The sequence below is a fragment of the Sedimentitalea nanhaiensis DSM 24252 genome, from assembly GCF_000473225.1.
Taxonomy (GTDB): Bacteria; Pseudomonadota; Alphaproteobacteria; order Rhodobacterales; family Rhodobacteraceae; genus Sedimentitalea; species Sedimentitalea nanhaiensis.
The window spans coordinates 8,822-65,137 of record NZ_KI421510.1; the positions used below are offsets into that span (position 1 = coordinate 8,822).

54 protein-coding genes and 5 pseudogenes (1 of these 59 running past the window's edge) are annotated in these 56,316 nt (G+C 61.4%); 33 read left to right on the forward strand and 26 right to left on the reverse strand.

Going from position 1 to position 56,316, the window contains the following annotated elements:
* On the reverse strand, positions 1-597 hold a 597-nt coding region (istA, locus tag NANH_RS0123745), incomplete at its 3' end, for an IS21 family transposase (protein ID WP_027264263.1).
* 127 nt (positions 598-724) lie between these two features.
* Here istA and NANH_RS27160 point away from each other — a divergent pair.
* Together NANH_RS27160 and NANH_RS0123755 are read left to right on the forward strand one after the other, a co-directional pair.
* Positions 725-1,030 (forward strand): annotated as a pseudogene (locus NANH_RS27160) (transposase domain-containing protein); the annotation flags it as partial.
* Positions 1,027-1,620, forward strand: coding sequence for a plasmid pRiA4b ORF-3 family protein (locus NANH_RS0123755; RefSeq protein ID WP_027264264.1), 594 nt, complete (start codon positions 1,027-1,029; stop codon positions 1,618-1,620). The pseudogene NANH_RS27160 and the gene NANH_RS0123755, both read left to right, overlap by 4 nt.
* Before the next feature lie 20 nt (positions 1,621-1,640).
* Here NANH_RS0123755 and NANH_RS29880 read toward each other — a convergent pair whose 3' ends face one another.
* From NANH_RS29880 to NANH_RS0123765, 3 genes are read right to left on the reverse strand one after another with little or no spacing between them, the layout of a single operon-like run.
* Positions 1,641-2,213: a DUF6035 family protein gene (locus NANH_RS29880; RefSeq protein ID WP_223228108.1), complete on the reverse strand. Its 573-nt coding sequence runs from the start codon at positions 2,211-2,213 to the stop codon at positions 1,641-1,643.
* Positions 2,210-2,812 carry an SMC-Scp complex subunit ScpB gene (scpB, locus tag NANH_RS0123760; RefSeq protein WP_027264265.1) on the reverse strand — a complete coding sequence of 201 codons (603 nt, stop codon included), beginning with the start codon at positions 2,810-2,812 and terminating at the stop codon, positions 2,210-2,212. The genes NANH_RS29880 and scpB overlap by 4 nt, the downstream gene beginning before the upstream one ends.
* The gene (locus tag NANH_RS0123765) at positions 2,809-3,753 is read right to left on the reverse strand and encodes a DUF1403 family protein (RefSeq protein ID WP_027264266.1); all 945 of its coding nucleotides are present in this window, start codon (positions 3,751-3,753) and stop codon (positions 2,809-2,811) included. Before NANH_RS0123765 ends, scpB begins: the two co-directional genes overlap by 4 nt.
* A 157-nt stretch (positions 3,754-3,910) precedes the next feature.
* Between NANH_RS0123765 and NANH_RS0123770 the strand changes: the two genes are divergently transcribed.
* Together NANH_RS0123770 and NANH_RS27165 are read left to right on the forward strand one after the other, a co-directional pair.
* Complete coding sequence (locus NANH_RS0123770; protein WP_027264267.1) at positions 3,911-5,026, forward strand: tyrosine-type recombinase/integrase; 1,116 nt, start codon at positions 3,911-3,913, stop codon at positions 5,024-5,026.
* Positions 5,027-5,084: 58 nt separating this feature from the next.
* A pseudogene (locus NANH_RS27165) lies at positions 5,085-5,507 on the forward strand (recombinase family protein); the annotation flags it as partial.
* A gap of 27 nt (positions 5,508-5,534) precedes the next feature.
* On the opposite strand, the gene NANH_RS0123780 reads toward NANH_RS27165, so the two are convergent.
* The 4 genes and pseudogenes from NANH_RS0123780 to NANH_RS29505 form a co-directional block, all read right to left on the reverse strand.
* Entirely contained in the window at positions 5,535-6,053 is a 519-nt protein-coding gene (locus NANH_RS0123780; protein WP_027264268.1) for a type II toxin-antitoxin system YhaV family toxin, read from the reverse strand.
* Entirely contained in the window at positions 6,050-6,376 is a 327-nt protein-coding gene (locus NANH_RS0123785; protein ID WP_027264269.1) for a type II toxin-antitoxin system PrlF family antitoxin, read from the reverse strand. The genes NANH_RS0123780 and NANH_RS0123785 overlap by 4 nt, the downstream gene beginning before the upstream one ends.
* A gap of 124 nt (positions 6,377-6,500) precedes the next feature.
* Complete coding sequence (locus tag NANH_RS0123790; RefSeq protein WP_100160910.1) at positions 6,501-7,259, reverse strand: DUF6927 domain-containing protein; 759 nt, start codon at positions 7,257-7,259, stop codon at positions 6,501-6,503.
* A gap of 28 nt (positions 7,260-7,287) precedes the next feature.
* Positions 7,288-7,515 (reverse strand): annotated as a pseudogene (locus NANH_RS29505) (hypothetical protein); the annotation flags it as partial.
* A 432-nt stretch (positions 7,516-7,947) separates the two neighbouring features.
* Here NANH_RS29505 and NANH_RS0123795 point away from each other — a divergent pair.
* Complete coding sequence (locus tag NANH_RS0123795) at positions 7,948-8,298, forward strand: MbcA/ParS/Xre antitoxin family protein (RefSeq protein ID WP_027264271.1); 351 nt, start codon at positions 7,948-7,950, stop codon at positions 8,296-8,298.
* Positions 8,298-8,810 carry an RES family NAD+ phosphorylase gene (locus tag NANH_RS0123800; RefSeq protein ID WP_027264272.1) on the forward strand — a complete coding sequence of 171 codons (513 nt, stop codon included), beginning with the start codon at positions 8,298-8,300 and terminating at the stop codon, positions 8,808-8,810. The genes NANH_RS0123795 and NANH_RS0123800 overlap by 1 nt, the downstream gene beginning before the upstream one ends.
* 174 nt (positions 8,811-8,984) lie before the next feature.
* Here the strand turns inward: NANH_RS0123800 and repC are convergent, their stop codons facing one another.
* The 4 genes and pseudogenes from repC to NANH_RS27170 all read right to left on the reverse strand — a co-directional run bounded on the left by repC (position 8,985) and on the right by NANH_RS27170 (position 13,659).
* Positions 8,985-10,040, reverse strand: coding sequence for a plasmid replication protein RepC (gene repC, locus NANH_RS0123805; protein WP_027264273.1), 1,056 nt, complete (start codon positions 10,038-10,040; stop codon positions 8,985-8,987).
* 236 nt (positions 10,041-10,276) lie between these two features.
* Complete coding sequence (gene repB / locus NANH_RS0123810) at positions 10,277-11,245, reverse strand: plasmid partitioning protein RepB (RefSeq protein WP_223228107.1); 969 nt, start codon at positions 11,243-11,245, stop codon at positions 10,277-10,279.
* Entirely contained in the window at positions 11,245-12,444 is a 1,200-nt protein-coding gene (gene repA / locus NANH_RS0123815) for a plasmid partitioning protein RepA (RefSeq protein ID WP_027264275.1), read from the reverse strand. Before repA ends, repB begins: the two co-directional genes overlap by 1 nt.
* A gap of 341 nt (positions 12,445-12,785) precedes the next feature.
* Positions 12,786-13,659: pseudogene (locus tag NANH_RS27170) on the reverse strand (recombinase family protein).
* A gap of 121 nt (positions 13,660-13,780) precedes the next feature.
* Between NANH_RS27170 and NANH_RS0123825 the strand changes: the two are divergent.
* A complete protein-coding gene (locus tag NANH_RS0123825; protein ID WP_027264276.1) occupies positions 13,781-14,026 on the forward strand; it encodes a type II toxin-antitoxin system ParD family antitoxin in 246 nt (81 codons plus the stop codon).
* A gap of 172 nt (positions 14,027-14,198) precedes the next feature.
* Here the strand turns inward: NANH_RS0123825 and NANH_RS0123835 are convergent, their stop codons facing one another.
* Positions 14,199-15,464, reverse strand: a complete 1,266-nt coding sequence (locus NANH_RS0123835; protein WP_027264277.1) for an IS256 family transposase — start codon at positions 15,462-15,464, stop codon at positions 14,199-14,201.
* Between the two features lie 107 nt (positions 15,465-15,571).
* On the opposite strand from NANH_RS0123835, the gene NANH_RS27180 reads away from it, so the two are divergent.
* Positions 15,572-15,724, forward strand: a complete 153-nt coding sequence (locus NANH_RS27180; RefSeq protein ID WP_154665592.1) for a type II toxin-antitoxin system RelE/ParE family toxin — start codon at positions 15,572-15,574, stop codon at positions 15,722-15,724.
* Between the two features lie 189 nt (positions 15,725-15,913).
* Here the strand turns inward: NANH_RS27180 and NANH_RS29885 are convergent, their stop codons facing one another.
* On the reverse strand, positions 15,914-16,369 hold the full coding sequence (locus NANH_RS29885) for a TetR/AcrR family transcriptional regulator (protein WP_081710581.1): 456 nt from the start codon (positions 16,367-16,369) through the stop codon (positions 15,914-15,916).
* Positions 16,370-16,522: 153 nt separating this feature from the next.
* On the opposite strand from NANH_RS29885, the gene NANH_RS0123850 reads away from it, so the two are divergent.
* The 4 genes from NANH_RS0123850 to NANH_RS27190 are packed head-to-tail and all read left to right on the forward strand — an operon-like array spanning position 16,523 to position 22,628.
* Positions 16,523-17,590 carry an HlyD family secretion protein gene (locus NANH_RS0123850; RefSeq protein WP_027264279.1) on the forward strand — a complete coding sequence of 356 codons (1,068 nt, stop codon included), beginning with the start codon at positions 16,523-16,525 and terminating at the stop codon, positions 17,588-17,590.
* Positions 17,587-20,319, forward strand: coding sequence for a ribosome-associated ATPase/putative transporter RbbA (rbbA, locus tag NANH_RS0123855; protein ID WP_027264280.1), 2,733 nt, complete (start codon positions 17,587-17,589; stop codon positions 20,317-20,319). The genes NANH_RS0123850 and rbbA overlap by 4 nt, the downstream gene beginning before the upstream one ends.
* A 3-nt stretch (positions 20,320-20,322) precedes the next feature.
* Positions 20,323-21,435 (forward strand): ABC transporter permease, encoded by a 1,113-nt coding sequence (locus tag NANH_RS0123860; protein WP_027264281.1) that lies wholly within the window; start codon positions 20,323-20,325, stop codon positions 21,433-21,435.
* On the forward strand, positions 21,432-22,628 hold the full coding sequence (locus NANH_RS27190; RefSeq protein WP_081710582.1) for a patatin-like phospholipase family protein: 1,197 nt from the start codon (positions 21,432-21,434) through the stop codon (positions 22,626-22,628). Before NANH_RS0123860 ends, NANH_RS27190 begins: the two co-directional genes overlap by 4 nt.
* Before the next feature lie 44 nt (positions 22,629-22,672).
* Here NANH_RS27190 and NANH_RS0123870 read toward each other — a convergent pair whose 3' ends face one another.
* Positions 22,673-23,131, reverse strand: a complete 459-nt coding sequence (locus NANH_RS0123870) for a universal stress protein (protein WP_027264282.1) — start codon at positions 23,129-23,131, stop codon at positions 22,673-22,675.
* Between the two features lie 115 nt (positions 23,132-23,246).
* Here NANH_RS0123870 and NANH_RS0123875 point away from each other — a divergent pair, with 115 nt between their 5' ends.
* The 3 genes from NANH_RS0123875 to NANH_RS0123885 are packed head-to-tail and all read left to right on the forward strand — an operon-like array spanning position 23,247 to position 26,371.
* Positions 23,247-23,684 (forward strand): MarR family winged helix-turn-helix transcriptional regulator, encoded by a 438-nt coding sequence (locus tag NANH_RS0123875; RefSeq protein ID WP_027264283.1) that lies wholly within the window; start codon positions 23,247-23,249, stop codon positions 23,682-23,684.
* Positions 23,668-24,843, forward strand: coding sequence for an HlyD family secretion protein (locus tag NANH_RS0123880; RefSeq protein ID WP_245601548.1), 1,176 nt, complete (start codon positions 23,668-23,670; stop codon positions 24,841-24,843). The genes NANH_RS0123875 and NANH_RS0123880 overlap by 17 nt, the downstream gene beginning before the upstream one ends.
* Complete coding sequence (locus tag NANH_RS0123885; protein ID WP_027264285.1) at positions 24,824-26,371, forward strand: DHA2 family efflux MFS transporter permease subunit; 1,548 nt, start codon at positions 24,824-24,826, stop codon at positions 26,369-26,371. Before NANH_RS0123880 ends, NANH_RS0123885 begins: the two co-directional genes overlap by 20 nt.
* A gap of 22 nt (positions 26,372-26,393) precedes the next feature.
* On the opposite strand, the gene NANH_RS0123890 is transcribed toward NANH_RS0123885, so the two are convergent.
* From NANH_RS0123890 to NANH_RS0123935, 10 genes are all read right to left on the reverse strand, one after another.
* Complete coding sequence (locus tag NANH_RS0123890) at positions 26,394-27,470, reverse strand: flavin monoamine oxidase family protein (RefSeq protein WP_027264286.1); 1,077 nt, start codon at positions 27,468-27,470, stop codon at positions 26,394-26,396.
* Entirely contained in the window at positions 27,467-28,111 is a 645-nt protein-coding gene (locus NANH_RS0123895; protein ID WP_027264287.1) for a cupin domain-containing protein, read from the reverse strand. The genes NANH_RS0123890 and NANH_RS0123895 overlap by 4 nt, the downstream gene beginning before the upstream one ends.
* An 83-nt stretch (positions 28,112-28,194) precedes the next feature.
* Entirely contained in the window at positions 28,195-30,378 is a 2,184-nt protein-coding gene (locus tag NANH_RS0123900) for a xanthine dehydrogenase family protein molybdopterin-binding subunit (protein WP_027264288.1), read from the reverse strand.
* Positions 30,379-30,380: 2 nt separating this feature from the next.
* Entirely contained in the window at positions 30,381-30,839 is a 459-nt protein-coding gene (locus tag NANH_RS0123905) for a (2Fe-2S)-binding protein (RefSeq protein WP_027264289.1), read from the reverse strand.
* Between the two features lie 19 nt (positions 30,840-30,858).
* Entirely contained in the window at positions 30,859-31,518 is a 660-nt protein-coding gene (locus tag NANH_RS27195; protein WP_081710583.1) for a glutathione S-transferase family protein, read from the reverse strand.
* Positions 31,519-31,809: 291 nt separating this feature from the next.
* Positions 31,810-32,457, reverse strand: a complete 648-nt coding sequence (locus tag NANH_RS0123915; protein WP_051372683.1) for a glutathione S-transferase family protein — start codon at positions 32,455-32,457, stop codon at positions 31,810-31,812.
* Positions 32,457-33,359 (reverse strand): SDR family oxidoreductase, encoded by a 903-nt coding sequence (locus tag NANH_RS0123920; RefSeq protein ID WP_027264291.1) that lies wholly within the window; start codon positions 33,357-33,359, stop codon positions 32,457-32,459. The genes NANH_RS0123915 and NANH_RS0123920 overlap by 1 nt, the downstream gene beginning before the upstream one ends.
* Before the next feature lie 42 nt (positions 33,360-33,401).
* Positions 33,402-33,899: a luciferase domain-containing protein gene (locus tag NANH_RS27200; RefSeq protein WP_036051542.1), complete on the reverse strand. Its 498-nt coding sequence runs from the start codon at positions 33,897-33,899 to the stop codon at positions 33,402-33,404.
* A gap of 8 nt (positions 33,900-33,907) precedes the next feature.
* Entirely contained in the window at positions 33,908-34,726 is an 819-nt protein-coding gene (locus NANH_RS0123930; protein ID WP_027264292.1) for a DODA-type extradiol aromatic ring-opening family dioxygenase, read from the reverse strand.
* Positions 34,727-34,792: 66 nt separating this feature from the next.
* Complete coding sequence (locus NANH_RS0123935; protein ID WP_036051544.1) at positions 34,793-35,200, reverse strand: DoxX family protein; 408 nt, start codon at positions 35,198-35,200, stop codon at positions 34,793-34,795.
* A gap of 133 nt (positions 35,201-35,333) precedes the next feature.
* On the opposite strand from NANH_RS0123935, the gene NANH_RS0123940 reads away from it, so the two are divergent.
* The 6 genes from NANH_RS0123940 to NANH_RS0123970 all read left to right on the forward strand — a co-directional run bounded on the left by NANH_RS0123940 (position 35,334) and on the right by NANH_RS0123970 (position 42,676).
* Entirely contained in the window at positions 35,334-35,687 is a 354-nt protein-coding gene (locus NANH_RS0123940) for a winged helix-turn-helix transcriptional regulator (RefSeq protein ID WP_027264294.1), read from the forward strand.
* A gap of 237 nt (positions 35,688-35,924) precedes the next feature.
* Complete coding sequence (locus NANH_RS27205; RefSeq protein ID WP_036051549.1) at positions 35,925-36,533, forward strand: TetR/AcrR family transcriptional regulator; 609 nt, start codon at positions 35,925-35,927, stop codon at positions 36,531-36,533.
* A gap of 67 nt (positions 36,534-36,600) precedes the next feature.
* Positions 36,601-37,152 (forward strand): TetR/AcrR family transcriptional regulator, encoded by a 552-nt coding sequence (locus NANH_RS0123950; protein WP_027264295.1) that lies wholly within the window; start codon positions 36,601-36,603, stop codon positions 37,150-37,152.
* A 31-nt stretch (positions 37,153-37,183) separates the two neighbouring features.
* Positions 37,184-38,287 (forward strand): efflux RND transporter periplasmic adaptor subunit, encoded by a 1,104-nt coding sequence (locus NANH_RS0123955; protein ID WP_237267656.1) that lies wholly within the window; start codon positions 37,184-37,186, stop codon positions 38,285-38,287.
* Between the two features lie 27 nt (positions 38,288-38,314).
* Complete coding sequence (locus NANH_RS0123960; RefSeq protein WP_027264297.1) at positions 38,315-41,395, forward strand: efflux RND transporter permease subunit; 3,081 nt, start codon at positions 38,315-38,317, stop codon at positions 41,393-41,395.
* A gap of 121 nt (positions 41,396-41,516) precedes the next feature.
* A protein-coding gene (locus tag NANH_RS0123970; RefSeq protein WP_100165069.1) for an IS3 family transposase occupies positions 41,517-42,676 on the forward strand; the annotation gives its coding sequence in 2 pieces (ribosomal slippage) (positions 41,517-41,766 and positions 41,766-42,676; 1,161 coding nt in all).
* Positions 42,677-42,994: 318 nt separating this feature from the next.
* On the opposite strand, the gene NANH_RS0123980 is transcribed toward NANH_RS0123970, so the two are convergent.
* A complete protein-coding gene (locus NANH_RS0123980) occupies positions 42,995-44,260 on the reverse strand; it encodes an IS256 family transposase (protein ID WP_027264277.1) in 1,266 nt (421 codons plus the stop codon).
* A 108-nt stretch (positions 44,261-44,368) separates the two neighbouring features.
* On the opposite strand from NANH_RS0123980, the pseudogene NANH_RS27210 reads away from it, so the two are divergent.
* From NANH_RS27210 to NANH_RS0124040, 12 genes and pseudogenes are all read left to right on the forward strand, one after another.
* Positions 44,369-45,103: pseudogene (locus NANH_RS27210) on the forward strand (acyl-CoA dehydrogenase family protein); the annotation flags it as partial.
* Between the two features lie 105 nt (positions 45,104-45,208).
* On the forward strand, positions 45,209-46,063 hold the full coding sequence (locus NANH_RS0123990; RefSeq protein WP_027264300.1) for an SDR family oxidoreductase: 855 nt from the start codon (positions 45,209-45,211) through the stop codon (positions 46,061-46,063).
* A gap of 37 nt (positions 46,064-46,100) precedes the next feature.
* The gene (locus tag NANH_RS0123995; protein WP_027264301.1) at positions 46,101-46,907 is read left to right on the forward strand and encodes an ABC transporter ATP-binding protein; all 807 of its coding nucleotides are present in this window, start codon (positions 46,101-46,103) and stop codon (positions 46,905-46,907) included.
* The gene (locus tag NANH_RS0124000) at positions 46,900-48,819 is read left to right on the forward strand and encodes an AMP-dependent synthetase/ligase (protein ID WP_027264302.1); all 1,920 of its coding nucleotides are present in this window, start codon (positions 46,900-46,902) and stop codon (positions 48,817-48,819) included. Before NANH_RS0123995 ends, NANH_RS0124000 begins: the two co-directional genes overlap by 8 nt.
* Positions 48,820-49,707, forward strand: a complete 888-nt coding sequence (locus NANH_RS0124005; RefSeq protein ID WP_027264303.1) for a branched-chain amino acid ABC transporter permease — start codon at positions 48,820-48,822, stop codon at positions 49,705-49,707.
* A 3-nt stretch (positions 49,708-49,710) separates the two neighbouring features.
* The gene (locus tag NANH_RS0124010) at positions 49,711-50,784 is read left to right on the forward strand and encodes a branched-chain amino acid ABC transporter permease (protein ID WP_027264304.1); all 1,074 of its coding nucleotides are present in this window, start codon (positions 49,711-49,713) and stop codon (positions 50,782-50,784) included.
* Positions 50,785-50,789: 5 nt separating this feature from the next.
* Entirely contained in the window at positions 50,790-51,608 is an 819-nt protein-coding gene (locus tag NANH_RS0124015) for an ABC transporter ATP-binding protein (protein WP_370330538.1), read from the forward strand.
* Between the two features lie 33 nt (positions 51,609-51,641).
* Positions 51,642-52,880, forward strand: a complete 1,239-nt coding sequence (locus NANH_RS0124020; protein WP_027264306.1) for an ABC transporter substrate-binding protein — start codon at positions 51,642-51,644, stop codon at positions 52,878-52,880.
* Positions 52,881-52,975: 95 nt separating this feature from the next.
* Positions 52,976-54,226, forward strand: coding sequence for an ABC transporter substrate-binding protein (locus NANH_RS0124025; protein WP_027264307.1), 1,251 nt, complete (start codon positions 52,976-52,978; stop codon positions 54,224-54,226).
* Positions 54,227-54,303: 77 nt separating this feature from the next.
* Positions 54,304-55,080: an enoyl-CoA hydratase/isomerase family protein gene (locus NANH_RS0124030; protein ID WP_027264308.1), complete on the forward strand. Its 777-nt coding sequence runs from the start codon at positions 54,304-54,306 to the stop codon at positions 55,078-55,080.
* 11 nt (positions 55,081-55,091) lie between these two features.
* The gene (locus NANH_RS0124035) at positions 55,092-55,874 is read left to right on the forward strand and encodes an enoyl-CoA hydratase/isomerase family protein (RefSeq protein WP_027264309.1); all 783 of its coding nucleotides are present in this window, start codon (positions 55,092-55,094) and stop codon (positions 55,872-55,874) included.
* A 42-nt stretch (positions 55,875-55,916) separates the two neighbouring features.
* Positions 55,917-56,316, forward strand: the 5' portion of a protein-coding gene (locus NANH_RS0124040) for an electron transfer flavoprotein subunit beta/FixA family protein (protein WP_027264310.1). Its footprint extends 359 nt past the window's final position; 400 of the gene's 759 nt are visible here — the first part of the coding sequence; the start codon lies at positions 55,917-55,919; the stop codon falls past the right edge of the window.

A 56,316-nucleotide genomic window follows, 5' to 3' on the forward strand; every position in this document is an offset into this window, starting at 1 on the left:
CATGTTGTCGTAGATGCCGCGCCCCGGAACGCCCTCAAACACCCGGAAGCCATGCCAGTGGGCATCGAACAGCATCTCATGCGTTTGCAGCAGATAGGCCCGCACCAAGAAGGCGCGGCTGTGCGACAGCTTGATATGGGCGACCTGAAGCTTGATCCGCTCGCCGCCAACATAGGCCCAGTCCTCGCTCCAATCGAATTGAAACGCCTCGCCAGGCTGGAACACCAGCGGAACGAAGACCCCGCGGTCAGTCGTGTGATACGCGCGTTGCCGTTCACCCTTCCAGTCCCGCACAAAGGCCGCGACCCGCTCATATGAGCCATCAAAGCCAAGCTGCACCAGATCGGCATGCATCTGCTTGGCAGTCCGCCGCTCCTTGCGTGTTTTGCGCTGCTCAGACAGCAACCAAGCTGTCAGCTTCTCAGCATACGGATCCAGCTTGCTCGGCCGGTCCGGTCTCTGGAATTCGGGTTCGACAATCCCGGCCCGCAGATATTTCTTGATCGTGTTGCGAGACACGCCTGTTCGCCGCGCAATCTCGCGAATGGGCATCTTGTCTCGCAGCGCCCATTTCCGAATGACCCTCAAAAATCCCATGTCTACCACTCCAATAGCCCCCAGCTGAATCAAGCAGGGGCAAGGTTGCACATGGGTCAATTCTCAATGACAATTTCTGCAGTTGCCGGGTCAGTTCTCAGTGACAATCAACAACATGTTCAAGAAAGACCGATGGGAGGCCTTCACGCGCTTCCTCGAGGATGGGCGGGTCTGCTTGACGAACAACGCGGCCGAGAGAGCACTCCGCGGTGTGGCCCTTGGCCGGAAGTCATGGCTCTTCGCCGGCTCCGAGCGCGGCGGTGACCGCGCCGCCTTCATGTATTCGCTGATCGTCACTGCGAAGATGAACGATGTCGACCCTCAGGCCTGGCTCGGCGACGTCCTCGCCCGGCTGCCTGGCACGACAGCCTCCCGGGTGCCGGATCTCCTGCCTTGGAATTGGTCCCCGACACGGCAAAGGATCGCCGCATGACCCTGATCGCCCGCCTCCGGATCATCTTGAACGACGTCGAGCCAATGCCGATGCGCCACATCGAGGTGCCGCTGAAGATCAGGCTCGACCGGCTGCATGAGGTCATCCAAGCGGCCATGGGCTGGACCGACACCCATCTCTACGAGTTCCGGGTGGGGGATGCCGGTTGGGGCATGCCCGACCCGGACGGGTTCTACGACGGCCCCATGGACGCGAAGAAAATGACTTTGGAAAAGCTGCTCGACCAGACCGCCACCAGGACGATCCAGTATGTCTACGACTTCGGTGATGACTGGGACCACAGCATCCGGATCGAGCGGGTGGGCGAGGCCACTCAGGGCGTGACCTATCCGCGGCTTCTGAAGGCCGCGGGGGCCTGTCCACCGGAGGACGTCGGCGGCGCCTGGGGCTACGAAGAGTTCCTCGAAGCCCTCGCCGATCCCGATCACGAGCAGCACGAGGACATGGTCCACTGGTCGGGCGGGGACTTCGACGCCGAGGATGCCGGGGCCGGCACCATCATCGAACGCTTCGAGCGGCTGGCGAAGAAATGGGCCCCGCGGCCTCGCAAACCCAAAACTACGATCTGAGTGACGCCAGCGACCGCGGCCTACGCCGGATGGTTACTATCGTTCTGTGCGTAGAAATCTTCTCTGCGAGTAATGGTCGGGAGTTGAGTGGTGGACAGCTGAATTTCGAACGCCACCGGTCCGCCATAGCAATTGGACGCATAGACGTCCGGGAATGCGTACTGCCCCTCGTGACCCTTTGTATAGCGCTCAGGAGCGATGCCAGCCGCTGCTACATAAGGGTCCAATTCCAGTATCTCGCAGATCATGGCCTTTAGCTGCTTGTGACGCGCACCTTCCTGCTGTCCTTGAAACTTGTTCGCATCTATGGAGCGAAAGCTGGATGCATTGGCCGAGGCCCACCGGCAGTCCTTTGTCTCGGTTCCAAAGTGAAAGCAGTGCCGGCGCCCGTTGCTCGACTCTCGTCCGTAGACTGAATGACCGCAATCGCCACAAAGAAGGGCAGGCTGTCCTGTTCGACGGGAGCGCGTCGCTTTTGCACGTAGCTCGGACCATTCTGTGTCAGAGAGAGCATTCAGGTAAGTCTCTGTGTGAACCGGATGCGTTGATGGCGGAACAATGATTGCTTCGATCGTGAGTGCGCTCGCCTTCACTTTGGGCCACCCAGTTCTAACTCTGGCAAGTCCCGCAGGCTCTGCAGATCGAACGTCACCAGAAACGTCTCCGTCGTCACGAACGTATGCGGTGCGCCCGGCCGCGGCGACCGCGGCCCGCTGGCGATCAGGTCATTGTAGCGCAGCCGGGCCAGAAGATCGCGGCTGACCTCCTTGCCGAAGATGTCCGCCAGACCGGCCCGGTCGATCGGCTGGTGATAGGCGATTGCACAAAGCACCCCCATCTCCATCTCGGTGAAGGCCAAGGTCTGCTCGCCATGATCGGCGGCGGCCTTGATCGCGTCCGCGAACTGCGTCTTGGTCCGGAACATCCATCCACCCGCTACCTGGGCCAGCTCATACGGGCGGCCGGTCAGTTCGGCTTGGATGTCCTCGATCAGCATCTCGACCGACGCCCCCTGCCCCACCACGCGGGCCAGGTCGTCGCGACCGACCGGCGAGGCACTGGCGAACAATACCGCCTCGATCCGCCCCATCCATTCGCGCCAGCGCAGCTCCTGCGGAAGTTCTTCAAGTTCCCGGTCGAACCCGGCGCTGCCCTCCCCTTGCGCCTTGCGGTTCCGTGTCGCGACCGTCATGGCGCGATCCCATACAGCCGGAACGTCGACCGCCCGGTCAGCTCGCGCGCGACTCCCAACTCGACCAGCCGGTCGCAGAACCGCCGGGCAGCGCGGTCCGTCATCGGGATCGAGGTACCGCGAATCCGCGGTGACAACATCGACGACGGCGCCACGGAGTCCTCGGTCAGGAACAGCTCGACCGCTGCCTCCGATCCTTTCGCCCGCAGCTTCGGCGCCACGGCGCCAAGCGCGCCTGCTCGACGAGTAAGCTCTCGCGCCATTCGGACGATCTCTTCGATGCTCTCCAGAATCCGGACCTGCACTGCCAGCTCGGCCCCCTGCCCGTCTGCGGCCAGATCGCGCAGAACCGCCTTTGTCAAACGCTGCGCAGTCACGGGCAGCACGGTCTTCCAGTTCAGAGCCCGTGCCAGGACGGCATCAGAAAGCAGGCAGGCGACCCGCTCCGCTCGGTCGTCGGCGTCGAGCACGTCGCGTAGGACCGCCACGCCGCCATCCAACGGCCCATGCATCCGGGCGCGCTCCAATCCCCCATCAAGCCGGACGCCCGCGTACTCCGCGCCAGCCAGATCAGCGATCTTGCCAGTTTCGTCCGCCCGCAGGCGCACGGCATCTCTCCAAAACGCCAGCAGATCACCATCTGGCCCCCGCGCTTCGCCTGGCGGCGTCAGATGATAGGCGTCGCGGATATCCGCCTCCCGCGCGAGGCGGCCTTCCAGTTTCGAGGTCGCTGTCGCCGCGCTCAGCGCCAGCCGGTTGGCGAACAGTTTCACGGGCACGCCATGCCTGGGATCGTTGATCAGCTGGTCGAGCACCACCAGCGCCGCGCCCGACCGAAAGGCCACAGTTTCAAGGGTTTCCACACGCCCGGAGGTGACCCAGCCCGGCAGCTGCGGTAGTGTACTCAGGTCGTCCGATATGGCTGTCGGCTGGTATGTCATACCACAAGACTATCCCATGGCGGCGCTTTTGTCCACAATGTGATGTGAAAACCGCCCCACATTGCCGTTCGGCTTTATGTCCAATAAGTTTGCATTATCGGATGTGAAAAGATATGCTGGGAAGCAGTTCAATTTCATTGCCGGATTCAGTGAAAATATGCCCTCAGAGACCGAGAAATCGACGCCAACGCCCTCTGGTGAGCCTGATGACGATCGCGTCGACGCTAGCGATCAAGAGGAAAACGATGACATCGCCCTGCCCTCCCATGTCGCGGGTTCCGGCACGCTCGATCGACTGGTGGACACCGCCCGAGATTACGCCCGCGCCGCGGCTTCAGAGAACACGCTGAGGGCCTATGCGAAAGACTGGGCGCATTTCGCGCGATGGTGCCGAATGAAGGGCGCGGAGCCATTGCCCCCCTCTCCTGAGATGATCGGGCTTTACCTCGCCGATCTGGCCTCCGGGTCAGGCTCCTCCCCTTCGCAGTCGGCGTCCCGACCCCTGTCGGTCAGCACGATCGACCGCCGCCTGTCCGGTCTCACCTGGAACTACGCGCAGCGCGGGTTCATTCTCGATCGCAGGAACCGGCACATCGCGACAGTTCTGGCGGGCATCAAGCGCAAGCACGCGCGGCCGCCAGTCCAGAAGGAAGCGATCCTGGCCGAGGACATCCTCGCGATGGTGGCCACCCTGCCCTATGACCTGCGCGGGCTACGCGATCGGGCAATCCTTCTGCTTGGATACGCCGGAGGCCTCCGCCGATCCGAAATTGTCAGCCTGGACGTGCACAAAGACGATACACCGGATTCCGGCGGCTGGATCGAAATCCTGGAGAAAGGCGCCCTCCTGACCCTCAACGCCAAAACCGGTTGGCGCGAAGTCGAGATCGGCCGCGGCTCCAAGGATCAGACCTGCCCTGTTCGTGCCCTTGAGCAATGGCTGCACTTCGCGAAGATCGACTTCGGCCCGGTCTTCGTCGGAACCTCGCGTGATGGCACACGGGCATCCGAAACGCGGCTCAACAACAAACATGTGGCTCGACTGATCAAGCGCACGGTCCTCGACGCCGGCATCCGATCAGAGCTGCCCGAAAAGGATCGCCTCGCCCTCTTCTCTGGCCACTCTCTGCGCGCCGGTCTCGCCAGTTCGGCCGAGGTCGACGAGCGCTATGTCCAGAAGCAGCTCGGACACGCCTCGGCCGAGATGACCCGCCGCTATCAGCGCCGCCGCGACCGGTTCCGGGTGAACCTGACCAAGGCAGCCGGTCTCTGATCGCGCGGTCATTCGGTCGTTTATTAGTGTTATCTAAAATTGCAAATGGCCCGTTTTCATGCCCCTGATAGGCTATGCGCGCGTATCCACAGAGGATCAGACCCCCCTGCCCCAGTCCGAGGCGCTGCAATCGGCGGGATGCGCCGAGATCTTTGAAGAGCACGCCTCAGGCGGCAATCGTGCGCGTCCGGTGCTTGCACGTGTGCTGGAGCGGATCGGCAAGGGCGACACGCTGGTCGTCGTCCGGATCGACCGCCTCGCGCGGTCTTTGTCGCACCTGCTGGAGGTGATCGAGCGGCTGGAGGCCAAAGGTGCCTACTTCCGGTCCCTGCAGGACCCGATCGACACTGCATCGCCGCAAGGCAAGTTCACACTACAGGTCCTCGGTGCCGCGGCCGAGTTCGAACGCGCGCTAATCCGCGAGCGTACCAAGGCGGGTCTTGCCTCTGCGCGCGCCAAAGGGCGCGTTGGTGGCAAGCCGACATCGATCTGCATGGAGATGTAGGGGTTACCGATCGGGCGCCGCTTCAAGAGACGTCTCGAACCGCTTGTCCGCCGTCGCCGCTTCTTTCAAGAGCGCGTCGAAATCGTCAGGTGGATTTCCATCTTCCAGCATCCCTTTGAACGTCGCATAGGCATCCGTCTTGCTGCCGTAGGCGCGCAGGGTCTTATCGTCGTTCACCCAGGCCACCACGATGACCTTCGCATCGCTGTTGAACCGGTAGAACAACCGATACTGCTGGAAGAATTTCGCCCGGAACCAGTGCTTGCGGTGATCCCCGAGCGTGCTGCCTTGCCGGTAGGCTGCGGCACTCGGATCTGCCGGTATGGCCTCGGTGACCAGCTTGAAGATGGCGGCCAGCCGTTTCGTCGGGTTTTTCTTGCGCCAGGTCTTTGGATCGCGTGCCTTACGCGCCTCGACTTCCTCGATCAGCCCTTCGAGCTGGTCCAGAAAGAGCGGATGCGCATAAATCGACCATCCGTTTACGACAAGGGGCGCTTGGGCGGGCACGCTATCGCCGCTTATTCATCCTCGAGCGATAGGGGCGCATCGAGATCGACGTCAACGTCTCCGACCAGTGCTGCAAGACGATCATGCAAAGCCCCATCGAACGCCCGAATGCGGTCCGGATGCGCCTTGATATCGGCCTCGACAAAATCGAGAAACGCGCCGAGCGCGGGATCATCCTCTTCGGCGCGCACGGGCTCGATATAGACCCTGCCACTCGGCTCGGTGCAGTAGCGAATCTGGTCGCCCTTGCCCAGCTTGAGCTGCTTGCGCACACCCGCCGGCACGGTCGTCTGATACCGGTCCGTGAGTTTCGAGACGTCTTGTGCGAGCGCTGTCATGGCAGTCTCCTGAAAGAAAAGGGGCTTTGCTGACCGCAATAGGTAATGCACTTGCATTGTCTTGTCAAGACAAGCCGCAGGATCTGCTGTCGCCCGCAGGTCGATGAACCGTCCGGCGCAGCACCTATTCTCGCCCCGCGAGATACTCCGCCAGCACCGGGCTGGCAGCACCTTTCGCGGAGCTGAGCAGCTCCGAACCCGCAAGCGTGGCCTTCGAGAGGCGTACGAGCCCACCGGTTTCCTCGATCCGGTAGCAGCGGCGTTTTTGCCGCCCCCGCTTGTAGTGGGTCGCGGTGACGATCTGGCAGGTGCTGCCGTCGGTGAGCGTCACCGGTTTTGCGAGCTTGATCTTGTCGCCTTCGGCGTAGTCAGGGATCGCGGCCCAATCCCGGCAGCGCTGGCGCCAGTCCCGGGCGTAGCTGTCCGGGTCTTTCAGATCGGAGAGAAGTTCGATCAGCGCAAGGGGCGCGCGCGACGCGTTCGGGCCCGCGCTTTCCTCCATATCCTTGTAGCCCCAGCAGCCGTCATCGTATCGGGTGAGGAAGACAGCCCCGAAAGTGATCGAGCCATTCGCATCGGTCACATAGGTCGCATCCTCGACAGGGGTGCCGTCAAGACTTGTGACCTTTGCCGCCGCATACCAGGTGGAGCCAACCTTGCAAGCCTTGACCAGTTCGGTTCTGCGCCTGTCGCTCTCGAAGTTGCAGAGCCGGGTGGTCGTGCCATCAATGCCGTTCGAGCGCAGATGCACGCCATTGCCGACGATGAGGATCAGGGCGGGCCGGTCAACGGGTCCGTTCCAGTTGGGCAGGAAGGTCTTGCAGGCACGCGCGTGGGCGATCTGCGCCGCGACAGCGGAGGTGGAGAACTTGAGAATAGCCATGGGGATGTCTTTCGGTTGAGTGTGGGAAGGTCCAACCGAGTTGAAGGAACGTTCCGCCTTCTCCGAAGATGACATGGGCATTCGGCAGCGTCGCCGCCTGCCTGAGATAGGCGAGATCGCGGAGAACGGCCTTCCGCTCGAGCTGCCGTGCCAGCCCTGTCTGACCGGCTCGGCGCAGCTCTATATGCCGCCACCAAGAGGCAGCGGTCGCGCGTAACACGCGCAAGACACCTGATTGCATGGGAATGCCCTTCATCCGTAACGGCAGACCGGAACCCGGCCCGAACTCGTCAGAGGCACCCCAAAGGCCCTCATCCGTCGGTCACAAAAACCCGAAGTCCACTTTCCCTTTTCACTAGCCAACTGGTCCGGGGTAACTGCCGAGGGTCCGACACCACCGCGGACCCCCGTGACTGGATGCAGTAAGTGGCGGTTCCGATCCAAGATCGGCAACTCCGGTCCGACTGCTGCAGCCTTTCTCATATTATCAATAACTTATCTGACGTTCTCGATCGGCAAAAGCGCTCTAACGGCGACTTCTCAAGCCCAAAAATCAGGATTTGCTTCGTTCAGAGCAATGCAGCGTTACGGATTAGCACGGGAAACGAAGGCGCAGTATCTCCTATCAACTTGAAATTCAGCAATATTGTCGCTATATACCGTCAGTATCACTGTAGGAGCATAGATCATGCATATCACGAACTTTGCTGAAGCTGGGCAATTCGAACCGCGCAAGATCGCCGCTGTGCTACGCACATCAGCAGAAGAGATCGCATTGACCGTCGGCTTGGGCAAAGACGCGTTGCAGAGGCGAGCCCGCATTGGTTCGGACAAGACGCAGCGCCGCCTGCGCGAATTGGTAGAGGTGCTGAACAAAGTCGAACCCCGCTTCGGCTCGGAACTGATGGCCTATGCATGGTACCGGTCAGAGCCCCTGCCCGGCTTTGATGGCCGGACAGCCATGCAGCTGGTGCAGGAAGGCAAAGCTCAGCAAGTTCTGGAATACATCGATGCGGTCGATGCGGGCGTCTTTGCCTGATGCCGCTGAAAGATGGACGCTACTCAGGGCCGCTCTACCGCGCCCTGAACGCCGTCTATGCGCGTGAACCTTTGTCCGGACGGGGCGCCGAACTCTATGGAGGGCGCTTTAATGCCAAGGGCACCCCTGCCCTCTACACCTCGCTGGATCCCGCGACCGCTCTTAGAGAAGCCAACCAGGTAGGCAGCCTGCAACCCACGATCCTGGTGTCGTACAATGCCGACCTGGGGCCAATTTTCGATACCCGCGATCAGGACAGGCTCGAACGGTATGGTGTGACAGCGTCAATACTTGCCGACCCTGCATGGCGCATGAAGATGCTCGACGGTCAACCTGTGCCGACACAGGATTTAGCAAGCGCCCTTATAGCGGATGGGTTTGCGGGGTTCCTGATCAAGAGTTTTGCGAAGGGTGCGTCGTCATCGGACTTCGACATCGTCCTGTGGGCTTGGGATGGCAAGGGCGGTTCACTTGACGTCGTGGATGACGAAGAACGGCTGTCACGAATGTGAGGTGTGAGACTTGGTGCCGGATCTGTCCACCGCGGTGGACATCGACCGGACGGAGGAACATGGAATGACCGCGCAGTATCGCCCTATTGGAATTTGGCTCGGTGGCTTTGATGCATGTGGAGAGACCACGCGTAATTGGACTAGTTGCCAGTCAGACGTCCACCGCGGTGGACACTAGGCGGGTTGCATAGCAGTTTTGGATAGACGATTGATCAAAGCCACTGGATCAAACTGGTCTTGACGTTGGCCCAAGGTAATACTGTGAAAATACGCTCCAAAGTCCCTGATGCGTCTTCCAAGTTGTAGCATGATGAAGATGGCGCATGACGCTTTCTGAGCTCCTACTGCATTCTTGGCTTTTTCGAATGTATCTGGGTGAACCCCCATCATGGGTGCAAGTGTTCGAGCATGGTTTTCAATGTCCAACCAGTTTCTAAGTCTCTCTGTGGAGAACGACGTCGCTTGATCGCAAACTGAGGTTAGCAAGTCTGGTTTCAGAGCTTCATTGCCTATGTTGCTATCTAAATCTTTTTTTTCTTCTTCAGACTTAGATTGGTGCCGGACAGTTTGTCCGTCATTGGCGGGCAATTCCACAGTTTCTGGTGGGTCATCTGGTGTACTCAAATTCCGGCATTCTTTGTCCGTGTCAGCGAGCAGCGCGTGGTATTCGGGCAGGCTCAGCTTCCTGCGTAGAGCTCTCCGTGCGTGGGTGATGAATGTGTTGCAGGGATCATGCTTTTCCAAATTGGCGAGCTTTGTAAGGATCTGTTTGCGGATAAATATCCGATCCCGCCGGTTATTTTCCATCTCATGTGCGATGGCGATAAGCTCGCTTGCACGTTGGATGAGGGGGGTTAGAGACAGTCCATAGCTGATGCATTCCCCGCTGGACGAGCGAACGCGGTATCGCTTCCGGTTCGAGCTATCATTGCGTTTGATGAAACCGAGTTCGACGAAGCGGTTGATGTGTCTGCGGAGTGTCCGTTCGTCGATACCGCCGACGCGCTGGCAAATCGAGTCGTTGGACGCGAAAACCGTTTCGCCGTGGCCGGGCTTCAAGAAACTGAGCATGGCTTGAAGTGTTTGGATATGGCCAGGACGCAGACCGAATACGCTCCGTGCATCTCTCAGTGCCCTGAAGATGGTCCAAATGTCGGTTTCAGCCGCAGAAATTGAGCCGCTTGATGCAACAGCACCAGCGGTTTTGATCGATAGTTTTGTAAATGCCATGGTTTGTTCACGACGACCGTTCGGCCCACAGCTTCCCAGTCTTTTCCCGAGATTTTGCTCAGGAAAAGGCAAAAAAAACCGTCCACCGAATCGGTGACTCTTGACCGGTTTGTTGGAGGTTGCTACATCATGAGTGCTAATCGAATGATGAGGGCTCTCCAGGGGAAACTTTGGGGGGCTCTTTTCTTCTGGTCTTCGCTTTTCTCCTCTGCTCGCGTTACTCTGTGTGGCTTGGGTTAGGACCCAGAGCCGCTCTCATTCCGCCACTGTTCGAAGATCTGCAAAAGCGCTGCCTCTGCGCGCTCTTCGAGCCATTGGCCGAATTCTGGGTTGTCCTTCTTGGCGATCTTGATGGCGATCGTTTTCTGATCGACCGTCAGCGTTCCCACAGAGCTACCGTCCGCATCTTTGACGACGGACTTTAGGCTGCCGTTGGCTTGCTTCTTGTCGCTACGTGCCTTGTTCGAGCAAGCCGAGTAGACTGCCTGAAACTTTTCCGCGCTTGGAGTGTCGTCGGGCAGGGCGGCAATCACTTTTTTGGCCGTGTTCACCAGATCTATCTTTTTCGAGAAAGCAGCCAGATCACCCCATTGCCGTCGTCCGATGCCATGTGCCGGCCCTATCAACTGTACAAGCCCTTCTGGCAGTTGCTCTATGACGACGCGATGGTTGGACACGCCCTGCCGTGTCAAACCGAGAGCATCCTGGATGACGTTTGGCTTGTAGCCTGATTCCTGCATCTCTTTGATAAAAAGAGATTTCTCAATGAAAGACGGGTCTAGTCGGAGATTGTTCTCTTGGCCCTGTGCGATCAGAGATGCGTCGTCATCCAAAGTTCGGACGATCGCCTTGACCGTTCCACCGATCATGCGGATCGCTGCAAGCCTGCGTCGGCCGTAGATGATACGGTATCTGTCCGGTTGGGCCGATGGACGGACCATAATTGGCACTTGTTGCCCATGCTTGCGAATGCTTTCGGCCAACTCATCAATACTGGAATCCTCCAGCACTAACCGATCGCGCAGACCATCCATCTCAATCTGATCGGGCTCGATGTCCCGAATGGAATTCGCGGTGATCTCGCGCAAAGAGTCGCGCAATCCGCCAACAGATCCTGGCAATTTTGCCGCTTTTGGCGCGGTAGGGGAGGGGGCCGCGCTCTCCTTCTCGTCCTTTGGTGGCTGATTGAAGATGTTTCGGGCCATCAGCGGCGCCCCCATGCCATTTGGATTGTCTGTTCCAACTCATCTCCAACGCCGTTCACGCTGGTCAGAGCGCGATCAATCGTTTTTCTGATGAATTGGCTCGGATCAACTTCGTAGACGGTTTGCTGGGTCATACCAGCGTCTGAGATCGCCGTAGATTTCAGCATTGGTTCAGTCATGACCTGTCCGGCCAAGATCGATCTTAGGTAGCCCGCCATCTGCGTCTGAGGCCCGTCCGACGGTTCGTATCTCGTGATCAAGAACTTTACGAAGTCCCAGGTCACGCGCCGGCCAATGGCTTCTTCCACGGCCTTGACCGTTTCCGAAGCAAGTTTCAGAAACTGGCTCATGGAAGCGATGTCGAGCATGCCAGGTACCACGGTTACCAAAAGTCCCGTTGAGGCTGCCAACGCCGTAAGGGTCAAGAAACCAAGTTGAGGTGGGCAGTCGATCAGAACGATGTCGTAATTCGCCTCTACTTCCTCAAGCGCTAAGGCGAGACGCTCCGCAAATATGGGCTGCACCCGGCGGGCGAGGGCATTTGCCGTCTCAGTTTCGTATTCCGAGAGCATCAAGCCCGCTGGGACCATATCGAGCTTATGGAAGTAGGTTTTTTGGATGACGGCTGAGAGCGGAACTTGCTCCTCATATCTCAGGGCATCATAGATTGTGCCGCCTTCGGCGAACTCGAGCTCAGGCCGAAAGCCGAAAAAGGTGGTCAAACTTGCCTGCGGATCGAGATCCAAGACCAACACTCGGTAGCCTCGCAAGGCATACCGTTGTGCAAGATGTATCGTTGCTGTCGTTTTTGACGATCCGCCTTTGAAATTGACGACCGATATTACCTGGAGACGATCGCCCTCTCGTCGACCAGGGCGGTAACTTTCTACGTTCTTTCCAGTGCGCCCTAGAATATCACGCAACTCATCAATCTCTTGGGCTGTGTAGAACCGGTGTCCGCGGTTGTCTGTATGCACTTCCGGGAAGCTGCCGTCCTTGTGCCGGTTGCGCAGGTTAGATGTGCTTACGCGCAGGAGGCTGGCGACCTCGGTTGAACTGAAACGGCGCAGGGACTTTCGTTCTTCGGGCTCGAAAGCGATCTTCATCTGGCGATCCAAAGATTCAGCCAGATTGTCGGCAAATGCTCCGATGTCGGAAGAGCCTATGCCTTGCGCGTATCCAACGTTACGATCATCCATGTCCTGCCGCCCACTCTCGGCCTCTGTTGAGGCTCTTGGTCATTCTGACGGTGTACAGCGCGTCTGACGCGTTTTGCCGTCAGAACGGGAATGCCACGATCAAGTGAGTCCGGCAAGAAGAATCTAGATGTAGTGTGAAAGTTATCCACAGCACCAATACGTAAGTCACATAAAGATACCCGCAAGTTTTTGATTTTATGGTAATAAATCCACAAGACCGTGCTTCAGGCCACTCATGAGCATTTTTTGGACGGTATTGGCTAAACCCATGCAACCAATGGCACAATTGACCTTCTGACGGTGTCTGGAGCGATAGATTCAGCTGTTTGGGTCTCTGCTAGTTACGGTTGGGGGTGAGCCGATTCTGATGAAATTAGGCCAAGCCGCTCCGCCCGTTCCAACAGCATCCTGACGGAGGACGGTTGCCAGCTGGTGCGGCCTCGAGGGGTGCGCTCACGCATGGATTCCAACCGGTCGCAGATCGCTTGTAGCGTGATATCTGGGTCCGACCCTTTGATGGCCGCCACGATGGCCGGCAGGCGGTCATCGGTTTCGCGGCGTCCGGCGCGCCGAAGCACCTCGGCAGGCAGGAAACCGTCTCTGACATAGGCCTTCACAGCGCGGAGCAGGCGGCTTTGGGTCCAATGGCGATCTGGGGGCAGGGGGGCCATTGATAATCCGCAGCACGTCTTCCCAAGCAATATCGGGGCGCAAGCGGCGCACGTGGGGCACCCAATCCTGCGCGGTCTCGTCCAAGCGCTCCATATAGCCGTCCTGTCGCGCCAGCCGCACCTTGCGCAGCGCAGCGGGGTCTTTGGCGCGCGCAGAGACAAGCCCGGCCTTCGTGCGCTCACGGATTAGGGCGCGTTCGAACTCGGCCGCGGCGTCCAGAACCTGCAGCCTAAACTTGCCTTGCGGCGATGCAGTGTCGATGGGGTCCTGCAGGGAGCGGAAGAAGGCGCCCTTGGCCTCCAGACGCTCAATCACCTCGAGAAGGTGCGACAAAGACCGCGCGAGGCGGTCGATCCGGACGACGACCAGCGTGTCGCCCTTGCCGATCCGCTCCAGCACACGTGCAAGCACCGGACGCGCACGATTGCCGCCTGAGGCGTGCTCTTCAAAGATCTCGGCGCATCCCGCCGATTGCAGCGCCTCGGACTGGGGCAGGGGGGTCTGATCCTCTGTGGATACGCGCGCATAGCCTATCAGGGGCATGAAAACGGGCCATTTGCAATTTTAGATAACACTAATAAACGACGGATTGGCCGAGCAGGGCAGGGGGAGACGGTTGCTTGATGGCAAAGCTTGCCATATCCTCGCCGCGAAGGAGACAGCCATGGGCACCATGAACATCTCGCTGCCGGATCCGATGAAGTCCTGGGTCGAGGATCAGGCGAAGTCGGGACGCTACGCCAACTCGAGCGATTATGTCCGTGACCTGATCCGGCGCGACAGGATGCGGCACGATGCAATCGCTGAAATCCAGGCAGCGGTTGATGCCGGAATCGCCAGCGGCCCGGCAAAGTCGTTTGACTGCAACGCGTTCAAGGCCCGGATGCACGCGAAGCATGCCGGAAAATAGCAGATGGACCATCCGTCCTGCAGCGGAAGCCGATCTTGCGGACATTTGGATCCAGGGCGCGGCGGAATGGGACATGAGTCAAGCCGAGCGCTACGCAGATGGCCTGTTCGCGCTCTTTGACTTGCTTGCAGCTTATCCAGAGCTATGCTGAAATCTGGGTGATGCGGCTTGATCACGCGGCGCGGTTTTCGGTGTCGTTCTCGGCGACACCGTCGGTGAATGTGACGCCTTCGATGACCAAAGGCAACTGGTTCGCGCCCTTCAGGCGGCGCCATGTTTTGGCGGCGGTCTGAACGAGCTTGAACACCATCAGCTTCGCTGTCGTTTGCGACAGCGCCCCCTTGGTTCGGACGGTCCTGTGCCGGACGGTGGCGAAGACGCTTTCGATTGGGTTGCCCGTGCGCAGGTGATCCCAATGGTCGGCCGGGAAGTCATAGAACGCCAGCAGCGCGTCGCGGTCTTTTGTCAGGCAGTTTACCGCCTTCTCGTATTTGATCCCATATTTCTCGGCGAAGATGTCCATGGCGGCCTTGGCCTTAGCGCGGGTCTCGGCCTGCCATATCTCGCGCAGGTCGGCCTTCACCGTCGGCTGCATCGATTTCGGGAACTTGTTCAGCACGTTGGCGATCTTGTGGACCCAACAGCGCTGATGACGCGTGCCGGGGAAGACCTCGTCGAGCGCCTTCCAGAACCCCATGGCCCCGTCTCCCACGGCGATCTCCGGCGGGACGGCAAGGCCGCGGGCCTTGATGTCGACCGGCAACTCGCGCCAACTCTGCGCGCTTTCCCGAACGCCGATCTGGAAGCCGACCAGTTCCTTCTTCCCTTCGGGCGTGGCGCCCAGAATGACCAGCATGCACTCGGCCTGCGGCTCCATCCGGGCCTGGAGGTAGACGCCGTCCGCCCAGATGTAGACATACCGCCGCGCCGAAAGATCACGGCGCTGCCAGCGGTCATGTTCCTGCTGCCATTCCCCGGTCAGGCGCGAGATTACGCCCGGCGACAGGTTTGGCGCCTCCGCCCCCAAGATCGCAGAGAGCGCCTCCCGGAAGTCGCCGGTGGAAATGCCGCGCAGGTAGAGGACTGGCAGCAGGGCATCGAGGCTGCGCGACCGCCGCGCCCATTTCGGCAGGATGGCGGAGCTGAACCGCACCTTCTCGTCAGCAGGTCCGGCCGCGCGGTCTCGCACCTTCGGGCGGCGCACATCAAGCGCGCCGATCCCGGTCTGGATGCTTCGCTCCGGCCCATACCCATGCCGGACGATACGCTGCCGGCCATCCGGCAGGACCTCTTCGGCATGCTGAGCGACGAAGGCGTCAGCCTCTGCCCGAAGTGCAGCGGCCAGCATCCGGCGCGCCCCATCCCGGGCAATCTCGGTCAGCGGATCGTCAACAGATTCCGGCTGACGCAGGGCGATGATGTCGGTATTCTTCGTCATAGGCGTATCGTTCCTTCTGGAAGTTCTGGCAGGCTTCGACACCCGCCACGATACGCCGCCTTCTCAAACACCGTCACCCATTTCCCAGCATAGCTCGCTGAAAAGAGATGGCCCGGGAGCGGGAAGAATTCACGCCGCCGGTGCGCATCCATCCCAGCGGGTCGCATCTGGTGATCTACCGGCGGGAAGGGCAGGGGGTCGAGATCATCCGTATCCTGCATACCCATCAAGACCTTATGGCCTATCTGAACGACGGCTGACCAGTTACAGTCCAGCCGCCTTGGTCAGGTTGACGCGGAACCTGTCGCGGCGGCGCTGGTAGCGGCGGGTCCTCGAGCCGGCCGACATTGGCAAGCCCCCAGAGCCCACCGAACAGGCAGAACAGGATCGCCAGCCAGACGGCCACGGGGCGACGAATGGCGCCCCGCGCAATACTCATGCGTGCTGCATCAACCGTGTCGGATGCCATGCCGGTCATTCTCCCGTTCCGCAGTTCGTTGGACGACGGCCAAAGCGCCCGCCGTCAGAGGCCGACGACCGCGAGACGACCAAGGTTTGCGTCCGTCGCCTCGGCCTCGATGCGCGCAAGATCGGCGTCCAGCGCGCGCCGCAGCGACCGCCAGTATCGACATCGACAGGTCCGAATCCGCAGTGTCCAGGCCGTTCAGCGATGCCAGATGCCGGCGCAGCGTGCGGTGCTGCGCATCCTGCGGCAGGCCGGCCTCGAGCGCATCGTGTTCGGCCAGCATCTCCTTCAAGAGCGCCGCCATGAGGCCGCGCTTCGTCGGGAAATTGTAGAGGACACCTCCCTTCGACAGCCCCGCTTCGCGGGCGACCGCCTCGAAGGAGGTGTGCGCAACGCCCTCGCGCGCGGCAATCGCACGCGCCGCGGCAAGGATCCGCAGACTTGCATTCCGGCGCGCGCTTTTCTATTCCTGCATCAAGACTGTACCATCCGGTCGGTATAGGTGAGCGGCGAGACAGCGTCGCCTCCACATGGGGTCAAGGCGACCTGGCAGATTCGTTGGAATGCCGGTTTCCGGTCGGGCGAGGGACTGATGACACGCTTCAATTCCGTTCTTGTACTAATCGCGGGGCTGGCCCTTGTTGGGGCGGGGTTCTTCCTCTGGCGCGGCGACGGCACCGGGACGACCCCCGACGGATTTGCTCGTGGAAACGGGCGAATCGAGGCGGTGGAGATCGACGTGGCGGCCACGCGCCCGGGGCGGATTGCGCGCATCCAGGTGCGTGAGGGACAATTGGTCGCAGCCGGCGATCCGCTGGCTGAACTGGATGTCCGGCAGTTGCAGGCTGCGCGTCATCAGGCCGAGGCCGAGCGCCAGAGAGCCGAGATCGCGGTCGAGAATGCCAGGCTGCTGGTCGAACAGCGTGCGGCCGAGGTACGGGCCGCCGAGGCGGTTCTGGCTCAGCGAGAGTCGGCGGAGGTCGTGGCCCGACGCCAGTTGGAACGGTCAGAGGCGCTGACCGCTGGAAACGTCACGTCCGAGCGCGCCCTGGAACTTGATCGGTCGAACGCGCTCGGGGCCCAGGCGGCTGTCGCCTCGGCCGAGGCCGCCCTGGCGGCGGCGCGGGCCGGCGTGACCTCGGCCAAGGCCTCGGTGATCGGCGCCGAGGCGGCGGTCGCGGCAGCGACGGCCGCCGTCGAGGCGATCGACGTCCAGATCGAGGACAGCACCCTGACGGCACCGCGCGACGGCCGCGTGCAGTTCATCGTGGCGCGCGAGGGCGAGGTGGTCGGCGCGGGCGGCCGGATCGTCAACATGGTCGATCTGGGCGAGGTCTACATGACCTTCTTCCTGCCGACCGCGGCTGTCGGCCGGATCGGGCTGGGCACCGAAGTGCGGCTCATCATGGACGCGGCCCCGGGCATCGTCGTGCCGGCCGAGGTGTACTTCGTCTCGGACGTGGCGCAGTTCACGCCCCGCACCGTCGAGACCGAGGTCGAGCGCGATAAGCTGATGTTCCGCGTCCGCGCCCGCATCGCGCCGGAACTGCTGGCGAAATATGCCGACTACACCAAGACCGGCCTGCCCGGGGTCACCTGGGTCCGGCTCGACCCCGCTGCCCCCTGGCCTGCTGAGGCCGACGGGCGCGTCCTCGAATGACGCCGACCGCCCCCGTCGTGCGGGCCGACGGCTTGTCGCTTCGCTACGGCCGGGTCACAGCACTTGATCGGGTGACGCTTGATCTTCCGGCAGGCTGCGTCGTCGGGCTGATCGGCCCGGACGGGGCGGGGAAGTCCAGCCTGCTTGCGCTGATTTCTGGGGCCCGCAAGCTTCAGGAAGGGCGGCTTGAGGTCTTGGAGGGCGACATGGCGCGCGCCCGCCACCGGGCGCGCATCTGCCCACGTATCGCCTACATGCCACAGGGTCTGGGGCGGAACCTCTACCCGACGCTTTCGGTGCGCGAGAACGTGGAGTTCTTCGGGCGCCTTTTCGGCGAAGGCCGGGCGGAACGGGACCGCCGGATCGCCGACCTGCTTCAAGCGACCGATCTCGACGCCTTCGCCAACCGCCCGGCGGCCAAGCTGTCGGGCGGCATGAAGCAGAAACTGGGCCTGTGCTGCGCGCTGATCCACGAACCCGACCTGCTGATCCTCGACGAGCCGACCACAGGCGTCGATCCGCTGTCGCGGCGGGAGTTCTGGGCGCTGATCGGCCGCATCCGTGCTGGTAGCCCCGGCATGAGCCTGATCGTGGCCAGCGCCTACATGGAGGAAGCTGCGAACTTCGATCACCTCGTGGCGATGGACGAAGGGCGGGTGTTGGCCACCGGCAGTCCCGCCGACCTGCTGGCCCAGACCGGCTCGGAGGATCTCGACGCGGCCTTCATCGCGCTTCTGCCCGAGGAACGGCGCGCCCGCCATCATGAACTGGTCATCCCGCCGCGCAAGCGCGAAGCTGTGAACGGCCCTGTGATCGAGGCCGAGAATCTGACCGTCCGCTTCGGCGACTTCACCGCAGTTGACAACGTCAGCTTCCGCATTCAGCCGGGCGAGATCTTCGGCTTCCTCGGGTCGAACGGCTGCGGCAAGACCACGACGATGAAGGTCCTGACCGGGCTTCTGGAACTGTCCGAGGGCAGCACGCGCCTCTATGGCCGCAAGATCGATGCCCGCGACATGGAAACGCGCAAGCGCATCGGCTACATGACGCAGAGCTTCTCGCTCTATTCCGAACTGACGGTGCGGCAGAACCTCGACCTGCACGGGCGGCTGTTCGACATGGCCCCGGCCGAGATCGCCCCGCGCATCGCCGAACTGGCGCGGCGCTTCGATCTAGAGGACGTGCTGGACAGCCTGCCCGCAGCTCTTCCGCTAGGGGTCCGGCAGCGGCTGTCGTTGGCGGTTGCGCTGATCCATCAGCCCGAGATCCTGATCCTCGACGAGCCAACTTCGGGCGTCGATCCGGTGGCGCGCGACCAGTTCTGGCAAGCGCTGGCTGACCTGTCGCGCAAGGACGGCGTGACGATCTTCCTGTCCACGCACTACATGTCGGAAGCCGCGCGCTGTGATCGCGTCTCGTTCATGCACGCCGGCCGTGTGCTGGTCTCGGGCGCGCCCGAAACAATCCGGCAGGAGGTCGGTGCGGCAACGCTGGACGATGCCTTTGTCCACCATCTTCGTCGGGCTGCGGATGACGGCGCAGCCCATCCACCCGCGACCATTGTTGCACAGCCGAACGGCCGAGAGACCCGACCGCCCGGGCGCTTCAGCCTGGCCCGACTGTTCGGCTTTTCCTGGCGCGAGGCGCTGGAGCTGCGCCGGGATCCAATCCGCCTAACGCTGGCCAGTGTCGGCAGCGTGATCCTCATGATCGTGCTGGGTTACGGCATCTCCATGGATGTTCAGAACCTGAAATTCGCGGTGCTCGACCTCGATCAGACTATTCTCAGCCAGTCCTATGTCAACGACCTTGCCGGATCGCGCTATTTCCACGAAGCGCCCCCTCTGACGGGCTACGACGATCTCGACGCGCGAATGCGCGCGGGCGAAATCAGCCTTGCACTTGAGATCCCGCCCGGCTTTGCCGCCGACCTCGCCCGGGACCGCCCGGTCGAGATCGGCGCTTGGTTCGACGGCGCGATGCCGATGCGAGCCGAGACGGTGCGCGGCTACGTCCAGGGGATGCATGTGCATTGGCTAACGGACCAGCTCCGCCAAGCCTACGGAGAGGACGCCGTGGCTGGCGACTATGCGCTGGAGGTGCGCTTTCGCTACAATCCCGATGTGGAAAGCCTTGCCGCCATGGTCCCCGCGGTCATTCCGCTTCTGCTCATGCTGATCCCGGCCATGCTGGCCGTGCTGTCCGTCTCGCGCGAGAAGGAGACGGGCTCCATCGTCAACCTCTATGTCACGCCTGCCCGGCGGCTCGAGTTCCTGCTGGGCAAGCAGGTGCCCTATGTCGCCCTCGGCTTCGTCAACTACCTGCTGCTGCTGGCGCTGGCAGTCCTGGTCTTCGGCGTACCGGTCAAGGGCAGCCTTCTGGCGCTGTCTGCCGGTGCGCTGGTCTATGTCGTGCTGGCGACCGGGCTCGGGCTGCTGATTTCCGCCTTCACCCGCAGCCAGGTGGCGGCGCTGTTCTTCACTGCGCTCGCGACGCTTATCCCGGCGACGCAATATGGCGGCATTATCGACCCGGTGTCGTCGCTGGAAGGCATGGGCCGGGTGATTGGCGAGGTCTTCCCGACCAGCCATTTCGTCACGATTTCACGCGGCACCTTCGCCAAGGCGCTCGGCTTAGGCGATCTAGGGGGATCCTTCTTGCCGATGCTTGCCCTGGTGCCGGTGGTGGTGGCGCTCGGCGCGGTGTTCGTTCGCAAGCAGGAGAAATAGGGGTTGCGACCAAGACATGTGATACATCTTGCCGTGAAAGAATTGCGCGGCCTGTTGCACGACCCGCTTCTCATGGTTTTGGTGGTCTACGCGTTCACGCTAGACATATACACCCACGCCACCGCCATGCCCGAGACGCTGAACCGCGCCACCATCGGCATCGTGGACGAGGATGCCTCGCCGCTCACGCGCCGCATGGCAGATGCCTTCCTCGCACCCTATTTCGTGCCGCCGGCGCAGATTGGCCTGGCCGAGATGGATGCGCGGATGGATGCCGGGATCGACACGTTCTCGCTGGTGATCCCCCCCGATTTCCAGCGCGACCTGCTGGCGGGCGACCGGCCGGAGCTGCAACTGAACGTCGATGCCACACGGGTCAGCCAGGCCTTCACCGGCGCCGGCTATATCCAGGCGATCGTCGATCAGGAAATTACCGGTTGGGCCGCCCGCGATGCCGCTGCGGCTGCGCCTCCGGTCGATCTGGCTGTGCGGGCGCGGTTCAACCCGGCGCTGGACCCCGGCTGGTTCGGCGCCCTTACAGCGGTGATCAGTGCCGTCACCATGCTTTCGATCATCCTGTCGGGCGCAGCCCTGATCCGCGAACGCGAACACGGCACGGTCGAACACCTGCTGGTGATGCCTGTCACGCCGGCCGAGATCATGACAAGCAAGGTTCTCAGCATGGGCGCGGTGGTGCTTGTGGCAACCGGGCTGTCGCTGAACTTCATGGTCCAGGGGGTGCTGGAGGTGCCGATAGCCGGCTCGGTCACCCTGTTTCTTGTCGGGGTGGCGCTGCATCTTTTCGCCACCACCTCTCTGGGTATCCTGCTGGCCACGATCTCCGGCTCGATGCCGCAATTTGCCATGCTGCTGTTGCTAGTCCTCTTGCCGCTGGAAATCCTGTCGGGCGGCATGACCCCGCGCGAATCCATGCCCGAGGCGGTGCAGTACGCAATGCTCGCGGCGCCCAACACGCATTTTATCGCCCTTTCGCAGTCGGTCCTGTTCCGCGGCGCGGGGCTTTCGGTGGTCTGGCCGCAACTTCTGGCACTGGCGCTGATCGGCACCGCTATGTTTTCCATTGCACTGCGTCGGTTCCACGGGCTCCTGAGGTGACCGAAAGGCGGCAGGGCATACCGACAAGGCGGGCGACGCTCGCACTGATGGGAGCTGCGGCGGTAAGCGCCTGCGGTGTAGAACCGCGCATCCCATACCGCCCGGATGACAGGGCCGCGACACCGTTGCTGGGTGCACCCTATCGCATCCGCACGGACGCGGCGATAGAGGACTATCCACCGGACCTGGGCCCGAGGTTTCGCGAGAACGGACGGTCGCATTACCTGGCCATTTCCGGGGGTGGCGCAAACGGTGCCTTTGGCGCGGGTGTCCTGGCGGGCTGGACCGCTTCCGGAACGCGACCGACCTTCTCGGTCATAAGCGGCGTCAGCACCGGGGCGCTGATCGCACCGCTCGCGTTTCTGGGCCCCGAACATGATGTTACGCTGCGCAATCTCTATACCGGCGGCGTTGCCGAGGGCATCGGCGGCAAGCCCTCGCTGCTGGGGTTGCTTACGCGGGGTGCGCTTGTCGATCCCCAGCCGCTGCGCCAACTGGTCGAATTTTTCGTCTCACCCTCGCTGCTGCGTGGAGTCGCGCAAGAACATGCCCGAGGCCGACGCCTCTTCGTATTCACGACCGATCTGGACGCCCAGCTCGGGGTGATCTGGAACATGGGTGCGATTGCGGGCAGCGGCGATCCGGGCGCTCTGTCCTTGTTTGAGGACGTCCTGATGGCCTCGGCCGCGATCCCGGGTGCATTTCCGCCGATCCGTATTCGCGGGCAGACCGCTGACGGCCGCACCTTCGAGGAACTGCACGGAGACGGTGCCGTCGTGTCGAACGTCTTCACATTGCCCGAGACTGTGCTGTTCTCGTTCCAGGGACAGCGCGCGGTCGGGGCGGCGCTGACCGACATCCACATGCTGATGAATGTCAATCTCGAACCGGAATTCAACGTCGTGGCGGTGCGACCGAGCGCGATCACCGCCCGCTCGGTTTCGACGTTGCTGAAGTACCAAATGCTGCGCCAGGTCAACGCGACCCATGACTTTGCACACGCTGCCGGAATCGGCTTCCATGTCACCTCTATTGACATGGTCGCGCCCGACGATGTCGACACCCTCGAGTTCAATACCGCCTATATGCGCGCCCTCTATGCCGAAGGTTTCCGGCGGGCACGCGCTGGGTCGGCGTGGTCAGCGGCTCTGCCACCTCTGGAAGGGGGTGAAGCGATCGTGAGCGCGGGTTAGGACCGCCAGATGACGCACAAGCCGTAGCGGCGGCACCATCCTTTTCACGCCTTCCCAAAAAGTTCCGAATCCTCGACAACCTTCTGCGCCAGAAGCAGGCTGCACCCTAGACTGTCACTTAGTTCGGCCGCGATCGAGCGGCTCAACCAGCGCGTCCAGAAACCGTGCCGGTGGTGTCCGACAACGACAAGATCCGCCTCGGTCTCAACGGATACCCTGGTGATGGTTGCGACGGGATCGCCGAACTCGATCCGGACCTGCGGCGAAAGCCCCATCCCCGTCAGCCGCTGGCGGCCCTCCTCCAGGATTGCGTCCAGATCGGCCTTCTGCTGGCCCAGGGCAACGGTATCGGCCCCGATCGCGTAGACATTGCCCGAGGCTGTCTCGACCACCGCCAGAAGAGTCACGGCAGCGCCCGTGATCTGCGCAAGGCGCGCGCCCTCGCGTAGCGCCAATCGCCCTTCGCGAGAGCCATCATAGCAGAGCAGGATTCTGGAATACACGGCTTGGCCTCCGGGCTCGAATTTAGTCTTGCAAGACGGTTGCTTGCATACTAATTAGCTTCCTATCTTTTTGCAAGACAACCAGAAGCAAGAGCTGATGACTGCTGCACCAGACATGGCGGAGACCTTCACACGCGCTCTGGCAATTGTGTCGCGCCAGTGGAAGCGCAGGCTCGACGTACAGTTTCGTCATCTGGGTCTTTCACAAGCACGCTGGGGCGTGATTTTAGAACTGTCCCGGCACGAGGATGCGACCCAGATCGAACTGGCGCGCGTCCTTGGCATCGAGGGGCCGACCCTGGTGCGCTTGCTGGACGGTCTTGAAAGAATGGGGTTTGTCGAGCGCCACCCAAGTGCCGAGGACCGACGCGCCAAGAAACTGGTCCTGACTGAAGCAGCGATGAGGATTCTTGAGAGGATGAAGTCGATCGCCGCAAATAGTCGCTTGGAAGTTCTTGAGGACATTCCTGCGGACGATCTTCGCACCGCGACCCGCGTCCTGGCGCAGATTGCATCCCGGCTGGAGAAGATGGGTAATGACGAAAATGGATGAGATCAAACCGGCAGCACCCGAAGCAAAGGAGACAGGCGAGACCTCCGTGCCGGATTTGCCAAAACCGGCTGCGCGGCGCAGCCGGGTTAAATGGACCCGGCTGTTGGTCGTGGCGGCAGTCCTTGGGGTCGTGGCCTGGCTGGGAACCCCGTGGATCATAGCACGGTTCACTCAGGTCCATATCAACGATGCCCGCATCGCAGCGAGCGTCGTGACCGTGTCGAGCGAAGTCGCTGGCCGCGTGACCGAACTTCCGGTGCTTGTCGGGGATTCGGTCGCTGCGGGAACTGTTCTAGCGTCGATCGACCAGGAATCGTCGCAGCCGCAACTCGATGCCGTCATCGCAAAGCTGGCGGCGACAGATGCCCAGCTTTCTGAACTCGAAAACCGCAAGGGCATGCTGACCGAGCAGCTTGCTGCGCGGCGAGAAGCAGCCAATGCCGGCATCGCGGCTGCCGAAGCCAACCATGAAGCCGCGCTTGCCGTGCTGCAGAATACGCAAACCCGCCACGACCGTGTGGTTAAACTGGCCGAGCAGAATGTTTCGTCGCAACAATCGCTTGATGAGGTGAACGCGGCCCTCGCCACAGCGACACAACAGGAGCGCGCAGCCTATGCCGCAACAGAAGCCGCACGGGCAGATCTTGCAATCGTCGAAGCAGACGCAGCCCAAATCGCTGTACTGGACTCTCAGATCGATTCTGTCAGGGCAGGGCGCGTCGCGATCGAGGCGGAACGTCGGCTGAAGGAAATCGATCTCGCGCACCGTACGATTGACGCCAGCTTCGACGGTATTGTTGACGCGACCTTCGTTGATGTCGGCGAGTATGTAACCCCCGGAACAAGACTGGTGATGTATCACGCGCCCGAGAATGTCTGGATCGATGCCAACGTCAAGGAAACCGAGTTTTCCAGGTTGCGTGTGGGGTCCAGAGCCAGCATCACTGTCGACGCCTTCCCCGGTCGGACCTTCGAGGGCGAGGTGATCGGCATGGGCGGCGCGGCGACCAGCCAGCTTGCCTTGCTGCCCAGCCCGAACCCGTCGGGCAACTTCACCAAGGTCACCCAGCGCCTGCCGATCCGCGTCTCGATCGATGCCGATGGTGTGGAACTGCGACCGGGCATGATGGTTGAGATCTATGTCGATGTCGCAGGTTGATCGCTTTTTCGAGCGGTATGGTCCGGCCTACAAGTGGTACGCCACCGGCACTATCATGGTGGCAACCATCTCGGTGGTTCTCTCGACCACGATCGTGAACGTCGCCATCCCGGCGGTGATGGGCGCCTTCGGGATCAGCGCGGTGCAGGCGCAATGGATTTCGACGGGGTTCCTTGCCGCCATGACCGCCACGATGCTGCTGGCCGACTGGGCGGACCGCGCCTTCGGCATGCGGTTGACCATGAATGCCGCGATGGGCGTCTTTCTGGCCGGCTCGGTCGTCGGCGGTCTTGCTCCGAATGAAACCATGCTGACGTTGGCGCGCGTCGTCCAGGGTGCCGCAGCAGGCATTGTCCAGCCGCTGGCGATGATCATGTTGTTCAAGGTCTTCCCCCCTGACAAACGTGGTGCGGCGATGGGTATCTACGGGGTGGGTGTGGTGCTCGCCCCCGCTCTCGGGCCCTGGATCGGCGGCGTATTGATGGACGCCTTCGACTGGCGCTTCGTCTTCTATCTGGGCCTTCCCTTCGCCGGGGTCGCCATCCTGCTGTCAAACCTTTTTCTGCCAGGTCGAGAGCAGACCGGGCCGCTTCCCGCTTTCGACTTCCCGGGCGTCGCGATCCTTGCGGTCTTTCTCGCAGTCATCCTCAGCACATTGTCGAATGCTCAGCGTCTGGGATGGGATTCGAACATGACACTTGTAGGCTTTATGGTGTCCGCAGCCTCGGCCGCAGGATTCATTCTATGGGAGCTTCACACCGACAAACCCATGCTCGACATGCGGCTCTTTGCCAATTTTGCCTTCGTTTCAGCCTCGGTGGTGTCCTTCATCATGGGGGCAGGGCTTTTTGGCTCGACCTATCTCTTGCCCGTCTTTGTCCAGCAGATCCAGGGCATGACGCCGACGCAAGCGGGTCTTCTGCTGATGCCGTCGGGCTTCGTGATGCTTATCGTTTTCCCGATCGCAGGGCGCCTGTCCGACAGGGTTCCAGCCGCAATCCTGATCGGCATCGGCATGGCGATCTTCGCTTGGTCCTCGTGGCTGATGGCGGATGCGAATATCAACACGACATTCTGGACACTTGCCTGGTGGACCGTGATTTCCCGGGTGGGTCTAGGGCTGGTGTTCCCGGCAATTTCCTCAGGAGCTTTGAAAGTATTGCCCCGGCATCTCCTGGGGCAGGGCTCTGGGGCATCGAACTTCATCCGCCAGCTCGGCGGCGCCTTCGGGGTCAACTTGCTCACTGTGTTCATTGAGCGGCGCACAGTCATGCACGCCGATGCCTTTGCAGCCACGCAAACCAGCGACAATACCACCACGATGGAACTTCTGCGCGAAGTCGCCGGCCTGATGCATTCGTCAGGGCTGCCAGACACGCAGCTCCTACCGGCCGCAGCCTCATTTCTGGGGCAGACCGTGGTGATCCAATCATCAAACGCTGCGTTTCAGGACGGCTTCATGGTAGTGTTCGCGATCTTCGTTCTGGCGCTCGTACCGACCTGGTTCATGTGGCGGGCCAGAACCTGAGCGCCCGCCGGACCGGCCGAGGTCAGACCGAGCACAGCGCCGCGGCCCGGCCCGCCGCCGCATGCGCGGCGATTACCGCGCCGTTCAGGTAGCCTGGATTGCGGGGCGCGGTCTCGCTGCCGGCAAGGGTCAGACGATCCGACCAGGGCGCAGGCAGGGCGAAGACCTGTGGCGCCGGATGGCCAGGGTCAGTCAGGTCGCCCGGGGTCGCGGTCAGGACGTCCGCCGCCCAGTCCTTCAGCCGCACCGACCGCGGCTCGGCGGCCGCCGATCCGAACAGGCGCACAAGCTGCGCGGTGCAGGCCGCGATCACCGCCGCCTCGCCGATCTGCTGACGCCCGGCAGCGGAAAGCCCGACGAAGCCGAACAGCGCCGCCTCGCCCGCGCTGCTCGTGGCGTCGTGGATCTCGGTCATTGGGCCGACCAGGCTTTGCGCCCCTCCCGAAAGGCCGGCCTCGCGCCAGAAGCGCCTCGGATAGACGGCGAGGAACTTGGCATGGGGAGCCATCCAGGTCGGCGTCCGGCGCCACAGATCGAGCACGCCCGGAGAGGGTGCCGGATCGAGCGTCAGGCCCTGCGCGATCAGCCGGGGTGGCAGTGCCAGGATGACGTGATCGGCCCGCACCTCGCCCTCGGGCAGGGTAAGGACGACCGCATCCTCGGCCCGCGTCAGCCGCCGGACCGGCGCGCCGAGGCGGATGCGGTCGCGCGGGATCACGGCGGCCAGCGCCTGCGTAAGCGCCCCCGTCCCGCCCGCGATCCGCCAGGACGCGACGCTACCGGGATGGGGCACGCGCAAAGGTGGCTCCTGCGGATGGCGCTCGAAAAGCATCTGCCCAGCCTCATCCTGCCTCTGGCAGGCCAAGCCGAGTTCCGCCACCAGCGCGGCGATCTCGGGCTGCATGTCGGGCCAGAACCAGGACGGGCCCAAATCGAAGCCGGCACCGGGTGCGCCATCCGCCCCGACGGTCAGGATACGCCCGCCAAGGCGCGGCCGCGCTTCGTAGAGCCGGACATCCGCGCCGGCCCGCCACAGCAGCCGGGCCGCGTTCAGCCCAGCGAGCCCGGCCCCAACGACAGCGATGCGGCCTTCGGTCATGCCGCCGCACCCGGCAGGGGCAGCACATCGGCGTGTTGTAGCGGCGCATCCTTGAGCCAGACCCCCGCGCCCTCGGCCTCGGCCACCAGGGCAAGCCCGGCAGGCAGGCGCAGCCAGCTCTGTGCGGTCAGTTCCTCGCCCCCGACGCGCAGGCTGCCCGACAGCACCATCATTTCCAGCCCGCGCGGGTTGTCGCGCCGGATCGTGCCGTCCCAGGTCTCGATGCCGACCCGTTCGAACCCGTCGTCGAAGAGGACACCCTCAGCCTGTCCGGGCGGCAACGCGATCTGCGCAGTATCGCCAGCGCGGAACTGCCAGAGCCGCACGAAGATCTCGCAGCCTTCGGCAGCGGCGGGGCTGTGGCGAGTGCCCGGTGGGTTGCGGAAATAGCTCCCGGCGGGATAGTCGCCGTGCTCGTCCTGGAAGGTGCCGACCAGCACCAGGATTTCCTCGCCGCCGGTATGGACATGTTCGGGAAAGGCGCTGCCGGGGGCATAGCGTACGATCGAGGTGGCGCGGGCGACCTCGGCACCGTCGCGATAAAGCATCTTGCGCTCGACCCCCGCGGCCGGGCTAGGCACCCAATCGAGCCGGCTGCCGTGGACAACCGTCGGGCGCGTGAAATTGGTGTTGAGCTGCATGATCTGCATCCGTGTTTTGGCATGAGAAGGAAGGGCGCACCCGGTCCGGGTGCGCCCGTGGCGTTGCGGCCCTACGACCGGGGTCAGGCCAGGCCGTGCCGCGAAAAGGGCAGCTCGCGCACCGCCTGCCCGGTCGCCCGGCGCACGGCATTGGCAACGGCGGGGCCGATCGGCGGGGTGCCGGGCTCTCCGATACCGGTGGGGGCCTGGGTAGAAGGCAGGATATGCACCTCGACCTCGGGCATGTCGGTGATGCGCAGGGGCGTGTAGTCGTAGAAGTTCGACTGGTCCACTTCGCCCTCGGTCAGGGTGATCTCCTCGCGAAGGATCGCCGACAGGCCGTAGCCCAGACCGCCTTCGATCTGGGCGCGGATGTTCGAGGGGTTGATCGGTACGCCGCAATCGACCGCGCAGGTCACGCGCACGACCTTGACCTTGCCGTCCTCGCGCATCCTCACGTCGGCCACCTCGGCCACATAGGAGCCGAAACTCTTGTGCACCGCGATGCCGCGCGTCAGCCCCTCGGGCAGGGCGCCGGCCTTGTCGGCGGCCATTTCCAGAACGCCGCGCGCGCGGGGATCGGCAAGGTAGCGCAGGCGGAATTCCACCGGGTCGGCACCGGCCGCCTGTGCCAGCTCGTCCATCATCGTCTCGACGACATAGGCGGTGTGGGTATGGCCAACCGAGCGCCACCACAGCACCGGCACGCCGACGCGCGGATGATGCACGTCCGCCGTCCAGCCCGGGATCGCATAGGGCGAGCTTTCGCCCAGCCCCTCGACCGAGGAACTGTCCACCCCGTCCTTCACTGCGAAAGGCTCGAAGGCCGTTCCCAGCATTATGCCCTGACCCACTACCCGGTGCTGCCAGAAGGCTATGTTGCCTTCGGCGTCCAGTCCGGCGCGGACCCGGTGCATGTGCATCGGGCGGTAGTAGCCGCCGCGGATGTCGTCCTCGCGCGTCCACACCAGCTTGATCGGGCGCGCCTCGCCATGCGCGTCGAGCCAGGCCTTCGCCACCATCGCCGCCTCGGCGACGTAGTGGCTGTCATAGATCGCCCGCCGCCCGAACGACCCCCCGCCCCAGAGCGTGTTGATCGTCACCGCCTCGGGGGCGATGCCCAGGACCTGCGCGCCAATGTTCTGATCGAGGGTCTGGATCTGCGAGCCGGTCCAGAAGGTGGCTGCCGTGCCGTCTAAGCGGACCGTCACGTCGATCGGCTCCATCGGCGCATGGGCGAGATAGGGGAAGAAATAATCCGCCTCGATCACCTGCGCGGCTTCTCGGCCCGTGGGCTCGGCCGCGTGGAACTGCGTGCCCTCGCGGTCGAGAAGCGCCGCGTATTCGGCGCGCAGCTCCTCGGTGCCACGGTTCTCGGCCGCGCTGAAATCCCACTCGGCCACCAGCGCGTCGCGCGCCCGGATCGCAGCCCAGGTGGTTTCGGCGATGACGGTGGCGCGGTCGGGCAGGCGGATCACGTCGATCACGCCGGGCATGGCGCGGGCGGCGCTGTCGTCGAGCGTGGCAAGCGTGCCGCCGAAGCGCGGGCTGCGCAGGCTGACGGCATGGACCATGCCCTCGATCCGCGCATCCATGCCGAACATGCCCGTGCTGCCTTCCGTCTTGCGCGTCACATCGACGCGGGGGAAAGACTTGCCGATATAGACCCACTGATCGGGCGATTTAAGCGTCACCTCGCCGGGCACCGTCTGACGCGCCGCGGCCTCGGCCAGGTCGCCGAAGGTGGCGCTGTTGTTCCCGGCGCTGACCCGGCCGCCCGCCACGGTGACGACGGCAGGATCCACGCCCCAGGTCTCGGCCGCGGCGGCCACCAGCATGGCCCGCGCGGTGGCGCCCGCCTCGCGATACTGCTGCCAGGAATTGGCCATGGCAGTCGAGCCGCCGGTGCCCTGCACCCCCATCAACGTGTTGGCATAAAGCGCGGTATTGGCGGGGGCGAATTCGGTCGTGACCTGCGCGGCATCGGCATCAAGTTCCTCGGCCACCAGCGTGGCAAGCCCGGTCGCCGTGCCCTGGCCCTTGTCGAGGTGCTTGACGATCACCACCACCCTGTTGTCGGGGCGGATATGGACGAAGGGCGTGGCTAGCCCTTCGGCGGCCCCCTCGGCGGCCGCCCGCCCTACGGGCAGCGCCGCGCCCAGCATCAGCCCGCCCGCGGCACCGGCGGAAAGTTTCAGGAAGCCACGGCGCGACAGCGGCGCGGCGCGAACGGCGGGAACGGCCCCCGCGATGATCCGGTCCAGCATGGTCAGCCCTCCATGATCTCAGCGGCGCGGTGGACCGCCTTGCGGATCCGCGCATAGGTGGCGCAGCGGCAGAGGTTGCCCTCCATCGCCGCGTCGATGTCGGCGTCGGTCGGCTTCGGCGTCCCGGCCAGAAGCGCCGCGGCCGACAGGATCTGCCCGGACTGGCAATAGCCGCATTGCGGCACCTCGATCTCGACCCAGGCGGCGCGGACCGCCTTTGCGGCGGCATCGGACGCGCCCTCGATGGTGGTGATCTCCACCCCCTCCAGATCGCCCACCGCGCTCTGGCAGGACCGCGCCGGCACCCCGTCCAGATGCACCGTGCAGGCGCCGCAGGACGCCACGCCGCAGCCGAACTTGGTGCCAGTCAGGCCCAGTTCGTCGCGCAGCACCCACAGAAGCGGCGTGTCCGGCGCGGCAGATACCTCGCGCCGCGCGCCGTTGATCGTCAGCGTGATCATCATAACCTCCTTGGTCGGTTCAGCCCAGGTTCGGGGCGGTGGCCGTGAAGGCCGCATCGGCGGCCAGCTGCGTCCACCAGTCGGACATGCCCGGCACCGCCATCAGCGCGCCGCCATCCTCTGTCATCGTGGCATAGGCGACCAGCGGGCCAAGCAGATAATCAGCATAGCCCGGAGCATCCCCCGCGAGCCAGAGCGAACCGCCCCGGTTCTCGATCACAAGCCCGGCAAGGCGCACCGCGGCGTCAAGGTTCTGCCGCCGCGCATCTTCGTTCTTGCCGCCGACCAGATCAGGGAACAGGTGGTAGGCGACAAAGCCAATGATCGCGCCATAGCCGTAGTTGCCGATCAGCGCGGCCGTCTCGTCGGCCTTGGCGCGGCGCTTGGGATCGGCCGGCCACATCGCCTGATCGGGGTTGCGCGCCTCGAGATAACGGGCGATCGCCTCGGTCTCGCGCAGGCGCATCCCGTCGATGTCGAGCACCGGCACCTTGCCGAAGGGATGGCGGGCGAGGTGCTCGGGCTGGCGCGTCTCGCCGGCCAGCACGTTCACCGGAACCTGGTCGTATGCGATGCCCTTGCATGCAGCCGCCCTCCCCGAGCTGAAACGCTGCCTCTCCCTGCGACGTACCGCTGGCCGTGCCGTCTCCTCCGGAGCCAGCCCGACCAGCCGTCGCATGGTCGTGGCAACGCTGCATCTCGGCCATTCGGTAACGGTTGCTGGGGCGGGGCGGGTCGCTTCAATAGTCTCGTTTTTCCCGTGTCAGCCGGTGTTAGTCCTCGCTTTGCCGGACATGCTGTTCTGCCATCATTGACCGCAAAGGAGTTTCGACGACCGCCGGATCGCTCTGGCCAAAGCTGGCAGAGGGTCGGTGTTGGACGCGATGTAAAAAATCGCAAACTATTGGGATGCCGAAGAGGGTTGGTCCGAAATCGGGATGATCGTTCAATCATCGCGGCGAGCGCGATGTCAGGCGAAGAGCGCAAGAAGCGGTGCTACGGCCTTCTGCCAGCTGTCACGCGCTTCAAGCCGGCCGATCCAGCCCGCGATTCTGGGGAATTCGTCCAGCGAAATCCCCGCTTGGTCGCGATACATGAATGTCGTCGCCAGATAGAAGTCGGCAAGGCTGAGTGCGCCTGCAATCCAATCCTTATCGTCGAGTCCGGTTTCCAGAACGGCAAGGAACTGATCGGTGGCTTTCCGTTCCGCTTCGACCACAGTAGGATCAGGATCGCCCATGCCGAATTTCTCTTTGAGGAACAGCTCAAAGGACAACTTCTGCATCGCCGGGCCAAGGTGGATGGCTTGCCACCAGGCCCACTGATCGACGAGGGCCCGCGTCTTGAGGCCATCAGGATAGAGCCCTGCCTCGGGCCGGATCCCGGCCAGATAGGCACAGATCGCCCGGGACTCCCAGAGCACGAAATTCCCGTCCTCCAAAACAGGCACCTTTGCATTTGAATTGCGGGCAAGAAATTCCGCCGCGCGGTTGTCCCCGGCACGGATGTCGACCTCGACGATTTCGAGTTCCACGCCCAGTTCGTGCGCCACCGCCCGTACACGCAGCGCATTCGGTGAGAAGTTCGCGTTGTAAAGCCTCATGACATTTTCCAGCATTATTGTTCCTGCGGCGCCTGAAGAAGCGCCGCGCGGTTAGCGGCCAGGAAATCGGCCACCGACTGTCCGGGCTTGCCGGTGAGCGATTCGAGATCGCCGCTGGCCACATCGAGATAGCCCTGCGCGATTGCTTCGTCGAAGGAGGCAAAGACCCTCGCCATGAACTCCGGCAGTCCATTTGCGATCATCGCCTGCACCAGATCCTCGGCGGGCAGGGCGACATAGGGGATTTCCTTACCCGCAATTTCGGACAAGATCGCCGCGACCTCGGCCTGGCTGACCGTCTCCGGCCCGGTGATATCGAGGGTCTCCCTTCCCGTAGCTTTCATTAGCGCCGCGGCTGCGGCACGGGCGCAATCCGCGCGTGTCACATATCCGGTCTTGCCATCTGCTGCGGCAGAGAAATGCGTGCCCATGGCGACGCTCTGCTGGCCGCCCATCAACAGAAAGTCGGTGTACATATTGTTGCGTAGGATCGTATGATCCGCCCCACTTTCCGTGATCAGCTTCTCGGTCCCTTCGTGGTCTTGAGCGAATCCGATCGGACTTTCCGCGACCGGGCCTGCGAAGGAGGTATAGACGATGTGGTCGATACCTACCATCTTGGCCGCAGCAATCGCATTGGAATGAGCTGCGAGCCGCTTGCCCGGCTCCAGATCGTCGGTGGAGATGATGAGGAGACGCTTGCCGCCCGCGAAGGCTGCTTCAAGAGAAGCCGGGTCGTTGAAATCGCCCTCGCGCGCCTCGACTCTTTTTCCCGCCAGATCGGCAAGCTTGTCGGGAGTGCGCGAGATCGCGATGACCGGCCCGGCACCTGCCTGAACCAGCAGGTCGACCACCTGCCGGCCAAGTTGTCCGGACGCGCCGGTCACGATGAAGGGGCCGTTCTGGATGTTGGACATGGTATCTCTCTTATCTTGATGTTTCTGCAAGCGCGCTTGCGATCAATCGTGGATTTGGGTGGGGGCGGGATTCGCCAGCTTGCCGCGCGCGAAACCCCAGCTTGTGGTCAGGATTTTGATCATCACATCGACCTCTGCCTCATCGCGTGGAGCAAAGGCCATGATCGCATTGGCCGGGATGTATCCGGCCGAGGCCATCGGGTGCTGTTCGCCCCATCCCTTCGCGATGAGTTCCTCAACCGCCGCCAGCGGCAGCATCATGTGCGACGACCCGTCATAGGCGGGATGCACATGCGCAAATTCGCGTCCGATCATGAAGGCTTCGCGCGGGCCGCAGGCATGCGGCCGCGGCAGGACTAATGCTTCGGCGCCGGGGACCGAAATACCCGATCGGCAACGCTCGACGAAGGGCAGGGCGAAGGCCTTCTGCTTGAACAATGCGTGAATCTCGGCCGAGGAGTTCTGCGACACTTGCTCATGCGGGGCGCACTCGGTGGTTTCGGGGCGCGGACCCTGCCGCAAGGGAAGTTCGAAGCACATATCTGGTCCTATCCAAATCTGAACGCGCTTTCGACCGCGCCCAATACGTGATCCTCGAGGGTCTTTTCCCCCCGATCCGCAAGCGCGGCGCCGGCCACGACGTGCAATGGAATTAGATGTTCCTCGCGCGGATTGGCGTCGCGTGCGCCGGGTGCCCGATCCCAAGCAGCCAGCATGGCGCGGCGCGCCCCGGGGTCTTCATGGGTCACCGCACCCGTGAGCCATCGGTCAAAGTCGCCGCCGTTCACCGGGCCATCGGGTCCGCCCCTCATCGCCCGCATCATCTTGCCCATGTTGTGATAGGTGTTGCCGGACCCGATGATCAGAACACCTTCGTCTCGCAAGGGCGCCAACGCGCGACCAGCAGCAAGATGCGCCTCAGCGTCGAGATCGTCGCGCAGGCTCAGTTGGACGGTAGGTATGTCGGCCTCAGGCAAAGCCACCTTTAGCGGAACAAACACCCCATGATCGAAGCCACGCGTAGCGTCGGCCCGGGTTTCAAAACCCGCGCCGTTCTTCAATAGCTCGCTTGCACGGGCCGCCAGCGTAGGATCGCCTGGCGCGGGCCAGGTCAGCTGATAAGTATGGGGGGGAAACCCCTGATAGTCGAACAGCAGCGGCGGCGCGGAGTTGGTCTGCACGGTAAACACCCGTTCCTCCCAATGGCCTGAGATCACGAGAAGCGCCTTGGGCTTTGCCGGCAGGCTCGCAGGCAAAGCCTCAAGGAATCTGCGGTGCCTGTCCCAGGTGTCAGGCGGGTTCCAGTCCATGAAGAAGCAAGGGCCGCCTCCATGGGGAACAAACACTGTCGGCTGCCTTTCGGTCATTCTGTCGTCCTTTTGAACCCCAAGCCCGAGGGTGGATGGCCAGCGCCGTGGCAACTCCGCATCGGATTAATTCGTCTCTGTCGGAAACGTCGGCGCATATGCCGACTTTACCGCACGCACGCGATTGGCTGTCATCCACGAGGCGATCAGGAGCACCCAGGTCGCAAGAGCCGGTGGCCAGCCTGGATCGCCCGCGCCGACATGCGCCCCGAACGCCAACACCAGATGCCAGAACATCGCCGCGTAAGCCCAGTCCGCCAGCATCGCCGAAGGGCGCCAGAGAATCACCACCGCGCCGACAATCTTCAAAATCGCGAGCGGCCAGATGATGTATGTGGGATAGCCCAACACCTCGCGATACATGCCCGCGACCATATCGTGGGATGAGATGTAGAAAGTCGCCGCACCCAGATAGACCAGCGCCACAAGGCCGGTCGCGATCCAGTAGACATACTTTGCCACGTTGTCACTCATCACCGCACTCCCTGTTTGCAAGGGCTTGTTCAGCCGCAGTTTCCGCTCTAAGTACCTTTAGGTGTCTTGCATTGTTCGTGAAAGTAGGCACTTAAAAGTAACTAGATTACTTTAACCGCGAGGATAATCCACGATGAAGAGCGTCCAGCCCCCCTTATGCCCGATGGAGGCGCTTCTGCGTGTCATTACAGGCCCTTGGACGATCTATATACTCTGGGTTCTGTCCGAGCAGGGACCGCAGCGTTTCGGCGCGCTCAAGCGTTTGGTGCCCGGAATTTCCACTCGCGTTCTGACCGAGAGGCTGAGAATGCTGGAACATGCTGGCGTTGTTTGGCGCGAGCAGGCCATGACCATCCCACCCGCTGTCACATACGGACTGACTGAGCGCGGCGCGGAACTGCGCGGCGTGCTGGACAAGCTTGGCTCGATCGCACGCCGCTGGGAGGCCGAGGGTGCCTTTGTCGGGACCGCAAGCGCGGCAGAATGACGGTACCCCTCCTGTTCGCGGGATAATCCCGCGCCCGAGAACAACTCAGGCAGAATCAGACCCGAAGCTCATGACGAATTGAAAACGGCGCTAGAAAAAGCCGCCAAGCGGCGCTTGGTGGGGTAGATCCGCACAGCTTTACGCTTTGCTGCTAAATCAACTTCTATCTACTATACTCACTAGACGGTACAGTAAAGCTTGTAACCGCCTAGTCCTGCCTGGGATAGAGAGAACGAGATGCGCGAGAGAAAGTTGGCCGACGTCATGGTTGGTGCGCGCGAGGTCTTCTTCCGATGCGGTTATGAAGGAGCCACGGTCGATGCGATTGCCGCCGAGGGAAAAGTGTCGAAGGCAACCATGTATTCGTATTACCCGACCAAGGAGCAACTGTTCCTGAGCGTGGTTGAATCCGAGTGCGGTCGGCTTGCGGACGAAATCCTCCGGCCCTTGACCGCGTCTTTGGAGCCGCGCGCCCGGTTGGAAGAACTCGCCCTGCGCATGGTCGACCTCATCTTGGACGACACCTACATCCGTCTCCTGCGAACGTGCATCGGCGCCTCCGAGGCGCTTCCCGAAGTGGGTGAGGTGTATTTTCGCGCAGGCCCGAAACCGGCCCGCGAACTCGTCGGGCGGGTTCTGGAGCGCCTTACGCGCGAAGGCGCGCTCGATGTCGATGACGCCCGGCGCGCGTCCGATCACTTCATACACCTTTGCGTTTCGGGGCTACTTATGCCGCGCCTTCTCGCAGTGAAACGACCAGTCCACCGCGAGAAACATGCGCGCGAAGCGGTCGCTGCATTCCTGCGACTTTACGGTAGCGGCCACAGAGACAAATTTTCAGATTGAGCTCGCTTGCCAAATACGGGGCAGCGCATTAGTTCGCCCAATGACTTAACCGACCGGACGGTACAGGGTGACTGCACAAGTGGAAAAGCAACCGAAGAACGCCTCGCCAAAGATTCTCGGCGCTGCGCGGGCGATTGCGCTGCGAGAAGGCGCGGGAAAGATCACGATCGACGCCGTCGCTCGGGAATCCGGCCTCAGCAAGGGTGGGGTGTTGTACAACTTCCCCACCAAGAAAGCGCTTCTGGCCGGGCTGCTCGACGAAATGCTCGCGGAGCACCGCGAACGTCTGGCGTCGGTCCCGGAAGGGCACAGTTCCCGCACCCTGCGCGGTCATCTCGAGACAGTTCTGCAAGCCAGAAGCACCGATGATGACCTTTCGATGGCTATTCTCGCGGTTTCGGCGTCGGATCCGAATCTTCTGGACCCGCTGAGAAGAGAGCTGTCCCGTGATGTCGAGCGCATCCGTTCGGACGCGCAGGACGACACTGCGGCGATGGTTCTCTTTTTGGCGATCCAGGGTCTTCGTTTCCAGAGGCTCCTTCGCCTCGCGGATGGTGATGCCGATCAGCAAGACGCCGCCATCGACAGATTGTGGGACATGATAAATGAGCTTGAATAGAACCAGATACTTCCTAGGAGGTGCCGCTGGATTGGTCGCCCTCCTTCTCGCCATTGTCCTTCTTGTGCAATTCAACCCGGACATCGCATCCAAGGTCTTCGCGCAGACTACGGATGAGGTTTCCGGTGCCGATGCGCAAGGAAGCGCCGAGCAAGATATGGCCCAGCCGGTCACGGTCGAAGTATCGCGTGCCGAGCTTCGCGATAGCGATAGAGCGCGCAGCCTGGCAGGCCGCGTGGAGCCCGCCCGGACCGTGGATATCGCCTTTCAGGTTTCGGGTCAGCTTTCCGACCTCACGGTAGATGCCGGGACTCGGGTTGAGAAAGGCGATTTAATTGCCGCGCTCGACCCAGTCGATTTCGAATTGGCCGTGGATCGGGCGCAGGCCTCTTTCGACCTCGCAAAATCCGAATACGATCGTGCGTTGAGTCTGACCGAGAAAGGGGTGGCGACCGACGCCCGACTTGAAACGAACCGCGCGCAGCTTGCTCAGGCAGAAGTCGCCCTGCGTGAAGCGGAGCGACGCTTGGCTCAAGCCACGATCACCGCGCCCTTTGACGCCATTGTCGCGCGCATCTTTCTGGAGGAGTTTTCGAACGTCACCCCTGCGGCTCCGATTGCCAGGTTGCAGGACATCAGTGAAATGCGGGTGCGGATTTCGCTGCCCGAGGAACTCGCTGCGATGGCACGGGCCCAGCCCGATGCATTCAGGGTAACCGCCTCTTTCCCCGCCGTGCCGGGGTATGACGCAACTCTGTATCTGCGGACATTCGTGACCGATGCAGACCCCACAGCCCAAACCTATGACGTAGAGTTTGCAATCGAGGGCGCCATCGACCCGAGATTGCTGCCCGGAATGACGGCGAATGTGCGCGTAGCCGCCGCCGCGGAGGGTGCGCAATCGCGGTTGGTAGTCGTCCCGGTCTCGGCGATCGACACGACGAGCCGGAGCGAGCCGTCCATCTGGCTGTATGACGAGGGGACCGGCCGGGTGTCCCGTAAGACGATCCGCCTGGGGCTGCCGAACGACGACGAAATCGTCGTGCTTGAGGGGCTCTCCGGAGACGAACTGGTTGTGTCCGGCGGGTGGTGGCGCCTGAAGGAAAACGAAACAGTCGCGGTTCGCGGCCTCTGAACGATCCTGGACCGGAAAACCGAAACCATGACAATGAGTATTTCCCGCGCAAGCATCCGACGTCCGGTCGCCGTTTGGCTGGCAATTATCTTTTGCCTTCTCGGCGGTTTGTGGGGGCTGAACACGGTCGGACGCCTCGAAGACCCGAGTTTCACGCTCAAGACGGCGCTCGTTTTCGTGCCCTATCCGGGCGCGACGGCGATGGAGGTGGAAGAGGAAGTCACCGATGTCGTGGAAAGCGCACTCCAACAGATGAAGCAGCTCGACCGGGTGGAATCGAAATCCATGCCGGGCATGGCCCAGATCACGGTCGAGATCGAGATGACCTATGGGCCCGACGAGATCCCACAGGTCTGGGACGAAATGCGCCGCCGCATCCGCGACATCGAAAGAGAGTTCCCCTCCGGTGCGCAGTCTCCGATCATCAATGACGATTTCGGCGACGTCTACGGCATGTTCTACGCTGTGACGGCCGATGGGTTGAGCGCCTCGGAACAGCGAGACCTCGCGACTAAACTGCGGCGCGGCTTTGTCACCGTCGACGGGGTGGCCAAGATCGAGGTTCAGGGGCTGGCGGAAGAGGAGATCATCATCTCGGTCCCTTCGGCGCGCCTGACCGAACTGGGGCTGCCACCGGACCAGATCCTCGGTATCATCGCCGACGAGAACCAGGTTTTCTCCAACGGCGAGATCAGCGAAGGGCTGTCTCGGCTAGGTGTGTCCGTTCCGCCGGGTTATGTCAGCGTCGAGGGCATTGAGGCGCTGCGGCTCGGCGCCCCCGGAGAGGTCGGGCAGATTGCGCTCTACGACATCGCCCGCGTGGTCCGAGAGGAGACAGAGCGGCCGAGCCAGATCGTGCGTCACAATGGCACGCGAGCTTTCACTCTTGGGGTCTCGGCGCTCGTGGACCGCAACGTTGTCGAGGTCGGCAGATCGGTCGAGGCACGACTGGACCAACTGAAGACCGAATTGCCGGACGGCGTCGAGATCGTACCGATCTATGAACAGCATAAGGTCGTCGACGAAGCGGTCTCGAGCTTTCTTGTCAGCCTCGGTCAATCCGTGGCCATCGTCATCGGGGCGCTGATGCTGACCATGGGTTGGCGCGCGGGTCTGGTGGTGGGTGCCACGCTGGGCCTAACGGTGTTTTCCACGCTGTTTTTCATGTCTGTCTTCGGCATCGAGATGGAACGGATCAGTCTTGGGGCGCTGATCATCGCTATGGGTATGCTGGTCGACAACGCCATCGTGATCGCCGAAGGCATGCTGATTGGCATGGCACGGGGCAAGTCCGCCGAAGACGCCGCCGCCGATACCGAGACCGCGACATCATTTCCTCTGCTTGGGGCTACCGTGATCGGGATCATGGCGTTCTCTGGAATTGGACTGTCGCCAGATGCCACCGGCGAATTTCTGTTTTCGCTTTTCGCGGTTATCGCGATTTCGTTGCTGATGAGCTGGATCCTCGCCGTGACCGTTACACCCTATCTTGGGAAGCTCCTTCTGAAGGCGCCAAAAAACACCTCCAAGGACCCCTATCGCGGCTTCGTCTATTCGGCCTACCGCGGTTTCCTCAGGCTGGCGCTGCGCGCCCGTGTGCTCGTCGTCCTGACGATCGTCGGAATCACGGTCTGGTCGGTCATGGCCTTTGGTCAGGTCAAACAGGCTTTTTTTCCGGCGTCGAACACCCCGATATTCTACGTCGAATTCCAGATGCCGCAAGGCACGGACATTCGAGTCACGAATGAAGAAATCGCTCGGCTGGAGGCGATCATCTTAGGCGAGGAGATCGTGACGGACGTGACGACGCTTGTCGGGCGAGGGGCCAGCCGCTTCATGCTGACCTACAACCCTGAGCAGGCCGATGCGAGCTACGGTCAGCTGATCGTGCGTGCGACCGATGCCACACTCATCCCCGATGTTGCGGCGCGTCTCAATCGTGAACTGCCGGCGCAATTCCCCAATGCTCTTATCCGCGTCGAGGAGATCGTCTTCGGTCCGCCTGCCGGGGCCGATGTCGCCGTCCGGTTTTCCGGACCCGATCCAGTTGTCCTCCGGCAGCTATCGGATAACGCGCTTGCGATCTTCGACGAGGCCGGCACGATCACAAACCCGCGCACAGACTGGCGGCAGCGCGAAATTCTCGTCGAACCCATCGTCGACGAGGCTCGCATGCGGTTGGCCGGTGCGACTCGCGGATCGATTTCCGACACCGTGCAATACGGCACCTCGGGCCTGCGGGTGGGCACCCTGCGCGAAGGCGATGCCGAAATCCCTATGTATCTGCGGCTTCCCGAGGTCGAGCGCGACGGGCTGGACCGTTTGCGCGACCTCTCGGTCTGGTCGCCGGGGGCAAATGATTATGTGCCGATGGCCAACCTCGTCTCCAGCTTTGAGCCCCGCCTCGTCGAGGCGCTGATCCACCGGCGCGACCGGGCGCGAACGATCACGGCTCTTGGCGGCGCGCGACCGGATCTGACTGCGAACGAAGCCTTCAACAGCGTGCGCGACGAGATCGAAGCGATGCGGCTCCCCGACGGCTATTCGATGGAGTGGGGTGGCGAATACGAAAGCCAGCAGATGGCCAACGAAAGTCTCGGCAAGCAGCTTCCGATCAGCCTCATTGTGATGCTGACGATCTCGATCCTGATGTTCAACAAGGTGCGCCAGCCGCTGATATTGTGGCTCGTCGTACCGATGTCGGTCACAGGCATGGTTCTCGGTCTGCTGTTCACGGGGCTCCCGTTCACGTTCACGGCGCTTCTCGGCTTCTTGTCCCTTTCCGGGATGCTGATGAAGAACGCCATTGTGCTGGTGGAAGAAATCGATCAGCAACGCGCCGAAGATGTCGAGGACTATCAGGCGGTGATCGATGGCTCGGTCAGCCGTTTGAGGCCCGTCGTGCTGGCTGCGGGCACAACGATTTTCGGTATGATTCCGCTCATATCAGACGCCTTCTTCGCATCGATGGCTGTCACAATCATGGGTGGCCTCGCGTTCGCCTCGATCCTGACACTGGTCGCGGTGCCGGTATTGTATGCGCTGTTCTTCTTGATCAAGCCGCCTAAACAAGAAAACGCTCCTTCAGGTTCCCCAGCGACAGCCTGAACGCAGATGCAGTTATAAGCGCTTCTCTGAGCGCCCTCGACCCGTCTTAAGGACGTGACCTGCCCCCCGCGAAATCCCTCATCATGATGTAGAGTCTGCCCAACCTTGAAGGAGCAGACGAATGCGAAAGAGCCGTTTTACCGAGGCGCAGATTATCGGGATGATCAAGGAGCAAGAGGCGGGCATGCCGACGGCCGAACTGTGCCGTCGTCACGGGCTGAGCCCGTCCACGTTTTACAAGCTGAAAGCCAAATACGGCGGCATGGAGGTGTCAGAAGCCGCCCGGCTGAAGGCGCTGGAAGACGAGAACACCAAGCTCAAGCGCCTGCTGGCCGATACGATGCTCGACAACGTGGTCCTGAAAGATCTTTTGGGAAAGAACTGACGACGCTGACCAAGCGGCGAGAGGCAGCGCTCAGAGCGATGCGGGATCACGACATCTCGCAGCGCCGGGCCTGCCGGCTTGTCGGTGTCGATCCAAAGACGGTCCGGCGCGAACGCCCGCCGGATTGCCCCGAGATCCGCAAAGAGATGCAGGAGATTGCAGGCAAGCGACGTCGGTTCGGCTATCGTCGGATCGGCGTCCTGCTCGAACGCAAGGGCATGATCATGAACCACAAGAAGCTGTATCGGCTCTACCGGGAGGAAGGTCTCTCGGTGAAGCGACGACGTGGCCGCAAACGGGCCCGCGGCACACGCACACCGATGCCGGAGGCGGCGCGCCCAAATGCGCGGTGGTCGCTGGACTTTCTGTCGGACAGCTTTGGTGCTTCACGCAAGTTCCGCATCCTGGCAGTGATCGACGATTGCTGCCGCGAAAACCTGTGCCTCATGGCCGACACCAGTATCTCGGGAGCCCGTGTCGCCCGCGAGCTGGATGCGCTGGTGCGGGTCTACGGAAAACCAGGTTGCATCGTCAGTGATAACGGCACGGAGTTCACAAGCCGGGCCATCCTGAAATGGGCCGACCAGAACGATGTGCCGTGGCATTACATCGACCCAGGGAAGCCACAGCAGAACGCCTTCATCGAGTCGTTCAACGGCAGCCTGCGCGACGAGCTATTGAACGAGGAGATCTTTGACACCCTGAACGATGCCCGGCGAAAGCTGGCGCTATGGCGATATGACTACAATGCCGTCAGGCCGCATTCGTCGCTCGGAAACCAGACGCCACTGCAAGCGCGCCGAGCGCTTGAGCAATTTGAGGGCTCCGCGCCCGGCGCGCTTGCCCAAACCGAAACCCATGATTATCAAGATCAAACCCGCAGACTCTCGTTATGAACGAGGGACCGAAGGGGGGCAGGTCAGACGGTGTAGGCATGTTCCGTCGCCTCAAGCGCGCCTTCGAGAAAACCGCCGAATGTCGGTGCCGCCAAAGACGAGCGCTTCGTCCCACAGGCCTGAAAGAACGCACCGCAGGCCATAGTTCGGGTGGGCAAAAAAGACAGCGGAACTGCGGCTGGCAGCACGCCAGGCGCACTCCCGCTCCATGGTCTAGGCCTTCAAGGCATGGACCGAGGCCCAACTGCTACGCATTCCCGGCAAGGGCGATCTCGCGAAGGCCTTGAGCTATGCTGAAATCTGGGTGATGCGGCTTGATCACGCGGCGCGGTTTTCGGTGTCGTTCTCGGCGACACCGTCGGTGAATGTGACGCCTTCGATGACCAAAGGCAACTGGTTCGCGCCCTTCAGGCGGCGCCATGTTTTGGCGGCGGTCTGAACGAGCTTGAACACCATCAGCTTCGCTGTCGTTTGCGACAGCGCCCCCTTGGTTCGGACGGTCCTGTGCCGGACGGTGGCGAAGACGCTTTCGATTGGGTTGCCCGTGCGCAGGTGATCCCAATGGTCGGCCGGGAAGTCATAGAACGCCAGCAGCGCGTCGCGGTCTTTTGTCAGGCAGTTTACCGCCTTCTCGTATTTGATCCCATATTTCTCGGCGAAGATGTCCATGGCGGCCTTGGCCTTAGCGCGGGTCTCGGCCTGCCATATCTCGCGCAGGTCGGCCTTCACCGTCGGCTGCATCGATTTCGGGAACTTGTTCAGCACGTTGGCGATCTTGTGGACCCAACAGCGCTGATGACGCGTGCCGGGGAAGACCTCGTCGAGCGCCTTCCAGAACCCCATGGCCCCGTCTCCCACGGCGATCTCCGGCGGGACGGCAAGGCCGCGGGCCTTGATGTCGACCGGCAACTCGCGCCAACTCTGCGCGCTTTCCCGAACGCCGATCTGGAAGCCGACCAGTTCCTTCTTCCCTTCGGGCGTGGCGCCCAGAATGACCAGCATGCACTCGGCCTGCGGCTCCATCCGGGCCTGGAGGTAGACGCCGTCCGCCCAGATGTAGACATACCGCCGCGCCGAAAGATCACGGCGCTGCCAGCGGTCATGTTCCTGCTGCCATTCCCCGGTCAGGCGCGAGATTACGCCCGGCGACAGGTTTGGCGCCTCCGCCCCCAAGATCGCAGAGAGCGCCTCCCGGAAGTCGCCGGTGGAAATGCCGCGCAGGTAGAGGACTGGCAGCAGGGCATCGAGGCTGCGCGACCGCCGCGCCCATTTCGGCAGGATGGCGGAGCTGAACCGCACCTTCTCGTCAGCAGGTCCGGCCGCGCGGTCTCGCACCTTCGGGCGGCGCACATCAAGCGCGCCGATCCCGGTCTGGATGCTTCGCTCCGGCCCATACCCATGCCGGACGATACGCTGCCGGCCATCCGGCAGGACCTCTTCGGCATGCTGAGCGACGAAGGCGTCAGCCTCTGCCCGAAGTGCAGCGGCCAGCATCCGGCGCGCCCCATCCCGGGCAATCTCGGTCAGCGGATCGTCAACAGATTCCGGCTGACGCAGGGCGATGATGTCGGTATTCTTCGTCATAGGCGTATCGTTCCTTCTGGAAGTTCTGGCAGGCTTCGACACCCGCCACGATACGCCGCCTTCTCAAACACCGTCACCCATTTCCCAGCATAGCTCGTTGCGAAGTGGCGGGGGGACAGATATGTCGTGCACGGACAAAAAGTCTGGATTTCTACCGCGCAGGTGGCAGACAAGATGTTGCTTCTGGCCAGAACAACGCGGCTTGAGGATGTGAGCAGCCCGACCGAAGGGCTGAGCCTGTTCTATACAGATCTCGACCGAAATTTCGTTGACGTGCGAGAGATCGAAAAGATGGGTCGAAAGGCTGTCGATTCTAACGAAGTCTTCATCGATGGGTTGCCGATTCCGGCTGAGGACCTGATCGGGGAGGAGGGCAAAGGCTTTAGACAAATTTTGCACGGGTTGAATCCCGAACGCATCCTGGTGGCCGGTGAATGCATCGGTATTGCGCGCAACGCACTGGCGCGAGCGGCGCATTATGCAAACGAACGTGTGATTTTTGACCGCCCGATCGGCCAAAATCAGGGTGTTCAGCATCCACTCGCCAAAGCCTGGGCGCGGGTGGAATCTGCCAATCTCATGGTGATGCACGCTGCAGCCCTCTACGATGCGGGAGAACCCTGCGGCGTCGAGGCGAACGCTGCCAAGCTTTTGGCCGCCGACGCCGCGGTTGAGGCGACCGAAGCCGCGCAAATTACATTTGGCGGATTCGGATACGCCAAGGAATATCACGTGGAGCGACTGGTACGGGAAGCTCTGCTGTTCCGCATCGTACCGGTGACACCGCAGATGCTTTTGTCGTTCATAGCAGAAAAAGCCCTTGGACTTCCAATGTCTTACTGATCTGAGATAACGGGCGGGGCTGGTGGGAAAAGGTGTCTTGACCAATTTTCTAACGCGCGTTAGATTAGTGACAACTGCCCCTTAAGGGGAATGGGAGGAGGCGTCATGCATAAGACGCAGTTCGGGTCTTCGAAGGAGGACCTGTCGAAACGTGCAACCGTTTACGCGAGCGATTTATTCAGCGGCAAAACCGTTGTGGTGACCGGCGCTGGAGGCGGATTGGGGCTGGCAATTGCGACCCTGTTCGCGAGGCTCGGGGCCAATCTGGCGATCAATGGACGCAACGAAGAGAAACTGGCTTTGGCGAGGGAGTTCCTCGAAAGTTTCGGGGGTAAAGTCTTCGCTGTGCCAATGACCATCCGGGAGCCTGAGCAGGTCGAGGATTTTGTCGCCAAGACGAACCAGGAGTTCGGGGCGATTGACGTATTGGTGAACAATGCTGGGGGTCAGTTTCCGCAAGCAGCGTTGGAGTTTAGTCCAAAGGGCTGGAATGCGGTCATAGACACCAACCTGAACGGCACGTGGTGGATGATGCAATCCACGGCGCGCCACTGGGTCGCCAACAAGCAATCGGGCTCCATCGTCAACATCGTGGCCGATATCTGGCGCGGCATGCCCGGCATCGCGCATACCTGTGCGGCCCGGGCAGGGGTAGTTTACCTGTCCAAGTCGGTTGCGGTGGAGTGGGCTCCGCACGGTATCCGAGTGAACTGCGTGGCGCCGGGTTGCTGCGAAAGCAACGGTTTCGGGAACTACCCTCCGGAGGGTTCTGCGACCTTTCAGGACTCCAATCCGATGCGGCACGCCGGGGACGAATGGGATGTCGCTGAAGGGGTTGTCTATATGGCGGCGAATTCAGGGAAATTCGTAACCGGTGAAGTTCTGAACATCGACGGTGGGCAGCAATTGTGGGGGGATCCATGGCCAACGGGGCGGCCGGACTACTTCCGGATTACCTGATGATGGCCGTGAACCTTAGGGGGACAACGGGATCTAGATGACGACAAAGACTAAAACAGCAATCGGAGCCGATGATGGGGCGATACTGGAGTGCAGCGGGGTCGAACGACGGTTCGGCGGCATCGTCGCTGTCACCGGTGTGGACCTTGTTATCCGGCAAGGGGAAATCTTTGGACTTGTCGGTCCGAATGGCAGCGGCAAGACAACACTGACGAACGCAATTACCGGATTTTATCCGCCAAACGAGGGCAAAGTCCGGCTGGCAGGAAAAGACATCACGGGCACAGCGCCTCACAAGGTTGCCAAGCTTGGGGTTGCCAGGACGTTCCAAAATCTTGCCCTGTTCAACGGGATGAGCGTTCTGGACAACATCCTGCTCGGGCGGCACATCCACATGAGCCCAGGCGTTTTGCGTACGGCGCTATATTGGTGGGCAGCACAGCGTGAAGAAATCGAGAACCGTAAAATCGTCGAGGAGGTGATCGAGTTTCTGCAACTCGAGAGCATCCGGCATGAGTTGGTCGATGGTCTTCCGATCGGGTTGAAAAAACGGGTCGAGCTGGCGCGGGCATTGGTGGCCGAGCCACAAATGCTGATTCTCGATGAACCGATGGCCGGCATGAACCAGGAAGAGAAAGGGTATATGTCCCGTTTCATTCTGGATGCCCGTGCCGAACGCGGCGTCAGCGTTCTGCTGATCGAACACCATATGGATGTCATCACCGGCATTTGTGATCGGATGCTGGCACTGAATTACGGTGAAATGATCGCCAGTGGCATCCCCAAGGAGGTTGTGAAGGACCCGCGGGTCATCGAGGCATATATCGGAGGGTCGCATGACTGATTTTACGAAGAACCGGTCTTCAGGCGGCGAAACGATTGGTGCACTTCTGGCGAAGAACGCGTCGCTCCACGGAAAGGATATCGCCCGTCGCGAAAAAGAGCGTGGGATATGGAAAGAAACCACCTGGGCGGAATACGCCCAAGAGGTGGTGGCCTGTGCGGCTGGGCTTGAAAAAATCGGCGTGAAGCCTGGCAAAGCAGTGCTTGTTCTGGGCGATAACCGTGCGCGGCTCTATGGCGGCATGCTGGCTGTTTCGTTGCTTGGTGCCTATGCAATGCCTGCCTATCCCGGCGCGACGCTCGAAGAACTCCGGCACTTTCTTGGCGAAGTGGAGATCGTCGCGGCTATTGCGGAAGATCAGGAACAGGTTGACAAGATCCTGGAACTGAAGGACGCCGGCGCCGAGGGCATCGACCACATCATTTATGATGAAGCGCGCGGTCTTGGCTTCTACGAGGTTGAAGGGCTGATGTCCTGGGATCACCTGATCGAAGTTGGTCAGCACGATCTGAACGAAACCCCGGGCCTGCGTGAGGAACTGCTTAGTCGTGCGAAGCCGGAAGATCCGGCCATTTTTCTGCACTCCTCCGGAACGACGGGCGCGCCGAAGGGCATCGTACTGAGTCAGAAGAACGTTCTTGCTGCTGCTCGGAATGGACATGCGGCGGGTGCCTTCGACGAAAATGAGGAGATCCTCGCGTACTTGCCGATGGCCTGGGTGGGAGACTACGCCATAACCGTTGCCGCGGCACTCCTTTGGCGTTTCACCGTGAATGTGCCTGAGCGCCAGGAAACGGTCGTGCGCGACATGCGCGAGATCGCTCCGACCTTCTATCTGGCGGCGCCGAGAAGCTGGGACCAAATGCTGACGACAATCCAGGTGGGTATCGAGAATTCGACCCCTTTCAAGAAATGGCTGTATCATTTCTTCATGGATCGGGCCATCGCCGCTGAGACACGCAAGCTGAACGGAAAAAGCGGTGGTATATTGGAGCCTTTGGGCCGACTTTTGGGTGAGGCAATTGTTTTCGGTCCGATCAAGGACCAGTTCGGAATGAGCCGCCTCAAGAACGCGTTCACCGGCGGCGAAGCGATCGGCGAAGACACCTTTGTTTTCTACCGAGCCTTGGGAATCAAATTGCGCCAACTCTACGGCCAAACCGAAAACAGCGCGATCAATGCAATTCAGTCTCCGGGTGAAGTGCGCCTTCATACGGTTGGCAAACCCGCGCCCGGCGTCGAGGTGACCATCGCCGAGGACGGGGAGATCTTGGTACGCTCGGACAGCGTATTCGAAGGGTACTTCAACAAACCCGAAGCGACCGCCGAAGCCCTTGAGGGCGGGTGGCTGCATACAGGTGATGCCGGGTATTTGGAGGAAGATGGACACCTGGTTGTTCTGGGGCGCGTCTCCGAGGTCATGCATACGGCCGGAGGCGAGCGGTTTGTGCCAAACTACATCGAGAACCGGTTGAAATTCAGCCCTTATATTAAGGATGCTGCCGTAATCGGCGCCGGACTTGACGAATTGACGGCTATGGTCTGCGTGGATTTCGAAGCCGTTGGCCACTGGGCAGAGGTGAACGGCGTGCCCTATGTGTCTTATGCCGATCTTTCTCAGCGTGAAGAGGTCGCGACGTTGCTTCGCGAGGCCTTCCAACGGGTCAACAAGGCCGTCACCGAACCATTGCGCCTGCAACGCTTTGTCAGTCTGCCGAAAGAATTCGACCCGGACGATGGCGAAATCACGCGAACCCGAAAACTGCGGCGGAAGGTCGTTCAGGAACGCTATGCCGACGTGATCGCAGCGCTCTACGACGGTTCAAAAGAGGTCCATGTAAGCGCGCAGGTGACTTACGAGACCGGGGAAGTAGGGAAGGTCGAAAGAAGCCTTCCCATCAGGGAGGTATAAATGGACTGGGTCTTTCTATCAGAGCTTGCGATCAACGGAGCCTTGACGGGTCTGCTGTACTCGCTATTCGCCATCGGCCTTGTGCTGATTTACAAGGCATCTTCGGTGCCCAATCTGGCGCAGGGCGGGTTGACCATGGTCGGGGCCTATGTGGTCCTGGCGCTGGCACGCGACGTGGGTTTACCCTTGTGGCTGGCCATCCCTCTGGCTGCGGTTGTCATGTTCGGCCTTGGGTTCGGCATTGAGCGTGTTGCTCTGCGCCGTCTCGCAGGTCGGCCGGTTGTCATGATCTTGATGCTGACACTCGGCCTCGACATTTTCCTGCGGGGTACAACGCTTGCGATCTGGGGCGGGACGTCGCGTTCGATGGAATTGGGCGTCAGCTATGATCCGCTGTTCCTGGGCGACATATTCATCAGCCGCATCCATCTGGTTGGTGCCGGTGTTGCGCTCGTCTTGTTTGTCGCCTTCATGCTGTTTTTCCGAACCCGGACCGGGATCAAGTTGCGGGCGATCGCGGATGATTACATGGCTTCGTGGTCGGTCGGCATCTCGGTTGAACGCGGAGTTGGCTTTTCTTGGGCGCTGGCATCCGTTGTTGCCGTCGCCGCAGGCGTTATATGGGGCGAGATTCAGGGTGTCGATCAGGCGCTGTCGCTGTTGCTTCTCAAAGGTCTGACGGTTGCCGTTCTCGGTGGTCTCGACAGTATCCTTGGCGCCGTGATCGCGGGCATCATCCTGGGCGTCGTCGAAAACGTTGGCGCTGATTTCCTCGATCCGCTTGTCGGAGGCGGAAGCCGTGAGCTTATCGTCGCTGCCGTGCTCATTCTTACGGTCATGATCCGTCCGCACGGGCTGTTCGGTCGTCACGACATCGAAAGGGTGTAAGGAATGTTTTACGGACTTTCCGGCGTCCATCACGCCAACTACGTTTCGGATAGCCGAATCTTCAAGGTACCTGCTGACAGGAATCTGGCTGCATTTATCTTCCTGATCGGCATTGCCGCGCCATTCATCATACCTTCGCTTTACCTGAACAGTTACATGCTTCCGTGGCTGATCTGGACGGCGGCCGCTTTGGGGCTGAACCTGGTGACAGGTTGGGCGGGGCAGCTTCACCTGGGCTACGCCGCGGTCATGGCGGTCGGCGCCTATTCGGCGATCCATGCCGCGCGTTTCGGGGTGCCGTGGGAATTCGCGCTGATCATCGGCGGGTTGACGTCATCCGTGATCGGCAGCCTGTTTGCTTTTGCCGCTTTGCGGGTCAAGGGACTGTACCTCGCCCTTACCACTCTTGCGATGCAATTTGTGATGGACTGGGTTCTGACCCACTCTCCGGCGATCTCGGGGGGCTCACACGCGTCGCTCCAGTCACCGACATTGGCGCTGCTCGGGCAAGAGATTACCACTGATACTGGCTTCTACTATGTCGCCTTCGGCTGGTGTGTCTTGGTGACGATCTTCATGCTTAATCTCAAGCGTACTGGACTCGGTCGCGCTTTGGTCGCTGTCCGGGAAAAAGACTTTGCAGCCGCGATCCTGGGTGTGAACAGTTTCTACTACAAGATCCTGGCCTTCGCGACGTCGTCTTTCATCGCGGGCGTCAGTGGTGCGTTGCTTGTTGCCACCTTCTTCTTTCTTGCGGCACCTGAGCAGTTTTCGGTGAACGTGTCGATCCAGGTTCTTGCGATGGTGATTGTTGGCGGCCTTGGCAGCATTATCGGTTCCTATTTCGGTGTTGCCCTGATCCTTCTTGTTCCGGGTATCGTGAACGGTCTCGTCGTCACGCTGAGTGACGGGCTTGGCATGCAGATCAACGTTGAAACGCTCGCCCACATCCCCAACGCGGTCTATGGCGCGCTGATCGTCATTGTCCTTCTGATCGAACCGCTTGGTTTGGGAAAACTCTACGGCAACATCAGAGACTACCTGATGGTCTGGCCCTTCGATCAGTTCAAGAAATAAGGGAAATGCCGATGCAAGAAAAAAAAGTTGAAGCCCAGAACATTCTGTCCATGAACAGTGTCGAGGTGCTGTACGACAATGTAATGCTGGCGATCAAAGGTGTTTCGGTCCAGGTTCCTACAGGCGGGATGATCGCACTCTTGGGATCGAACGGAGCGGGAAAAAGCACCACGTTGAAAGCGATCAGCGGTCTTTTGAAGGCTGAGCGCGGACGCATCAGCCGAGGTGAGATAACGTTCCAGGGAGCGGACATTACCGAAGCGCTCGCGCAAAAACGCGTCGAGATGGGCATCTGTCATGTCATCGAAGGGCGACGAGTCTTCGAACACCTGACCCCCGACGAGAACCTGACCGCCGCCGCGCCGCACGGGATGTCCCGATCAACGCTGAATGCGGAAAAGGACAAGATCTACGGATATTTTCCGCGGCTTGCCGAACGCAAAAATTCGCAAGCAGGCTATTTGTCGGGTGGTGAGCAACAGATGCTTGCCATTGGGCGGGCCCTCGTGACCCAGCCGAAGCTGTTGATGCTTGACGAGCCAAGTCTCGGGCTTGCTCCGTTCCTGGTCGAGGAAATCTTCGGCATACTGCAAAAGATCAATAAGGATGAGGGCCTGTCCGTACTACTGGTGGAACAGAACGCCTTGGCGGCTCTGGAAATCGTGTCGCAAGGGTACCTTATCGAGAACGGCCGCGTCGTTATGCACGGCACCGCCGAGGCGCTCAAATCTAACTCCGACATTCAGGAGTTCTATCTAGGCGGCGGAGAGACCGATTTTCACAACGTCAAGCACTACAGCCGACGCAAACGTTGGCTGAGCTAACGTACTATTCGGAAACTGTTCAGGGAGGAACAAATGAAGAAACTTACCAAAGCGTTGGCCGTATTATCAATGTTCGGCGGAGCAATGTTTGGCACCCAGACGCTGGCCGAGCCATTCAAGATCGGCATCTGCTACGATCTCAGCAAAGCCTATACCTTTGCCACGCCGCAGGTTTCGCAGGCCGCGATGGACCTTGCCAAGCTCATCAACATGAAGGGCGGCATCGGTGGGGAACCGGTCGAAGTCATCGTGCGTGACCACGGGAACGAACCGCAGCGCGGAATCGAGTGCTACTCCAAGCTCAGCCGCGAGGGCGTCTTTGTCTTCGATACCCTGTCCACTCCGGTCTCTCTGGCTATCCTGCCGCGGGCCATGGAAGACGAGCGTATCCTGATGCAGTCGCTTGTCGGCCGAGGCGATGCCGTCGACGGCACCGTTTTCGAATGGGTCTATCCGGTCGGACCGACCTATTGGGGACAGGCGGCCAATGATGTTGCCTACATAAAGCAATTGCATGATGGCGACTTGTCGGACGTGAAGGTGGGGTTTGTGTATTTCGATTATCCTTTCGGACAGGAGCCGATCGAGATCCTGGAAACCTTGTCCGAAAAAGAGGGTTTCGAGCTTGAGCTTTACCCTGTGCCACTGCCTGGCAGCGACCAGGCCGGAGTGTGGTCCAAGGTGCGCCGCGACAAGCCCGATCATGTAATCGTCTGGATGTTGGGCGGTGCGCATGTGGTCGCGTCGAAGGAGATGCAGCGCAATCGCATTCCGATGGACAAGTACATCTCGGTCAACTGGTTGAACGAAGTCGATATCGCCAACATCGGTAAAGAGGCCGCCAAGGGTATCAAGCGCGGTACCAATGTCGTGGGCGGTCAGGATATTGCCCTGTATCAGGAAATCATGGCCGAGCTTTATGACAAGGGCGAGGGGTCCGGCCCGATCGAGAAGACGCAGGACGTTTTCTACAACACCGGTCTGGCGATGTATTCAATCATGTTCGAAGCCGCGCGCAGGGCGGCAGAACAGGAAGGCCTTCCGATAACCGCGGAGTCCTACAAAGCCGGACTGGAATCTCTTGAGGGATACGACGCGAACGGGCTGATGGCCCCCATTACGGTGACGGCCGAAGATCATGGCGGCGGCGGTAAGACCCGGATCGAGATGTGGGACGGGGAGACTTGGGTGCCGCAAACCGACTGGATCTCTGAGTACACGGACGTCGTGTGGGACGTGGTGAAAGAAAGTTCCTCAAAATACGAGCAGTGAATGACCAATAGCAGGAAGGGCGACGCTACGCGGGGCGGCAGCGGCGTTTATAAGACAGTATCACCGCCCCAAACCAAACCAACGGGAGAGAGAACATGAAAGTCACACAGCAAATTAAGGCAGTGGTCCTTGCTGCTGCGCTGGCAACAAGCGCGACTGTGGCCTCAGCGCAGGACAAGGAGCCGATCCGCTTCGGACTCTGCTTCGACCTCAGCAAGTCCTACACCTTCATTTCGCCTCAGGTGGCCCAGGCCGCTCAGGACCTCGCGATGTATACCAACGAAAACGGTGGTATCGAAGGGCATCCGGTGGAAATCATCGTGCGCGATCACGGCAACGAACCGCAGCGCGGCGTGGAATGCTACGAGCAGCTCAAGCGTGAAGGTGTATTCATTTTCAACATGCTCTCGACGCCGGTCACGAATGCGGTTCTGCCCCGTGCAATGAGAGACGGTAACATCCTGATGCAATCGTTCGTCGGTCGGGGTGACGCCGTGGATGGCGAGGTGTTCGAATGGGTTTTCCCGGTCGGCCCGACCTATTGGCAGCAGGCGGCGAACGACGTTGCATTCATCAAGGAGCAGATGGGCGGTGATCTGAGCGATGCGAAGATCGGGTTCATCTATCTGGACTACCCCTTTGGCCAGGAACCGATCGAGATCCTGAAAACGCTTTCCGAGAAGGAAGGGTTCGAACTGGAGCTTTATCCCGTGCCGCTTCCCGGGTCGGATCAAGCCGGCGCATGGAGCAAAATCCGCCGCGACAAGCCCGACTATGTGATCAGCTGGCTACTGGCGGGCGGACATGTGGTCGCCTCGAAGGAAATGCGCCGCAACCGTTTCCCGATCGACCGCTATCTGTCGGTGAACTGGCTGAACGAAGTCGATATCGCCAATATCGGCGCGGAAGAGGCGAAAGGCATCCTGCGCGGGACCAACGTGGCCGGCGGCCAGGAAGTCCCGCTCGTCAAGACGATGCTGGACACCTACTATGCCAATGGCGAAGGCAGCGGCCCCGAGAGCTTGGTGCACGATGTCTACTACAACACCGGTCTTGCGATCTATTCGGTCGGTTTCGAAGCTGCCCGTATCGCGATCGAGGAGAACGGATGGCCGTTGACGCCAGAGAGCATGAAAGCGGGCTATGAAGCGATCGAGAACTTCGACGGCAACGGTCTCATGGCGCCGGTCACGGTGACCGCGGAAGACCATGGCGGCGGTGGCAAGACCCGGGTCGAACAGTGGGATGGCGAGACCTGGGTTCCGCTTACCGACTGGAGCGCCGATTACCTCGATATCGTTTGGGAAGTGATCAAGGAAAGCTCCGAGTCGTTCTCAGTCGAATGAACACAAGCATCCCCGCGGCACCCATGCCGCGGGGATTTTTCGCACAAATACAGTCCATGAATAACGAAGTTAATGCTATGAGCCCCATTGATGTGAAGATCGAAGACGGCATCGCAACCGTCTGTATCAACCGGCCCGAACGCAAGAACGCACTTTCCGTGGCCGCAACGAACGGGCTGACGGATGCCTGGGAGAAGATCGAGGCGGATGACAGCATTCGCGCGGCAATACTGACCTCGGCCGATTGCGGCGTGTTCTGTGCCGGGCTGGATCTGAAGGAAGCCACCCAGATCGCGCGGGACGAGGGTGTCGATATCCTGTCCAAGATGCGCGATCCGTTTCACGAAACCATGCGCGCCTGCAAGAAACCGATCATCGCGGCGATGACCGGGTCTTTGATGGCGGGCGGCATGATGCTGACCTTGAATTGCGATCTGCGGGTCGGTCTCAAGGGGACCAAGGTCGGTATCACCGAAGTAAAGATCGGTCGTGGATCGCCCTGGGCATCGCCGGCATTGTCCATGCTGCCACAGCCCATCCTTATGGAGATCGTTCTGACCGGCGACCTGATGCCGATCGAGCGCCTGCACGAATACGGGTTCACCAACTATATCGAAGACACCCCCGATGCTGTCCGCGCACGGGCCTTCGACCTTGCCAAACGCATTGCCAGCGCGGCCCCGCTGTCGGTTGTTGCCGCGAAAGGCAGTGTTCGCGCAACCATGGATCTGGGCTGTGCCGGTGGTCTGGAAGAGGGCAAGCGCCTGCACGAAGTGGTTTACGCCAGCAACGACGCGATTGAAGGCCCCAAGGCCTTCGCTGAAAAACGAGCACCCGTCTGGACTGGGACCTGATGGAGGCTTGAATGACTGAACTTATTCGTCTGGACAGGGAAGGCCCTGTCGGAATCCTGCGGTTTCTTCAGCCGACAAAACGCAACCCTTACAGCATCGGGTTCGTCGAAGAACTGGTGGCGCTCCTGCGCGAAGCCGAACGGGACGATACGATCCGTGTCGTTGTTATGACCGGTGGCGATCATTTCAGCAGCGGCGGCGATCTTGTCGGGTTTCAGTCTGAGATCGCGAAAGGCGCAAGGGCGACATCGGAAATGGTGGACCGCGTGCACGATGGCGGACGCGCGGCCTATCTGTTTTGTAAACCCTTGATTTCCGCGGTATGCGGCGTGGCTTTTGGCGCGGGTCTAAGCCTGGCCTTGTCGGCGGACATTGTCGTTGCTGCCGAAGATGCCCGGCTGTGCGAAGTTTTTGCGCGCGTCGGCGGCTGTCCTGACACGGGATCTAGCTGGCTGCTTCAACAGCGTGCCGGTGCGGGGGTGGCGCGGATGCTGGTGCTCACGGGCCGTGAAATCGACGGGCGCACCGCTAGGGACCTGCGCGTTGTCGAAGAATGCGTGCCGGCCAACCAGGTCGAGGTACGGGCGTTGGAAATTGCCCGCGAGATTGCAACGCACCCGATGTTTGGCGTTCAGACCGCCAAGCGTGTGATGCGCGCCGCAGCCGAGTGCAGCTATCTCGAGGCGCTGGATATCGAGCGCGATGCCCAAAGCGTTTTGCTGTGCGCGCATGACTTTCCCGAGGCGATGAAAGCGTTTTCGGAAAAAAGAGCTCCAGAATTCAAAGACCGTTAGCTCGGTTGAAACCTTATCGCAAAACTCAAGGAGACCACGCCAATGAAGGTACTCGTGCCGGTGAAACGCGTGATCGACTACAACGTGAAGGTCCGCGTCAAGGCGGATGGCAGCGGTGTCGATCTCGCCAACGTCAAGATGTCGATGAACCCGTTCGACGAGATCGCCGTCGAAGAGGCGATCCGCCTGAAGGAAAAGGGCGCTGCCGAAGAGGTCGTCGCCGTCTCGATCGGCGTCAAGCAGGCGCAGGAAACCCTGCGCACCGCGCTGGCCATGGGCGCCGACCGCGCCATCCTGGTGGTTGCCGCCGATGACGTGCACCAGGACATCGAGCCGCTGGCGGTGGCCAAGATCCTGGCCAAGGTCGTCGAAGAGGAAGAGCCCGGCCTGGTGATCTGCGGCAAGCAGGCCATCGACAACGACATGAACGCAACCGGCCAGA

Bases quoted from the DNA above. Each gene is read 5' to 3' on its own strand.
- NANH_RS0123935 (WP_036051544.1), bottom strand. From the start codon at position 35,200: ATGAGTGACAACGTGGCAAAGTATGTCTACTGGATCGCGACCGGCCTT.
- NANH_RS0123790 (WP_100160910.1), bottom strand. From the start codon at position 7,259: ATGGCTATTCTCAAGTTCTCCACCTCCGCTGTCGCGGCGCAGATCGCC.
- NANH_RS0124005 (WP_027264303.1), top strand. From the start codon at position 48,820: ATGGACTGGGTCTTTCTATCAGAGCTTGCGATCAACGGAGCCTTGACG.
- NANH_RS0123755 (WP_027264264.1), top strand. From the start codon at position 1,027: ATGACCCTGATCGCCCGCCTCCGGATCATCTTGAACGACGTCGAGCCA.
- NANH_RS0123895 (WP_027264287.1), bottom strand. From the start codon at position 28,111: ATGCAGCTCAACACCAATTTCACGCGCCCGACGGTTGTCCACGGCAGC.
- NANH_RS0123940 (WP_027264294.1), top strand. From the start codon at position 35,334: ATGAAGAGCGTCCAGCCCCCCTTATGCCCGATGGAGGCGCTTCTGCGT.
- NANH_RS0123980 (WP_027264277.1), bottom strand. From the start codon at position 44,260: ATGACGAAGAATACCGACATCATCGCCCTGCGTCAGCCGGAATCTGTT.
- NANH_RS0124015 (WP_370330538.1), top strand. From the start codon at position 50,790: ATGCCGATGCAAGAAAAAAAAGTTGAAGCCCAGAACATTCTGTCCATG.
- NANH_RS0123825 (WP_027264276.1), top strand. From the start codon at position 13,781: ATGGGCACCATGAACATCTCGCTGCCGGATCCGATGAAGTCCTGGGTC.
- NANH_RS0123995 (WP_027264301.1), top strand. From the start codon at position 46,101: ATGACGACAAAGACTAAAACAGCAATCGGAGCCGATGATGGGGCGATA.
- NANH_RS0123905 (WP_027264289.1), bottom strand. From the start codon at position 30,839: ATGATCACGCTGACGATCAACGGCGCGCGGCGCGAGGTATCTGCCGCG.
- NANH_RS0124025 (WP_027264307.1), top strand. From the start codon at position 52,976: ATGAAAGTCACACAGCAAATTAAGGCAGTGGTCCTTGCTGCTGCGCTG.
- NANH_RS0123880 (WP_245601548.1), top strand. From the start codon at position 23,668: ATGACGAAAATGGATGAGATCAAACCGGCAGCACCCGAAGCAAAGGAG.
- NANH_RS0124010 (WP_027264304.1), top strand. From the start codon at position 49,711: ATGTTTTACGGACTTTCCGGCGTCCATCACGCCAACTACGTTTCGGAT.
- NANH_RS0123835 (WP_027264277.1), bottom strand. From the start codon at position 15,464: ATGACGAAGAATACCGACATCATCGCCCTGCGTCAGCCGGAATCTGTT.
- NANH_RS0123885 (WP_027264285.1), top strand. From the start codon at position 24,824: ATGTCGATGTCGCAGGTTGATCGCTTTTTCGAGCGGTATGGTCCGGCC.
- repC (WP_027264273.1), bottom strand. From the start codon at position 10,040: ATGGCATTTACAAAACTATCGATCAAAACCGCTGGTGCTGTTGCATCA.
- NANH_RS27195 (WP_081710583.1), bottom strand. From the start codon at position 31,518: ATGCGACGGCTGGTCGGGCTGGCTCCGGAGGAGACGGCACGGCCAGCG.
- NANH_RS0123900 (WP_027264288.1), bottom strand. From the start codon at position 30,378: ATGCTGGACCGGATCATCGCGGGGGCCGTTCCCGCCGTTCGCGCCGCG.
- NANH_RS0123920 (WP_027264291.1), bottom strand. From the start codon at position 33,359: ATGTCCAACATCCAGAACGGCCCCTTCATCGTGACCGGCGCGTCCGGA.
- rbbA (WP_027264280.1), top strand. From the start codon at position 17,587: ATGACGCCGACCGCCCCCGTCGTGCGGGCCGACGGCTTGTCGCTTCGC.
- NANH_RS0124030 (WP_027264308.1), top strand. From the start codon at position 54,304: ATGAGCCCCATTGATGTGAAGATCGAAGACGGCATCGCAACCGTCTGT.
- NANH_RS27200 (WP_036051542.1), bottom strand. From the start codon at position 33,899: ATGTGCTTCGAACTTCCCTTGCGGCAGGGTCCGCGCCCCGAAACCACC.
- repB (WP_223228107.1), bottom strand. From the start codon at position 11,245: ATGGCCCGAAACATCTTCAATCAGCCACCAAAGGACGAGAAGGAGAGC.
- NANH_RS0123960 (WP_027264297.1), top strand. From the start codon at position 38,315: ATGACAATGAGTATTTCCCGCGCAAGCATCCGACGTCCGGTCGCCGTT.
- repA (WP_027264275.1), bottom strand. From the start codon at position 12,444: ATGGATGATCGTAACGTTGGATACGCGCAAGGCATAGGCTCTTCCGAC.
- NANH_RS0123800 (WP_027264272.1), top strand. From the start codon at position 8,298: ATGCCGCTGAAAGATGGACGCTACTCAGGGCCGCTCTACCGCGCCCTG.
- NANH_RS0123770 (WP_027264267.1), top strand. From the start codon at position 3,911: ATGCCCTCAGAGACCGAGAAATCGACGCCAACGCCCTCTGGTGAGCCT.
- NANH_RS0123915 (WP_051372683.1), bottom strand. From the start codon at position 32,457: ATGCTGGAAAATGTCATGAGGCTTTACAACGCGAACTTCTCACCGAAT.
- NANH_RS0124035 (WP_027264309.1), top strand. From the start codon at position 55,092: ATGACTGAACTTATTCGTCTGGACAGGGAAGGCCCTGTCGGAATCCTG.
- NANH_RS0124000 (WP_027264302.1), top strand. From the start codon at position 46,900: ATGACTGATTTTACGAAGAACCGGTCTTCAGGCGGCGAAACGATTGGT.
- NANH_RS0123795 (WP_027264271.1), top strand. From the start codon at position 7,948: ATGCATATCACGAACTTTGCTGAAGCTGGGCAATTCGAACCGCGCAAG.
- NANH_RS0123850 (WP_027264279.1), top strand. From the start codon at position 16,523: ATGACACGCTTCAATTCCGTTCTTGTACTAATCGCGGGGCTGGCCCTT.
- NANH_RS0124020 (WP_027264306.1), top strand. From the start codon at position 51,642: ATGAAGAAACTTACCAAAGCGTTGGCCGTATTATCAATGTTCGGCGGA.
- scpB (WP_027264265.1), bottom strand. From the start codon at position 2,812: ATGACGGTCGCGACACGGAACCGCAAGGCGCAAGGGGAGGGCAGCGCC.
- NANH_RS27180 (WP_154665592.1), top strand. From the start codon at position 15,572: ATGGCCCGGGAGCGGGAAGAATTCACGCCGCCGGTGCGCATCCATCCC.
- NANH_RS0123765 (WP_027264266.1), bottom strand. From the start codon at position 3,753: ATGACATACCAGCCGACAGCCATATCGGACGACCTGAGTACACTACCG.
- NANH_RS0123990 (WP_027264300.1), top strand. From the start codon at position 45,209: ATGCATAAGACGCAGTTCGGGTCTTCGAAGGAGGACCTGTCGAAACGT.
- NANH_RS27205 (WP_036051549.1), top strand. From the start codon at position 35,925: ATGCGCGAGAGAAAGTTGGCCGACGTCATGGTTGGTGCGCGCGAGGTC.
- NANH_RS0123930 (WP_027264292.1), bottom strand. From the start codon at position 34,726: ATGACCGAAAGGCAGCCGACAGTGTTTGTTCCCCATGGAGGCGGCCCT.
- NANH_RS0123785 (WP_027264269.1), bottom strand. From the start codon at position 6,376: ATGACAGCGCTCGCACAAGACGTCTCGAAACTCACGGACCGGTATCAG.
- NANH_RS0123875 (WP_027264283.1), top strand. From the start codon at position 23,247: ATGGCGGAGACCTTCACACGCGCTCTGGCAATTGTGTCGCGCCAGTGG.
- NANH_RS0123890 (WP_027264286.1), bottom strand. From the start codon at position 27,470: ATGACCGAAGGCCGCATCGCTGTCGTTGGGGCCGGGCTCGCTGGGCTG.